Origin of the sequence: Photorhabdus sp. RM323S (assembly GCF_042879375.1) — a bacterium.
GTDB classification, from domain to species: domain Bacteria; phylum Pseudomonadota; class Gammaproteobacteria; order Enterobacterales; family Enterobacteriaceae; genus Photorhabdus; species Photorhabdus tasmaniensis.
Genome location: NZ_JBHFKZ010000003.1, coordinates 57,457 through 115,127, shown reverse-complemented (window position 1 = coordinate 115,127; position 57,671 = coordinate 57,457). Strand labels below are relative to the sequence as shown.

Here is a 57,671-nt window from a genome sequence, read left to right as displayed (position 1 = left end):
GCCTGTTTATTTCAGTGGCGGCAATATCAGACATAAAGAGAAAATATCTGTTCCCAAGGTAGGTAGTAAATATTGGCAGTCACCATCAATACCATGGAGAGATAGGTTGCTACCATGCCGGAACGCCGCCAGCGGAACTCTCGGTGGTGCAGACCATAATAATGTAACAATCTGCCGGTGAGCAGGATCAAACCACAGACATGTATCATCCAGACATTTGAGCCATTCATTTCCATCATCACCAGTAATAACATGGCGATAGGAATATATTCCACGGCATTGCCATGAACCCGAATAGCAGTTTGTAATTCGTAGAAACCGCCATCTCCATATGAAACACGATATTGTGTTCTTAATTTAACCACATCAAAAGACAGCTTAATCAATAATAGTGCGCCCAACACAACATAAAGCGAGCTAACCATTTTTAACTCCATTGCCTAACCGAAATTGGCCAATTAAGTAATGATAAACCTCAAAAATAAAACTGTCGCTATAAATAAACAGCAATTGAAAATAAATTGTCTGATTAAAGGCAATAGTATAATCAAGAGGATTGCCTGCTCTTATCTCTGAACAGAATTTCTATTATAATGATGGCCTTTTTTGACAGTTCTGAACTTTTTCATGTTAAAAAAAATTCAAAAACGATGCCAAAATTTCCGCAGCAAAAGCACAACAGCCGAGTAAAAGGATATTGTATGCGTACTGATTATTGTGGGCAGTTGAATCTGACCCATGCAGGCCAGAAAGTGACTCTTTGTGGTTGGGTAAACCGCCGCCGTGATCTGGGTGGCCTGATTTTTATTGATATGCGTGATCGTGAAGGTATTGTTCAGGTGTTTTTCGACCCGGATCAGCAAGCCGCGTTTTCTCTGGCTTCTGAGCTGCGTAATGAATTCTGTATTCAAATCACCGGTACTGTACGCGCGCGTCCTGACAGTCAAATCAATAAAGATATGGCTACCGGTGAAATCGAGGTTTTTGCGGAAAGCCTGAATATTATCAATCGTTCCGAACCTCTGCCTTTGGATAGCAACCAGACGAACAGTGAAGAGCAGCGGCTGAAATATCGCTATCTTGATCTACGCCGTCCTGAAATGGCAAATCGCCTGAAAACACGCGCCAAGATTACCAGCTTTGTCCGCCGTTTTATGGATAGTCAGGATTTCCTGGATATTGAAACGCCGATGCTGACTAAAGCGACACCAGAAGGCGCTCGTGATTATTTAGTACCGAGCCGTGTTCATAAAGGCAAATTTTATGCGTTGCCTCAGTCCCCGCAGTTATTTAAGCAATTGCTGATGATGTCTGGCTTTGATCGTTATTATCAGATTGTCAAATGCTTCCGTGATGAAGATTTGCGTGCAGACCGCCAGCCGGAATTTACTCAGATCGACGTGGAAACTTCCTTTATGACTGCTGAGCAGGTAAGGGGGATGATGGAACAAATGATCCGCGAATTGTGGCTTGAAATTAAAGGTGTTGATCTCGGGCATTTCCCGGTCATGACTTTTGCTGAGGCCATGCGCCGTTTCGGTTCTGATAAACCCGATTTGCGTAACCCACTGGAATTGGTCGATGTTGCTGACCTGGTCAAAAATGTGGAGTTCAGCGTTTTTGCTGAACCAGCGAATGACAGTAAAGGCCGCGTAGCTGTTATCCGCGTTCCGGCTGGAGCTGAACTGAGCCGTAAACAAATTGATGAATATGGCAAATTTGTTGGCATTTACGGCGCTAAAGGGTTGGCGTGGATGAAAGTCAATGATCGTGGCGCAGGTCTGGAAGGGGTACAAAGCCCGGTGGCGAAGTTCCTGAATGCCGAAGTGATTGAAGGTCTGCTTTCCCGTACCGATGCGCAGGATGGTGATATTCTGTTCTTCGGTGCCGGCAGTACAAAGGTGGTCACTGATGCCTTGGGAGCACTGCGCCTAAAATTGGGCCGCGATTTGAATTTAACGCAACTGGATAGCTGGCAACCGCTGTGGGTTATCGATTTCCCAATGTTCGAAGATGATGACCAAGGCGGCCTGAGTGCAATGCACCATCCGTTTACTTCACCGCGTGATATGTCAGCGGAAGCGTTGGTGCAAAACCCGCTTTCAGCCATTGCCAATGCTTACGATATGGTGATTAATGGTTATGAAGTGGGTGGTGGTTCAGTGCGTATTCACCGTAACGACATGCAACAAGCGGTGTTCCGTATTCTGGGGATTAATGAGCAGGAACAGCAGGAAAAATTTGGTTTCTTACTGGATGCGCTAAAGTTTGGGACTCCACCCCATGCAGGCCTGGCATTCGGTCTTGACCGTCTGGTGATGTTGCTGACCGGGACTGACAATATCCGTGATGTTATCGCGTTCCCTAAAACCACCGCTGCCGCTTGTCTGATGACTGAGGCACCAAGTTATACAAATCTGGCCGCGCTTGAAGATCTGTCAATCTCGGTTGTGGCCCGGAAAGAGAGTGAATAATGGCTTATAAGCGCCCTGAATCTGTTCTGGTTGTTATTTATGCATTTTCCAGCGGACGGGTGCTGATGCTACAGCGGCGGGACGATCCTGATTTCTGGCAATCTGTGACAGGTAGCCTTGACGGGGATGAAACGCCGCGTGAGACAGCATTGCGTGAAGTGCAAGAAGAAGTCGGTATTGATATCATCGGTGAAAATCTTGAATTGATAGATTGCCGGCGCGCGCTTTATTATGAAATTTTTACCCACTTGCGCCATCGATATGCACCGGGAGTCACCCGTAATAAAGAGAACTGGTTCTGTCTGGCATTGCCTGAGGAGCGAGAATTCTTGTTGACTGAACACCAGGCTTACCGGTGGCTGGAGGCGGATAAAGCGGCAAAGCTCACCAAGTCATGGAGCAATCGGCAGGCAATTGAAGAGTTTGTGATTAATTAAGCTTATTAGATGTTTTATCGGAGAATCTTATGGCAGGTCATAGTAAATGGGCCAATACCAAGCACCGCAAAGCTGCACAGGATGCGAAACGCGGTAAAGTTTTCACCAAAATTATTCGGGAACTGGTAACGGCAGCCCGTCTGGGTGGTGGTGATCCGGCAGCTAACCCACGTCTGCGGGCGGCGGTTGATAAAGCTCTGTCCAACAACATGACCCGTGATACCTTGAACCGGGCTATCGCCCGTGGTGTCGGCAACGATGACGCTGACAACATGGAAACCATCATTTATGAAGGTTATGGTCCGGGTGGGACCGCAGTGATGGTTGAGTGTCTGAGTGATAACCGTAACCGTACGGTTTCTGATGTTCGCCATGCTTTTACTAAAACCGGCGGTAATCTGGGAACGGATGGTTCTGTTGCTTATCTGTTCACCAAAAAAGGCGTGATCTCTTATGCGCCGGGATTGGATGAAGACGCGGTGATGGAAGCGGCGCTGGAAGCAGGGGCCGATGATGTGGAAACCTATGATGATGGCGTTATTGATGTTTACACCACACCAGAAACGTTTGGTGAGGTGAAAGACGCGTTGGATGCAGCCGGTTTTGTGGCCGAATCAGCAGAAGTTTCGATGATCCCTTCCACTAAAGCTGAATTGGATGCGGAAACGGCACCTAAGTTACTGCGCCTGATCGACATGTTGGAAGATTCAGACGACGTACAAGAGGTTTACCATAACGGTGAAATCTCTGATGAAGTTGCTGCTCTACTGTAATTTCAATCGGGTTGTACAGCGTAGAGAAAGTGCACTGGGGGCTCAGGGCACTTTCTCTAACGTTTTTATCCCTCCCTTATTTGAAGATGATCGTAAAGGCGAATAAACAGATATGGCGATTATCTTAGGTATCGACCCCGGTTCCCGTGTCACCGGTTATGGTGTGATCCGCCAGCAGGGGCGCCATTTGATCTACCTTGGCAGCGGTTGTATCCGGACAAAAGTTGATGATTTGCCTAACCGGTTACAGCGCATTTATGCTGGTATCCTTGAAATTATTACGCAATTCCAACCGGATGCCTTTGCTATTGAGCAGGTATTTATGGCGAAAAACCCAGATTCAGCGCTGAAATTAGGGCAAGCGCGTGGCGTGGCTATTTTGGCTGCGGTAAATCAATCTGTACCGGTTTTTGAATATGCCGCCCGGCAGGTTAAACAGACTGTTGTCGGCACCGGGGCGGCTGAAAAAAGTCAGGTTCAGCATATGGTGCGTTCTATGCTGAAATTGTCTGCCAATCCGCAATCTGATGCGGCCGATGCGTTGGCAATTGCGATAACCCATTGCCACTTTAATCAGAATCTTTTGCGTGTCGGTGATCCCAGATTAATACTGGCGCGTGGACGTTTAAAATAACGGCTGGATATGCATCCAGCTTTTTTTATGTTATAAGCATTAGCAGAATAATCAGTTTTATTGGTAGGGGGTAAACAAGTGATAGGGCGTCTCAGAGGAATTGTGCTGGAAAAACAACCACCCTTGGTTTTGCTGGAAACGAATGGCGTGGGTTATGAAGTTCATATGCCAATGACCTGTTTTTATGAATTGCCTGATACCGGGCAGGAAACTGTTCTGTTTACTCACTTCGTGGTGCGTGAAGATGCGCAATTACTTTATGGTTTTAATGATAAGCAGGAGCGGGCGCTGTTTCGTGAACTGATTAAAGTGAATGGCGTCGGCCCTAAACTGGCGCTGGCTATTCTTTCGGGTATGTCTGCGCAACAATTTGTTTCTGCGATTGAGAAAGAGGCGATTGCTTCTCTGGTTAAATTGCCCGGTGTGGGTAAAAAAACCGCTGAACGGCTGGTGGTTGAAATGAAAGATCGCTTTAAAGGGCTTAATGGCGATCTGTTCAATCAGAGCAGTGATATTAATCTGCCGGCAACCACCAAACAGACAACTTCTGATGCGGATATCGAAGCGGAAGCCGCTGCTGCGTTAGTCTCTCTGGGCTATAAGCCGCAGGAGGCCAGCCGAATGATCAGTAAAGTCGCTAAACCGGGAGCTGACTGTGAAACACTTATCCGCGAAGCACTTCGCGCCGCTCTTTAATCACAGGGGTATACCATGATTGAAGCTGACCGGCTGGTTTCTGCGGAAGTTTTGCAAGACGATGAAGTTATTGACCGTGCAATCAGGCCCAAACTGCTGTCTGAATATGTCGGGCAGCCGCAAGTCTGTGAGCAGATGGAGATTTTTATTCAGGCTGCCAGACAGCGTGGTGATGCCCTTGACCATCTGCTGATTTTTGGCCCGCCCGGGTTGGGGAAAACTACGTTGGCGAATATTGTCGCTAATGAAATGGGAGTCAATCTTCGCACAACGTCTGGCCCGGTTCTGGAAAAGGCGGGGGATTTAGCAGCAATGCTGACAAACCTTGAACCGCACGATGTCTTGTTTATCGACGAAATTCACCGTTTATCGCCGGTGGTGGAGGAGATTCTCTATCCGGCAATGGAAGACTATCAGCTGGATATTATGATTGGCGAGGGGCCGGCAGCTCGTTCGATCAAAATTGATTTGCCGCCTTTTACCCTGATTGGTGCTACCACGCGTGCAGGCTCCCTGACTTCCCCACTGCGTGATCGTTTCGGTATTGTGCAGCGCCTTGAATTTTATAACGTAGATGATTTGCAAAGTATCGTTTCTCGCAGTGCCCGTTATATGGGGGTGGATATTACTGATGATGGTGCGCGGCAGATTGCCATGCGTTCCCGTGGAACGCCGCGTATTACCAACCGTTTATTGCGTCGGGTGCGTGATTTTGCTCAGGTGAAAGGGAATGGTGGGATTGATAGTGAAATTGCGACCAAGGCGCTGGATATGCTGAGTGTAGATTCTGCCGGTTTTGATTATCTGGATCGTAAACTATTGATTGCCATCATTGATAAATTTATGGGCGGGCCTGTGGGGGTGGATAACCTTGCCGCTGCTATTGGTGAGGAGAGGGAAACGATTGAGGATGTGTTGGAACCGTTCCTGATCCAGCAAGGTTTTATTCAACGGACTTCTCGTGGACGAATCGCCACCGATCATGCTTATCGCCATTTTGGCATGGTCAGAGATTAGGCGTAATCAGTTGGCAATCTGAGCTAATCGGGATGGGACTCCTTCAAGGGAACCCTATCCCGCGCTCTCTTCTGGGTAAATGAGTGTAGCAACTCAGTGAATCAACTTCTGGCCTTACTGAGCAGGCTGATAATAAATAGCACCGCAGCGCACAGAACAACAGAAGGCCCGGCTGGCGTGTCGTAAAAGGCGGAAAAAGCTAATCCGCCGGTGACCGCGAGCATACCAACCACAATAGCCATAGCGGCCATTTGTTCTGGTGTGCGGGCAAAATGGCGAGCGATGGCAGCGGGAATAATCAGCAGAGAAGTGATAATCAGAGCGCCGACAAACTTCATTGCCAGGCCAATGGTCAAGGCTGTGACCAGCATTAACAGCACTCTCAACCGCTGTGTTTTAATGCCATCCACAAAAGCCATTTCCTGGCTAACGGTCATAGAAAGCAGGGCGTTCCATTGCCAGAACAGCAGTGTGGTGACAATAGCGACACCGATTGCAATCAGCCAGATATCTTCATAAGTGACTGACAGTAAGTCACCAAACAGATAAGCCATTAAATCAACCCGCACATTGGACATTAAACTGACAACCACCAAGCCTAATGATAATGCGCTGTGAGCCATAATCCCCAATAAAGTATCAATGGCCAGTTGCGGGCGTTTCTCCAGCCAGACCAGCATGATTGCCAATATCAAAGTGACCGCGATAACCGCGTAAAACGGGCTAATATTTAGCAATAATCCGAAAGCAACGCCCAATAATGACGCATGAGCCAGAGTATCGCCAAAATAGGACATTTTGCGCCAGACAACAAATGATCCTAATGGCCCGGCCGCAATCGCCAACAATATGCCGGCTAACCAACCGGGGAGTAATAATTCAATCATCAATGGCATTCTCTGTTATTTTTCAAGATAATTTTCCCTTTCAGATCATGGTGGTGATTATGTTGATGCCGATATACTGCCAATTGCTCGGCACCATGATGACCAAACATGGCGATAAATTCAGGGTGAGTTGAAACAACTTCCGGTGTACCGGAACAGCAAATATGTTGGTTAAGGCATAAAACTTCGTCTGTTTTCGCCATCACCAGATGCAAATCATGGGATACCATCAGTACCGCACAATGTAATTCGGTTCTGATTTGATTGATTAAATCATAGAGTGCTAACTGACCATTAACATCAACGCCTTGTGTCGGTTCATCAAGCACCAGTAATTGGGGTTGATTTAATAGCGCTCTGGCTAATAAAACCCGTTGGTTTTCTCCGCCGGATAATTTTTGCATCGGTTGCTGTAATAGATGAGCCGCGTTAACTCGCTCAAGCGCCGGCAATATATCGGCGGATTTCACGCTGGGTTTCAGCATCATAAAGCGTTTAACTGTCAGTGGCAGGGTAGGATCAAGATGCAACTTCTGTGGAACATAGCCGATTCTCAGTCCATCGGTATGCTCAATCGTGCCGGATGACGGTTCAATAAGCCCCAAAACAACCCGGACTAATGTTGATTTACCGGCACCATTGGGACCCAGCAGCGTCAGGATATTTCCTTGTTGCAAGCCAAGAGAAATATTGTTTAATACCTGACGGCTGCCAAAGGTGATTGCAACATTTTTTAAAGTGATGAGTGTTGACATGCTAAATATATCTTGCGTGAACATTGAGATGTTATAATATAACAATTCTTGCTTCTGTCCACGAGATATTTACATTATGTTGCACAAATCATATAAACTAGCGCACAAATTTTTCTGCAAAGCCGCAATTGCCACTGCTTTAATGTTAGGAACGATACAATCGGCTAATGCTGATGTTGTGACATCAATTCGTCCGCTGGGTTTTATTGCTGCGGCAATAACTGATGGCGTTACTGATACACAGGTATTGTTGCCTGATGGCGCTTCACCGCATGATTATGCATTGAAACCGTCTGATCTTAAGAAGATTAATCAGGCAGATTTAGTCGTGTGGGTTGGCCCTGATATGGAAATTTTTTTGTCTAAACCGTTAACCAAAGTGCCACAAGATAAACAGCTAGTATTAGCCCAATTGCCGGAGATTAAACCGTTATTGTTAAAGAATGATGAAGATTTACAGGAATCGAATCCTCATAGCCATCAAGAGGACCATGAACATCATTCTCATGGTGAATATAATATGCACATTTGGTTGTCGCCAGAAATAGCGAAACAGGCGGCTCAGGGCATCCATGACCAATTATTAGCGCGTTATCCGCAGAAAAAAGCAGCGCTGGACGTAAACCTACGTAAATTCAACGTTCATCTTGCGCAAACTGACAAAAATATTGCTAATATTCTTAAGCTGGTGCGCGGTAAGGGGTATTTTGTTTTTCACGATGCTTATGGCTATTTCGAACAGCATTATGGTTTGACGCCGTTAGGGCATTTTACGATTAACCCTGAAATACAGCCCGGTGCACAAAAATTACATCATATACGAACACAATTGGTTGAGCAGAAGGCAACCTGCATTTTTGCTGAACCGCAATTCAGGCCGACCGTTATTAATGCGGTAGCGAAGAATACGGGAGTGCGTATGGGCACTTTAGACCCGTTAGGAGGCCGCATCGTATTGGATAAGGACAGCTATATGAAATTTATAACTCAGTTGTCGGAACAATACGCGAGTTGCCTGAATTAAAGTAATAAGGAATTCGATTAGTGCAGCAGATAGTTAAAACTATCGTTCTGGTGTATAGGGAGTTACCGCGACCGCATAAGATTATGCTGGGTTCGCTGACTTTGGCGACATTGGTTGTCACGATGTGGCAGCCGATTGCTTATCATCATGAACAGGAAGAAATAAGCACCGGCAGTATTGCTATCAATGTTCCGGCAAATACTGATGAGATTATTGCGGATAGCAGTGAGCAATTGCCGGATGAGGGCATTCCCGATGAAGAGACGAATTCGGAAACGACGGCTCAAACTCCGCATGAATATATTGTCTCTGACGGTGATACCCTCAGTAGCATTTTGACGCAATTTGGTATTGATGCTTCTGACGTGGCGTTACTGGCGAGTCAGCACAAAGTGTTACGGGGGCTGAACATTGGTCAGCCATTATCATGGACGGTAAATGAAGCGGGTGACTTGCAAAGTCTGACTTGGGGTGTTTCTCGTCGTGAAAGCCGTATTTATACCCGTGAAGGTGATGTCTTTAAAGAAACGAAATCATTTCAGAAAGGTGAGTGGAAAAACAGCGCAATCATCGGTGTGGTTGATAGTAACTTTACCAGCAGTGCTTTAAATGCGGGTTTAACCAGCAGTGAAGCACGTGAAGTCACCAAGGCACTGCAATGGCAAATTGATTTGCGTAGATTACATAAAGGTGATCGCTTCTCTGTATTACTTTCCCGTGAAATGTTGGATGGTCGCAGTGAACAGAGCCAATTACTGGGGGTTCGCCTGAACAGTGGCGGTAAAGATTATTATGCTATCCGTGCGGAAGATGGACGTTTTTATGATCGTGAAGGCTCCGGTCTTGAGCGCGGTTTTTTGCGTTTTCCAACAACCAAACAATTCCGGGTATCTTCTCACTTTAATCCCCGGCGTGTGAACCCGGTAACCGGGCGTGTCGCACCGCACAAAGGGGTGGATTTTGCCATGCCGGTGGGAACTCCTGTTTTGGCAGTAGGTGATGGTGAGGTTATTGTCTCCAAATATAATGGGGCGGCGGGGAACTTTATCGCTGTTCGTCATGGCCGCCAATATACCACCCGTTATATGCACCTGAGAAAATTGTTGGTGAAACCGGGGCAGAAGGTAAAACGTGGTGATCGTATCGCGTTGTCCGGCAGTACCGGTCGTTCTACGGGGCCTCATTTGCACTATGAATTCTGGATTAATCAGCAGGCGGTAAACCCATTAACGGCGAAATTACCGCGTTCTGGTGGTTTGAGTGGTAAAGATCGCACAGAATTCTTGGCAACGGTAAAAGAGGTAACCCCTCAACTTTTGCTGGATTAGCTTAATTGAACATTAATGACAGACTTTAAAGTGGATGATTGATATCATCCGCTGTCATTTTGTCTATGCCAGAAAAAGATGGGTTGATATCCACTGATATAAATCTCTGTACTAAAATGGCAGATCATCGTTTTGTTCTAAAGAGTTAGCTCATGCATAAAGAGACAGATACAGACAGTAAAGTGGGTTATGTGCCGACATTTCATAAATCCTACCTGCATCCTCGCTACTGGGGATTATGGCTGGGAGTAGGTGTATTGGCTGGGCTGACTTACTTCCCGGTTAAAATGCGTGATCCTTTATTGGCTAAAATAGGGTGGTTGGCTGGCAGGCTTGCGAAAGGGGCGCGCCGCAGAGCGAGGATCAATCTGTGCTACTGTATGCCGGAACTGACAGAGCAGCAGCGTGAGGCATTGATTGATGAGATGTTTTCTACTGCGCCTCAACCTTTTGTTATGCTGGCTGAGATTTGTTTACGTGGTACAAAATCAGCGTTAAGCCGGACACATTGGCATGGTGAAGAGATTACCCGCCAACTGAAAGCCCAGGGGAAAAACATTATTTTCATGGTTCCTCATGGCTGGGCTGTGGATATTCCGGCGATATTACTGACAGCTACTGGACAGAAAGCAGCGGCGATGTTTCATCATCAGAAGAACCCTGTAGCAGATTATCTGTGGAATAAAGTCCGGGGTCGCTTTGGTGGTCGTTTACATTCCCGTGATGCCGGGATTAAACCTTTTATTGCTACGGTTCGCCAGGGTTACTGGGGATATTACCTTCCTGATCAAGATCATGGTGAGGAACACAGTGAATTTGTTGATTTCTTCGCAACATATAAGGCGACATTACCGGCCATTGGGAGGCTGATGAAGATTTGCCGTGCGGCGATTGTGCCGCTGTTTCCGGTTTATAATTACCGTACTCATCGGCTTGATATTTATATTCGCCCGCCAATGGATGATATTGAGGGCAAAGATGATACTTTTATTGCCCGCCGGATGAATGAAGAGTTGGAACAATTGGTACGGCCAAATCCTGAGCAATACACCTGGATCCTTAAATTACTTAAAACCCGGAAAAAAGGGGATATTGAGCCGTATAATAGGGAAGATCTGTGATTTTCATATATATGAAGTAATGATCACAGTTTGAACTTAACCCCTAATATTGGACATCATATCCAATGATTAGGGGTTGTTATGATGAAACATTTTACTTGCGCTTGCTGTTGGTTACTTGATTAAGCATTAATAAAGCCAATGCTTTTTCTCATTTTCACTGATGGATTTATAATGGACAGGTTTTAAACTGTTATTAAAATCCATTTTTTAATCTCTGGTTTTAACTTGTATAATAAAGTTTTAACCGTTGTTTTCACTGCTTTTAATCCTTGTTTTTTATTAAGTTTAATCATCATATTATATTGTGTTTTACATTTAATCAACGTTAATCATATTCGCTTTTATCTTTTTATCTTTTTATCTTTTTATCTTTTTATCTTTACTGGTTCTTTTTTCGCTGATTTATTTTAAGTTTTTTGTTAATGGTTAATGTCATTTAAAAAACTGCACTTATAGTTAAATCCGTCTTTTATATAAAAGCTTTAATCCATCTGTTTTCGTGCTTTTAAATGGTTATAACAGGGAAGGTAAATGTTAAATAAACGAAGGATAACATCGTTGATAAATACATTAAACATAATATGGAATAAGCCGTTTTAGTTACTCTGTACCTTTTCAAAATCTGGTATTAATGGATACTTGTTTTTTATCCTCAGTTAACGGATCACCGAAAAAAAACCGCTTACCGATCGACATCTATTTAAATGGCGTTTAAATAAATGGTTTTTAATATTGTTAAATACGATTATTATTTTCTTATTATACGGTTAACTCTGTTAAATATTTTAATATAATCTCATATTTTTTTATTTGGCTGATCTTGTTAATCAAGTTAAAACCTGTTTTTTATGATTAAAACAGAATGACGGATAAAAAACAGCATTTTGTCAACAATCTGAGACGGTAAAAACTTTTTTACCGTCGGTTGTGTTGGATAAGTAAAGCGCGCCAGTCTTCCCGATTTAACCTGTGTCCCCCCGAAAGCCCGACGCTAAAATGTAATGAGTTTTTATTCTACTTCAAGAATACGGCAGGTGTTAGTACTGCCAATGGTTCCCATCTGGTCGCCCTGAGTCACCAGAACAAGGTCGCCGGAAATCAGATAACCTTTATCTCGTAGGCGGTTAACGGCTTCACTGGCTGCGGTGATGCCGTCAGTATGACTGCTGCAATAAACCGGTGTAACGCCACGGTAAAGGGCTGTTTGGTTCAGGGTTTTCTCATGGCGGGACATAGAGAAAATGGGCAGACCCGAACTGATGCGGGACATTATTCGTGTCGTGCGGCCTGATTCGGTCATGGCGATAATCGCTTTAACACCGTTTAGATGGTTTGCCGCGTACATGGTGGACATGGCAATCGCCTCTTCGGTACTGTCGAAAGTCGTGTCTAGCCGATGTTTGGATACACTGAGCCCGGGCATTTTTTCCGCTCCCAGACAGACCCGTGCCATCGCGGCAACGGTTTCGGCAGGGTATTGGCCCGCTGCGGTTTCAGCGGAGAGCATCACCGCGTCAGTGCCGTCAAGAACCGCATTTGCCACATCCATAACTTCTGCCCGGGTCGGCATTGGGTTGGTGATCATGGATTCCATCATTTGTGTCGCGGTAATCACTACACGATTGAGCTGGCGGGCGCGGCGGATCAGTTTTTTCTGCACACCAACCAGTTCCGGATCACCGATTTCTACGCCGAGGTCACCACGGGCAACCATCACGACATCGGCAGCCAGAATGATTTCATCAATGATTTCATCACTACTAACGGCTTCTGCACGTTCAACTTTTGCCACGATCTGGGTTTCGCAACCGGCATCCCGCGCCAGACGGCGGGCGTAATTGAGATCTTCACCGGTGCGGGGAAAAGAGACAGCCAGGTAATCAACACCGATTCTGGCGGCGGTGATAATGTCTTCTTTATCTTTTTCAGTCAGGGCATCAGCGGATAAACCCCCGCCCAGTTTGTTGATACCCTTATTGTTGGATAGCGGGCCACCCACTGTCACTTTTGTGAATACTTTCATTCCCTGAACTTCTAATACTTTCAGTTGAACACGGCCATCATCCAGCAGCAGAATATTACCCGGGACAACATCAGCAGGTAAGCCTTTGTAATCAATACCGACTTTCTCCTTATCGCCTTCGCCTTTACCAAGGTTGGCATCAAGCAGAAATTTATCTCCGATATTCAGGAAAATTTTGCCCTCTTTAAATGTTGATACGCGGATTTTAGGTCCCTGAAGATCGCCAAGGATAGCGACATGGCACCCCAGGCGGGCGGCGATCTCGCGGACTTTATTGGCACGCTGGATGTGATCTGCTGCGGTGCCGTGGGAAAAGTTGAGGCGGACTACGTTTGCACCCGCAGTAATAATCTTTTCAAGGTTATTATCGCGGTCGGTAGCCGGACCAAGTGTAGTAACAATCTTAGTTCTTCTGAGCCGTCTAGACATGCATTACTCCGTTGACCTGTTAGTATGCCCACCGCAAAGTCGCAAGCGACTATCGTAGGGCTTGTTGTAACCTGTATCAGCTTATACTGATACTGTTCGCTATATAGTGCTTGTGCAAACAGTTGTCTCTGTAGGGGAACTACAGGGGGAACGTTTTACACAATCACTATGCCCTGGCGAATCAGCTAACCCTTTTATGACGGATATTTATTGCCGCGTTTCTATCCTATCATGATTTGTTCCCGGTTTATCAATAATCTAATAGTCTTAGCGGGTTTTGGTGTTGAACGATAAAGTTGGATGAGTCAGCAGGGCAACGACTTATTTACCGCGCTCAATGAGCAATAAATCGGCTACTGGCTACGCAATCGAATGAGAGTCAACCCAACAGCGATAGGGCTTTCAGATTGGCGGAAAGTCAATTTTATCAAAACGTGAATTTCGCAGCGCCTCTTTAACTCTTTTCAAGTTATCTCTGAACTTTGCGCCACGTCGCAGGGTAAATCCGGTAGCCAGAACATCTATGACGGTTAATTGAGCAATTCTTGATACCATTGGCATGTAAATATCCGTATCTTCCGGTACATCCATAAGTATCGCCAGGGTTGCTTCGCGGGCGAGAGGGGAATCGTGAGAGGTTATGGCGATGACTGCCGCATCATTTTCACGCGCAAGCTGCGCCGCCTCAACCAGACTTTTGGTTCTGCCGGTATGGGATATCAGTACGACTACATCACCTTCGGCACTGTTAATACAGCTCATTCGTTGCATTACGATATCGTCAAAATAGATAACCGGAATGTTGAACCGGAAGAATTTATTCATCGCGTCATGAGCAACGGCGGCAGAAGCCCCTAAACCAAAAAATGAAATTTTCCGCGCCTGAGTCAGTAAATCGACAGCCCGGTTAACGGCTGCGATATCCAAATTGTTTTTTACCGTGTCCAGCGTCGCCATGACCGATTCAAAGATCTTATTGGTATAAGCACTGACTGTATCGCTCTCTTCAACATTACGGTTTACATAAGGCGTGCCATTGGCAAGGCTTTGGGCCAGATGGAGTTTGAAGTCAGGAAAACCTTTGGTATCCAGACGACGGCAAAAACGGTTAACCGTGGGTTCACTGACTTCCGCCATTTTTGCCAGCGTTGCGATACTGGAATGAATGGCCGTTTGTGGTGCCGCCAGGATTATCTGCGCCACTTTTTTTTCTGACTTACTCAAGTATTCAATACTGTTTTGAACTCGTTCCAGTGTATTCATAAAACGCAGTGACCTGTGGTTTTAGCGATTTCATTCAGAGGCGAAATCTATGTAAGTTTTATGAAAATATACTACTAGTAATAAATTGAAGCTGGCAGCGGGAAGTCACAATAATCCAATATTTTTCATAAAAGTATGACAAGTGTCTAACTTTCATATTGGTAATTATATTTCATGGAAGTTGGAGAGTTACATAAAACTATCACTATTTTAGCCGCAGTGGTATATGCCGCTGATATGAAGGCGGGGGTTATTTGTTATAGCTGTTTACGCGATATAGCCAAAAGGGTACATTACCGGTTAAGGCTGTAACAAAATTACAATATTCCGCAATGAGGAGATACATATGGCGGTTACTTCTACGGCTCAGGCTTGTGATTTAGTTATTTTTGGCGCTAAAGGGGATTTGGCTCGCCGGAAATTATTACCTTCCCTTTATCAGCTTGAAAAAGCGGGGTATATCCACCCGGAAACCCGGATTATCGGTGTTGGCCGGGCGGATTGGGATAAAAAAGCGTATACCCAGGTTGTTGAAGAAGCTCTGAATACATTTTTGCCGGAAAAACCAGATCCAGAATTATGGAAGGCATTGAGCGCGCGTCTGAATTTCTGCAATCTGGATGTTAACCAACAGGAAGATTTCACCCGACTGAAAAAAATTCTTAAGCAAGATAACCGGCCTGCAATCCACTATTTTGCCATGCCACCGAGTACTTTTGGTGCTGTTTGCCACGGATTGGGGCTGGCGGGGCTGAATAAAGCGCCAAACCGGGTTGTCATGGAAAAGCCTTTAGGTACCGATCTTGAATCATCCAGGGCCATCAATGATGAAGTTGCCAAGTATTTTAATGAGTGTCAGGTCTATCGTATTGACCATTATCTGGGTAAAGAAACCGTATTGAATTTGCTGGCGCTGCGTTTTGCCAATTCATTGTTTGTGAATAATTGGGATAACCGGACGATTGATCATGTGCAAATTACGGTAGCAGAAGAAGTCGGTATTGAAGGCCGTTGGGGGTATTTTGACCAAGCCGGGCAGATGCGCGATATGATTCAGAATCATCTGTTGCAAATCCTGACGATGATTGCCATGTCTCCTCCGGCAGATCTGACAACGGACCATATCCGTGATGAAAAAGTGAAAGTATTGCGTTCTTTGCGCCGTATTGATCACACCAACGTGCGGGAGAAAACGGTACGTGGTCAATATACTGCTGGTTTTGTTCAGGGGAATAAGGTGCCGGGTTATCTGGAGGAAGAGGGAGCGAACCAATCCAGCAGGACGGAAACTTTTGTCTCTATCCGGGTCGATATTGATGATTGGCGCTGGGCTGGGGTGCCTTTCTATCTGAGAACCGGCAAACGTTTGCCAACCAAATGTTCTGAAGTGGTGGTTTATTTCAAAAAACCAGCGTTGAACCTGTTTTCTGAATCCTATCAGCAACTGCCGCAGAACAAACTGACGATTCGCCTGCAACCGGATGAAGGTATTGATATTGAAGTGCTGAACAAAGCGCCGGGGCTTGAGCATAAACATCGTTTGCAAACAACCAAGCTGGATCTGAGTTTTTCTGAAACGTTCAACCATATTCCGCTGGCGGATGCTTATGAGAGATTATTGCTGGAAGCAATGCGCGGTATTCAGGCGCTGTTTGTGCGTCGTGATGAGGTAGAAGAAGCCTGGAAGTGGGTTGATTCCATTATGAATGCATGGGCTGCGGATAATGATGCGCCTAAGCCTTATCAGGCGGGAACATGGGGGCCAGTTGCTTCTGTTGCCATGATCACCCGTGATGGCCGCTCGTGGAATGAGTTTGAATAACGGGTAATGAGTGTGGGATTGTAAGAGTCCTTAATATTGAGGCCCAAGCTGCGTTGTGAACGGCTTGGGTTGGTGTCATTAAGATATCGGATATCTCAATTTTTTCGCTTATTTGTGTCTTTAGTCAAGAAAAGAATAAAATTGAGCAATTGCTTTCTATTTTTCTATATGGTAGAAGTAATAGGCTAACTTACACTATAACTATGAGGATTCTTAGTATATCGCGCGGAATATCAGTTGCGATGAAAGAATGAAATATCATGAACAGCGCCAAAAGCGTCCGGTTTCAAAGATCCACTCACATGCTTTTCCTTTCTGCCATTTTATCCAGTGAGCACTACTGGTGCGGTGCATTATAGCGTCTTACTCCTGTTAACCGGTTTTCAGCCGGTATTTCTATTTCGTCAAAACGTCAGGTTATTTATTTCTCATCTTATTTGCAGATGAGTTCAGCGTTTTTATGGCTTGCGTCTTGACGTGCGTATTTGCGTGTTCAGGAGAAAGAAAATGATTTACTGGTTATTCCTTGCAATGGCAATCGTCACCGAAGTTATCGGTACTTTGTCGATGAAACATGCCAGCGTTTCAGGTGGGATGGGGGGCATGGCAGTGATGTATGTCATGATCGCTATATCTTATATTTTGCTGGCAATGGCCGTGAAGAAAGTTGCGCTGGGTGTTGCGTATGCGTTGTGGGAAGGGATTGGTATCCTGTTTATTACTGTTTTTAGTGTGATGTGGTTTGATGAATCACTGTCGTTGATGAAAGTAGGCGGTCTGGCTCTGCTGGTGACAGGGATTATGCTGATTAAATCCGGGACTAAAAAAGCGGCAGTTAAGAAATCGGCTGAGGTTGTGAAACAGATGGCAGATAAAGCTGTCATCAATGCCGCTGTAACTAAAAACAGTAAAATTAAGGAGGCATAACATGTTGCAACAATTTGAATGGTGGCATGCTGTGTTCCTGTTTCTTGCTGTGGTGTTGGAAATTTTAGCGAATATTTTATTGAAACTGTCTGAGGGTTTCAGACGTCATTGGATGGGTATTTTTTCACTGGTTGCGGTTCTTGGGGCGTTCAGTGCGCTTGCCCAGGCAGTGAAGGGAATCGAGCTTTCTATCGCTTATGCTCTGTGGGGTGCTTTCGGCATTATTGCAACGATTGCTGCTGGTTGGGTTATGTTTAATCAACGTCTGAATTGTAAGGGGTGGGGCGGTATTGTTTTGTTGTTGCTCGGGATGGTGATGATTAAGATGGCATAGCCGTAAGCGTGGATTAGATTTTAAGTGGTTAATGATAATAAAATGATAGCTTCAGGTAACATTTGATTCTTGCGGGTTAACTGAAGCTTTTTAGTATCTTGGTAACTCTTTCAAAGTGCAAGATATAGGAGGAAAATTCAATGGATATTCTTAAGAGCTTTTATGTGATCAACCTATAAAAGCAGCGATAGAAAATATCCCGGCTTGAATGTTAAATGCTTGCGATAATTTTTATCTCGACTTTGTATTTTGGATTCATTAGCTTAGCTGCAACTGTGCAGCGTACAGGCGCACTTCCTGCCACAACCCATGCATCCCAGGCGGCGTTCATGCCGGCAAATTCGTCTCCATCAGCCAGAAAAATAGTGGCATCGATAATTTTGCTTTTATCAGAACCGAGGCGTTGTAGCATGATATCAATCGCGGCCAGTGTATCTGCCGTCTGCTCAGTGATGTCACCATCCAGATTCTCCGGTACGCTGGTGTAATAAATTGCCTTATTGTAAACCACAGCTTCGGACCAGCGATCCTGTGGATCAATACGCTCAATTGTCATGGATACTCCTTAAGTTAACTGCCATGTGCCTGATTTTGGGTGGTGATCAGAACACAGTATTGGCATAATCTCCATCCATTCTATTGAAAGAGACAGTTTGTGTCAGACGATTTTGCGAAAAACGGTTCCCTTGCCAAAGCAATAAAAGGTTTCAAACCCCGCGATGCTCAAAGAGAAATGGCAACTGCTATTGAGTGTGCGATTAAAAACCATCAACAATTGGTTGTAGAAGCAGGCACAGGAACAGGTAAGACATTTGCTTATCTGGCGCCTGCATTGCGTTCTGGGCAAAAAGTGATTATTTCTACAGGTTCTAAAGCATTGCAGGATCAGCTTTATAATCGTGATTTGCCGACTGTTGCTGAGGCAATTAATTTCACTGGCAAACTGGCACTGTTAAAAGGGCGTTCAAATTATCTTTGCCTGGAACGGCTGGAACAGCAGTCGTTTGGTGGAGGACAGCTGGAGGCAGACATTCTGTCAGATATCGTCCGGTTGAGAAGCTGGTCTTCACAAACTGAGGAGGGTGATATCAGCACCTGTCATCAGATAGCGGAAGACAGCCAGGTCTGGCCGTTGGTCACCAGTACTAATGACAATTGTCTTGGCAGTGATTGTCCGCGCTATCAGGAGTGCTTTGTTTTGAAAGCGCGTCGCCGGGCAATGGAGGCGGATGTTATTGTCGTCAACCATCATCTGTTTATGGCGGATATGGTGGTGAAAGAGACCGGATTCGGTGAACTTATTCCACAAACGGAAGTGAAGATATTTGATGAGGCGCATCAGATCCCCGATATCGCCAGTCAGTATTTTGGTCAGCAGTTAAGTAGCCGCCAACTGATGGATCTCTCCAGAGACATTATTATGGCGTACCGCACGGAAGTACGGGATCAAGCTCAATTACAGAAGAGTGCGGATCGTCTGAGTCAAAGTACACAGGATTTCCGGTTGGCATTGGGGGAGAATGGTTATCGGGGGAATTTGCGGGAGCTGTTGCAACATTCGCAGGTGCAACGGGCGCTGGTATTGCTTGATGACGCACTTGAGCTCTGTTATGACGTGATGAAACTGTCGCTGGGGCGTTCAGTTATGCTGGATGCGGCCTTTGAACGGGCGACAATTTACCGTAACCGTCTTAAGCGCCTGAAAGATGTGACTATCCCCGGTTACAGTTATTGGTTTGAAAGTTATGGTCGCCATTTTCTGCTGGCGTTAACACCTCTGTCTGTCTCTGACAAATTCAGCGAAATTATTAATGAGCAATCAGGTTGCTGGGTTTTCACGTCAGCGACATTATCCGTCAACGAACAGCTTTCACATTTCACCGAACGGCTTGGGCTAAAAGAAGCGAAAACTTTACTGTTGCCAAGTCCATTTGATTATCAAAGTCAGACGCTGCTTTGTGTTCCTCGTCATCTGCCGTCACCGAATCAGCTTGGTGGTGCAAAATGGCTGGCGAGAATGCTTAAGCCGCTGATTGAAACTAATAAGGGTCGCTGTTTCTTTTTATGTACGTCACACCAGATGATGCGCAGTTTGGCAGAAGAGTTTAGGGCCAGCATGACGTTACCGGTTTTGGTTCAGGGTGAAACCAGTAAAGGTCAGTTACTTTCTCAATTTGTTTCTGCCGGGAACGCGTTATTAGTGGCAACCAGCAGTTTTTGGGAAGGTGTGGATGTGCGGGGGGATGCGCTTTCCTGTGTCATTATCGATAAGCTGCCTTTTACCGCGCCGGATGATCCGCTGTTAAAAGCCCGTATTGAAGATTGTCAGCTTAAAGGCGGTGATGCATTTAATGAAGTTCAGTTGCCGGATGCGGTTATTAGCCTGAAACAGGGGGTCGGGCGGCTTATTCGTGATGTTGATGATTATGGTGTGGTCGTGATTTGTGATAACCGCTTGGTGATGCGTCCTTATGGAGAAGTGTTTCTTAACAGTTTGCCGCCTTCACCACGAACCCGCGATTTAACAAAAGCTGTCGCTTTTCTGCAAGCTCGGCAATCTTTGAAGAGTTCTGGTAGGAAAGATTAATAATATCTGCTGATTGAGAGAACAATGATGAAACTATATAGCAGAAGAAACAAATTGAACCAAAGGGAAGGGGATCGGAGAGTGCAGGTAAGAGAATCGACATCAGTGGTGTAACTGTGTCTAACACTATGTAAAACAAATATTTTTAGAGGATGTTATCCATAACTCGGTTAATTCCCATTATTGTTTTGAACGCCATTTTATGTCATGCTTTGTGTTATACTTCAACTGATTTAATGGTGGAGCTACTTTTTGAGAGTATTTAAAAACGCATGGTTCGAGCGTTTTGCTCGAAAACAGCACATTCCAGACGAGGTTTTACTTGATGCTATTGAAAGAGCTAACAAAGGTCAGATTGATGCTGACTTAGGCGGAGGTGTAATTTGCTAAAAGTGATAGATCTAACATTGAATACGATGCAGAGATGCAGTTTAAGAAGATGGCATCCCACTTTCTAGGGTTATCTGATGAACAATTAACTAGGCTAATTGAAAAAAGTCATTTTTCGGAGGTGATTGAGTATGGTCAAAAAATATCGTAGTGATGCGTTTGCTGCAATTCACGAAACGATGGAGGCACTGAGCGAAATAGGGGTTGTCAATAAGCAAACCATGCGTGAGTTTGATTCCGCTTGTTTGACCCCCATAGAGTCACTATCTCCAGAGGAAATACGCTCTCTTCGTGAGCGGGAGCATTTGTCACAGCCTGTTTTTGCTCGATATTTAAATGTGAGTAAAAATCTTATATCAGACTGGGAGCGTGGAGCAAAAAAACCCGGAGGTCCAGCGCTAAGGTTGCTTACGATAGTTAAGAAGAATGGTATTCAGGCCATTGCGTGACATAATTAAGTATGTTCCATATTGAGACAGTAGAATCCCGTTAGGAAGCGATGGAGCACAGGCAAATTTACTTCTCTTCTATCTGATAACTCATAAAGACAAAGCTACCCTGTGTGTACATGTGGCAAGGAGTAATAGCCTTCTTATGGTTGCCAACTGGGTAAAACAAGCCAGGCTATGATAATATTGCGCCTTATTTCGAATCCTATTTCTTGCCGAGGTTAAGGCATGTCCACACGAATTCTAGCTATTGATACTGCAACGGAAGCCTGCTCAGTTGCTCTTTGGAATGATGGTGCTGTTTTGGCACAGTTTGAAATTTCTCCACGGGAACACACGCAACGTATTTTACCTATGGTTCAGTCTGTGCTGGCAGAAGCGGAGGTCAGTTTACAACAACTCAATGCCTTGGCTTTTGGCCGTGGACCAGGCAGTTTTACTGGTGTACGTATTGGTGTTGGTATTGCTCAGGGGTTGGCTCTGGGTGCTGAACTGCCGGTGATTGGGGTTTCAACGCTTAATATGATGGCTCAAGGTGTTTTTCGCCTGACAGGAGCAACTCAAGTATTAACCGCTATTGATGCCCGGATGGGAGAAATTTACTGGGGGCAATATGTCCGCGATCAGGAAGGTAAATGGCAGGGAAGTGAAACAGAAGCTGTATTGAGACCGGAACAGGCAAAGGCGATCATGGATTCATTTCATGGGGAGTGGGTCATTGCCGGAACCGGCTGGCAAACTTATCCTCAGTTGATGGAAAGCCACTTAACGTTGACTGACAGTGATATTACATTACCTCATGCTGAAGATATGTTACCTCTGGCTGTACAGATGTGGCAGAACGGTGAGGTGACAGCCGTAGAACATGCTGAACCAGTCTATTTGCGGAATGAAGTTACTTGGAAAAAATTACCGGGTCGTTAAGCATTAGTTGATGCAACTTGTAGTAAAAGAAAGCATCAAATAAACATAATTATTGGGCCAATTTTTAGGAGAAGGTGGTTATGTTAAGAGTAATAAACTGCCGGGCTGGTTTTAAAGCGGTAATCTTGTTAAGTGCTGTCATGCTTACAGGTTGTATCACTATTCCTGATTCGGTAAAGGGAACGTCACCAATGCCAGTTCAAGATCTGCTTTCTGTTAAGAATACGCCTGAGCTGTTCATCGGCCAGGAAGGGCGATTTGGCGGCAAAGTGCTTGATGTGGTGAATGAGAATCACTGTACTCGCCTGGAAATATCGTCATTACCATTAGCATCCGATGCCAGTCCTGGATTGCATGAGCCTTCCATCGGCCGTATTTATGCTTATGTTAATAATTTCCTTGATCCCAATGACTTTAAAGGAAATTACGTTACTGTCGTTGGCCCGATCATGGGGGTGGCGAAGGGTAAAATTGGCAAAGCGGATTACGACTATGTTGTGATTAATGTCACAGGTTATCAGCGTTGGCGGATTGCTCAGAGGGTATTAATGCCTTCTGGTCCAGGGCCGTGGAACTATTATGGTTATCCCTATTATTCTGGTTGGGGATGGGATGGGTATTATTCCGGTCTAGCGCCTGTTGAGACTATTTTGATTGAGTAAGGTTATTTCAATACTAAGAGCGGTTGTTAATGTGTAATTTGTGACGCTGTAACTTCATTTCTTATCGGAGCCGCCATATTTATGTGGCGGTGATTCAAGTCGCTATTTCTTTTTCTTTGGTTCTATCGTTAATTTCATTGCAATCCTTGCGCCTAAACCCGCAGTAACTTCCTCGGCCAGAATTTTCAGTCATTCATCAGGAATATCATCCAATTCTAGTAAGACAAAACCAAATTTGTCATATAATCTGCGGCTTGGTATAAAATCACGGAAAGTGGTGAGGCGTTGTTCCTCAATTGCTGATTCAATTTCATACAGGGGCAGAGTTTTATCACAAAGTGCTTTTGGCAGTAATTCATCTGGAAAAAGAGAAGCAGCTTGTAGTTCTATGTTGCTAATGACCGTACTATCTTCATGGTTTGCCATTCTGACCATCATGTTTTTTATAGTTATATTTTATTATCCTTAGTGTTTTAATAATGTATTGGAATAGATGAAACCAATAAATGCTATTTCAAAAATGTTATCTTAAGCAAAAAGTAGATAGGTCAATGTATAATCAATAGCGACTGATCTAAATATTAACTACAGAAATAATATACTGATTATTAAAAATAATTTACAGACGATACAATTCTCTTTGCTTTTTGCATAAAGGATTAACATGAAATTAGTGATGTGTATCTCAACCTGAACAATGTTTCTTTTTTACACTGGTACGCCGAGTTAATAATTTGTTAAAACAAAGCGTGCGTTATTTATTAGGCGAGTGATAACATAGCAATTGAAATTTCAGGAGTACTACCTTGGAGAAAGTCTGGCTAAAACATTATCCGGCGGATGTCCCTGCGGAAATTGACCCGGATCGTTATGCATCATTGGTTGAGATGTTTGAAAATGCCGTAGCGCACTATGCAGATCAACCTGCATTCATCAATATGGGTGAGATTATGACCTTCCGTAAGTTGGAGGAGCGTAGTCGGGCATTTGCAGCGTATTTGCAAAATGGTTTGGGATTAGGCAAAGGAGATCGTGTCGCACTGATGATGCCGAACCTATTGCAATATCCCGTTGCACTGTTTGGTGTTCTACGTGCAGGTATGATTGCCGTAAACGTAAACCCGCTGTATACACCACGAGAGCTTGAACATCAGCTTAATGACAGCGGCACTTCAGCTATTGTGATTGTGTCCAATTTTGCCCATACCCTGGAAAAGATCGTTTTTAATACTAAAGTCAAGCATGTTATTTTGACGCGCATGGGCGACCAGCTATCCCGTCCTAAAGGTACGTTGGTTGATTTTGCCGTGAAATATGTCAAACGGCTGGTACCGAAATATAACCTGCCTGATGCCATCTCATTTCGTAGTGTGATACACAAAGGCTATCGCATGCAATATGTCAAACCGGATATTAACGGTGGTGATTTGGCCTTTCTGCAATACACCGGCGGTACTACCGGCGTAGCTAAGGGTGCTATGTTGACGCACCGTAATATTCTGGCAAATCTTGAACAGTCAAAAGCCGTTTATTCACCATTACTGCATTCTGGTCAGGAACTGATAGTCACTGCGTTGCCTCTCTATCACATATTTGCATTATTGGTAAACTGTTTGCTGCTTATTTACCTGGGGGGATGCAATCTTCTGATCACTAACCCGCGTGATATTGCCGGTACAGCCAAAGAGTTGAGCCGTTACCCGTTCACTTCTGTAACTGGGGTGAATACGTTGTTTAACGCTTGGTTGAATAATGAAGAATTTAGGAAGCTTGATTTTTCCTCATTACGTCTCGTTGTTGGTGGTGGTATGCCAGTACAGAAGGCGGTTGCGGAGAAATGGGCAGAAGTCACAGGAAGGCCGCTGCTTGAAGGCTATGGCTTGACAGAGTGTTCACCATTGGTTTCCTGTAATCCTTATAACTCGAAACATTACACTGGTAGTATTGGTTTCCCGGTATCTTCAACTGAAATCAAACTCGTAGATGATGATGGTAATGAGGTGACGATAGGTCAGCAGGGAGAACTGTGGGTCCGTGGGCCGCAGGTTATGGTTGGTTACTGGAATCGCCCTGATGCGACAGAAGAAGTGCTGAAAGATGGTTGGGTTGCCACGGGTGATATTGCTAATGTTAATGAACAAGGTTTTATTCATATCGTAGACCGTAAAAAGGATATGATTTTGGTTTCTGGGTTCAATGTGTATCCTAATGAAGTTGAAGATGTTGTATCAACTCACCCGAAAGTGCTAGAGTCAGCAGCAATCGGCGTATCAAGCGAAAGTTCCGGTGAAACTGTCAAAGTGTTTGTGGTTCGAAGAGATCCCAGTTTGACCGAGGATGAGCTTAAAACGCATTGCCGTCGTTATCTGACAGGGTATAAAGTACCTAAGATCATTGAGTTCCGGGATGAATTACCTAAATCTAATGTAGGTAAAATTCTTCGCAGAGAACTGCGCGATGAAGAGGAAAAGGTTAGGAATGCAGCTATAGCCTAACCCTCTTCATAATACTTATAAGCACGACAACGCCGGTTTCAGCCGGCGTTGTCGTGCTTATTACCATGAATGGCTAAGAGAACTATGTTTTGAATTATCAGTTGATCACCACAGATGCTCAGTTGCAACAAGTCTGCGAAAGAGCAAAAGAATACTCAAAAGTAGCATTGGATACTGAATTTGTACGCACACGGACGTATTACCCACAATTAGGTTTGATACAACTGTATGATGGCGAACAACTGTCTCTGATAGATCCACTTAATATCACTAACTGGCAACCTTTTCGTGAATTGATTACTCATCCTCAGATATTGAAGCTGTTACATGCGGGCAGTGAGGATTTGGAAGTCTTTCTGAATGCTTTTCAATGCTTGCCGGAACCCATGATTGATACTCAGGTCTTGGCTGCGTTTATCGGACACCCTCTATCATGTGGTTTTGCCGCGCTGGTGGCTGAATATATCCATGTTGAGTTGGATAAAAGCGAATCTCGCACTGACTGGCTTGCCCGCCCGTTAAGTGAAAAGCAGTGTGAATATGCAGCGGCGGATGTGTATTATCTGCTGCCTTTGGCTGATATTCTGATGACCGCGACGGAGCAGGCTGGGTATATGAAGGCCGCGATGGGTGAGTGTGAGCTTATCAGCCGACGCCGAAAAGAGATATTGACACCGGAATGTGCTTATAAACAGATAGGCAATATTTGTCAATTACGTCCTCAGCAGCTTGCGTGTTTGAAAAAACTGGCAGCATGGCGTTTGAATCAGGCCAGAGAGCGTGATTTAGCTGTGAACTTTGTTATTCGTGAAGAAAACTTGTGGCAGGTGGCGCGTTACATGCCAACCTCTTTGGCAGAATTAGATGCGCTGGGGTTAAGTGGACAGGAGATTCGTTGTCATGGACGTCGCTTGTTGGCAATGGTTGCTGAAAGTGGAAATATCCCAGAAAGTGAATGCCCTCCGCTGGTGACAAACCTGATTGATCAACCTGGTTATCGCAAAGCGTTTAAGGATATTAAGGCGCTGATTAATCAGGTAAGTGAACAGCATCGGTTTAATTCTGAATTGCTGGCATCTCGTCGTCAGATTAATCAGTTACTCAGTGTTCATTGGAAATTGAAGCAATTAAATGGCAAACCTGAATTGTTGAGTGGATGGCGGGGAGAATTGCTGGCTGGACCAGTTGCAGAGATTCTGGCGAACTATCCTGATTAACTAATATCAGATAGCACGACTGCTTTAGTCTGATGTCAGACTAAAGCGCGAGAGAATGGGGGCTCCCATTGAGGGTTACCCCATCTCAGACAGTCACATAATGAACTTGGTCACTTTGATGGTGATTAATGATAAAACAGCACGGTTTACCCACGTTATTTTTGAGCTTCTTCTGTCTCAGGTAGTGTTATATTAAGCTCCAGCACAGAAATATCATCGCCTTTCTGCTCAAATTGTACAGAGAGCATCTCAGGATCTACCTGTATATACTTGCAGATTACTGCCAGGATATCCCGTTTCATGTCAGGCAGGTAAGCTGGTTCAGAATCACCACGGCGACGCTCTGCCACGATGATTTGCAGGCGTTCTTTAGCGATATTTGCTGTCGTTTTTTTTCTCGACAGAAAGAAATCTAGCAAGGCCATGTTTTATCCCCCAAATAGGCGCTTTAAGAAGCCTTTCTTCTCTTCTTCAATAAAACGGAAAGGACGTTCTTCCCCCAATAAACGCTCAACAGTATCTGTATACGCTTTTCCTGCATCAGATTCCGTATCCAGAATAACGGGTTCCCCTTGGTTGGATGAACGCAGTACAGATTGATCTTCAGGAATAACACCAAGTAAAGGAATGCATAATATCTCCAGAACATCTTCCATACTGAGCATATCACCACGGCTTACCCGGCCTGGGTTATAGCGAGTTAGTAGCAGATGTTCTTTAATGGGATCTTCACCGCGTTCAGCACGTCGCGATTTAGAAGCCAGAATACCCAGAATACGATCTGAATCACGTACAGAAGAGACTTCAGGATTGGTTGTGATAATCGCTTCATCAGCAAAGTAGAGCGCTATCAACGCACCACTTTCAATCCCTGCTGGGGAATCACAGATAATAAAATCAAAACCTTGTTTATCCAGATCGACCAAAACTTTCTCAACACCTTCAGGCGTGAGTGCATCTTTGTCGCGAGTTTGCGATGCCGGCAAGATGTAAAGATTCCCGGTACGTTTATCTTTGATTAATGCCTGATTAAGCGAGACGTCACCTTGGATAACGTTCACGAAGTCATAAACTACGCGGCGTTCACATCCCATAATCAGATCAAGGTTGCGCAGACCGATATCAAAATCGATAACAACGGTTTTTTTACCTCTTTGGGCAATGCCGGTAGCAATGGCCGCGCTTGAAGTGGTTTTGCCAACGCCACCTTTACCTGATGTAACAACAATAATGCGTGCCATGAAGCGATTCCTTATTAAAAGGGCTAGATTAAAGGTTCAATAGTTAATTCATTATTTACCAGGCTAAGTTTTGCGGCTTTTCCTGCTAATTCAGTCGGGATTTTATCGCCGAGCCAATATTGCCCGGCTATAGAGATGAGTTCAGCGTTTAAATGGGTGCAAAAAACCAAACATTCCTGATCACCAGATGCGCCAGCTAATGCCCGGCCACGCATCATGCCATAGATATGAATATTGCCGTCTGCAATCAATTCGGCACCGGCACTGACATTACTGGTGACAATAAGATCACTGCCTTGCGCATAAATTCTTTGCCCTGAACGAACAGGTAAATTAATTATGCGGGTTTTTTTTACAATAGGTTCTGTTGGTTTATTTTCCTGTGCCGAAGCTTTTTGTTTTTTGCCTTCATTCAGCAATGGTAAGCCGGCTTTTATTACCGCCCTGCGTTGCTGCTCATCACGGCAACCGCTAATTCCGACAACCCGGAATCCCGCTGAATCAATAGCGTGATGCAGCGCTTTCAGATCAGCACCTGCCGGCAGAGCGGAGATATTAATGACAACAGGCGCATTTTTCAGGAAATCCGGTGCTTGTTCCACTTTTTCCTGTAGGGCCTGTAGAATAATTTCCGGTTGGTCATTGTGTAAATGAACAACTGAAAGCGTAAAATTACTGCCTTTTAGCTCAATTGGCGACTGTGACATCTATCCTGACTCAGATTCAGCAAATTTGAGATCCCCCAGAACAACATCTGGGATACGATATTTCGAAATACAATAAGCATGTTATAATTACTAAATTATTCAAGCAAGTCGTGGTCTTAATTTAAAAGAGTTTATTATAATGATTTGTGTGATCTACAGAAGCCCGAAACGGGAGCAAACATATCTTTATGTTGAAAAAAGAGATAATTTTTCTCGTGTTCCTGAAGAGTTACTAAGAAGTTTTGGTCAGCCTCAATACGCAATGATGATCTCCCTGGCAGACAGAAAGAAACTGGCGGGTGCTGATATAGAAAAAGTAAAAATATCGTTAATTGAACAGGGTTTTTACCTGCAAATCCCACCCCCGGCCGAAAATTTAATGAATGCACATCTGGAACAGATGAAAAAATAAGAAAAATTCGAAGATTTGGTGAGTGAAATTAACCGTTATTGCAGTTTTATTAACCACTGCAATATTAACGAGTGGGGTGTTTTTTCCCATTTATGTTGAGTTATGGCTGATAGGATGGTGCATAAATGCTATAATCAGGGGTATGCCTGATAAACCAGAGTGAGGAATGAGTATGTATCAGCACAGAGACTGGCAGGGCGCATTACTGGATCTTCCAGTTAATAAAGTTGTTTGCGTTGGCAGTAATTACGCTAACCATGTTAAAGAAATGGGTTTTCAGCCAGCGGAAGAGCCGCTCGTTTTTATTAAACCGGAAACTGCACTGTGTGATATACATCAACCGATTGCAATTCCAAAAGATTTTGGTGTTGTTCATCATGAAGTTGAACTGGCTGTATTGATTGGTACACAGCTGAAACAAGCAAATCAAGAGCGTGTTGGTATCGCGATCGCCGGTTTTGCTGTCGCATTGGATCTTACCTTGCGTGATTTGCAGTCCAAATTCAAGAAAGCAGGTCAGCCGTGGGAAAAAAGTAAGGCGTTTGATGGTTCTTGTCCGATATCCGGGTTCATTCGGATGAGCAGTTTTGGCGATCCACAAAATGCTCGGCTCTCATTGACCGTCAATGATGAATTACGGCAGAACGGTAATACCAATGACATGTTGACACCCATCATTCCTCTGATCAGTCATATGTCTCACTTTTTCACTTTGCGGCCAGGAGATGTGATTCTTACCGGGACACCGGAAGGCGTCGGAGCACTGGAATCCGGTGATGTATTAAAGATTACTTTGAATGATAATGTACTCACTACCAGGGTGATTTGAATATAAGGAATAGCAGAAGTTATGTCTCAACCTTTCTGGCAGGTAAAAACCCTGGATCAGATGACGGACAAAGAATGGGAGTCATTATGTGATGGCTGTGGACAATGCTGTCTGCATAAATTAATGGATGATGATACCGATGAAATTTATTTTACTAACGTTGCCTGTAATCAACTCAATATAAAAACCTGTCAATGCAAAAATTACGAAGACCGTTTCAGATATGAGCCGGACTGTATCAAACTGACCCGCTACAATTTGCCAACATTTGAATGGTTGCCAATGACTTGTGCATATCGTTTGCTTGCAGAGGGGAAGACATTGTTACCCTGGCATCCATTGATTAGAGGGTCTAAATCAGCAATGCATAGCGAAAGGATCTCTGTCAGGCATATCGCTGTACAGGAAATTGATGTTGTGGAATGGGAAGACCATATTATTAATAAGCCTGAATAATGATTTAACTGACTGTAACTCAATAAATTATTTTTCTATTACGCTTAGATTGTGGGGAATGTCTTACCCAAAATGGGATTTGGCCCTAAAACTAAGTTATCCAGTACATGTCGCCACTAAAAATGAACTAAAGGTTGATTGTATATAATTGCATCTATACTATTACCTAAAGGTAATTAAACCTGTGGTTTATTAGAGGAGGCATAAAATATGCCAAGACATTCGGAAAACATAGAAAAAATTACCAATGATTTCAGCCACTTGAATGAACCGGAGCTCAATCGTATCCTGCATGATGTTTTTGATTCCTCTGGTACTGATATTGTGAATGACGTGGATGAACTCATTCTTCCACCAGGCTACCGATTGGTCAGAGTTGATAGCCGGTTAGATTTGGATATAGATGAGCCCCATTTTGAATTGGCGTTACTCAGTGACGACGCTAAGGAAGTTGTTTATTACAACAAAGTTATTGTGATGCATGATTTAGTGCTTAACTGCCGTCCTGCGTCGCAGACGCTTGTGTGGAGAACAAAGAAACCAAAACATAAAGCGGCGTTAAGTGATTTGGCAGCTAAAATCTTTTTCCACTATCTGATTAGAACGCATGATGTTGCTGCCTCAAACGTCAATCAAATAATAGACGATATCTCTTTTTGGCAAGCTCGAATGTATGAAGCATTACAGTTTGGACTTTATGTTTACGGTTATGATGTTATGACTTGTGAACTGAGAAGTATCTTAACTGAGGATGATGTTGGTAAAGAGCAGAGTTGGTTGTGGGGCGATGCAGAATATTATATGGATAGGTTAGCCATTATTTCCAAGATTAAGCTTCCTAATAAATAGTGAATTAATAGAGAACAATTCTAACTTCTTATGAGCTTTTCCACACACGCCGCTTAATTGCGGCTTTTTTGGTTAAATTGATGACATACCGCTGTAGAACAGTTCAGATGGCGAGGTTGGAGAGCATAAAAAACCGTGGGGTACTCTATTAAATCGGCGATCAATGAAGTTATCGCTAAATTGGACAGAGGCAGTTGCTGCATTAGTGCCCCACAGATTTTTATGCTTTCCTATTAGCTCAAACTTGACCTGACAGTTTTCTCTGGCAGCGCACAATCAAATCTGACAGTCGGCTTTGAGCGAACAGCGGAAGTTCGCAATTGTTCTCACAGTTGATGGAGGCATTACTAACATTGCCGAGTGTTGGTCAACGGTTGGCAGGTCACATATGGTTGGTGCTGTACACTTACTAACTAACTTTCCAGGCATTTACTGCTTTTTCAGACATCCATTTTTGAAAGTCATTAACTGTATCTAAGTGTAGTTCCTTACGGTCTAGTGTGAAATGCTGGACTATATAAATTGCTTCCTCTTTATCATAAACAAGCTTCACGTAACCAATGTGAGTAAATCTTACGCCTTTACCGTCGAAATACGATTCATACGCTTCTTTAAGATAAACAGGGTACTCTACAATAATATCAGGAGAATTCGCACCCATCATTTCGTCACAGTGGGTTAGCAATGTTTCCTGAATATCATTAAATGATTCATTGCCACGCAGTTCCAGAATTAGGCCACGCGAATTTTCATATTCAATTTTTGCCATAAATGCCATTATTACAGGTGATTATGTGGATCTTGTGTCTGGTGTAATACTGCCAACACCTCTATACCAGATGGTACGTCTCGATAGTAGATAATATGGCTCTCAACAGGAAAGCTCCGCACACCAGAATAAAGGTCCTCACTACGATCCAGACCGGGAGATGGCTGACGATCAAGAATGTCAGTTATAGTCACACGCAACGAATTGACGTAAGCTTCCGCGACACTAACCCCCCATCGGCGTACAGAATAACGTTTTATTGCACGAATATGCTCTCTGGCCTTCTTGGTAAACTGAACGCTCATTCCTAAGCCTTACCCTCAAGTTCGTCAATCGTCAGCGGTGCAAACACATCATCAATACTATACAATTCGCCACGATCAGCCTGTGCAATAGATTCAGCCAAAATGGCTTTTAAACTCTGTAACTTAAGCTGTGAAAACTGATCATACTCTTCAGAAGAGATAACCACGGCCACACGCTTACCATGCTTACTAATCACCACGGGTTCACGCTGAACTTTCATAAGCAGATCACCAAACTGGTTCTTAGCGAGTTGTGCGGGAATAACTTCCATAAAATCACCTTTCGTCTAAAATGGCTCGAATAACCATTATAGGCAAAAGAATAGAAAAAGAAAAGTACTAGATATCGTCGTCATGAAATATTTAGCCAAAGAACAAGGCAACGGATTTGCACGGCAGCAAGAAAAGACGCGCTATTTTTTGCATAGCGAGTAGCTATACCACGGCAGCGTTTAAGATGAAGGAACGCATTTTCAACCAAATGGCGGAGCCGGTAGAGTTCACAATCATATTCTCTGGCGACTTTCCGATTTTTCCGGCTGGGGATCTGGACTTGAAGACCTTGTTGTTCCGCTTTTTCTACTATTGCGTTGCTATCATAGCCCCTATCTGCCAAGAGATGTTCTGCGTCGAGTCCTTCAATTAAAGTCTCAGCTTGTGAACAATCCGCTGTGGTACCACTTGTAATAACAATTCTGACTGGCATACCATGCGCATCCACGGCCAAATGTATCTTGGTATTGAGCCCCCTTTTGTGAGCCCCATATCTTGATTACCTCCTTTAGCGCCTGCCGCATCGGGATGAACCTTAATATAGCTGGCATCAATCATTAACCACTCGAAATCGGGATCATTAACCAATTGCTCGAGCAGTTTTTCCCATATACCTTTATCTCTCCAGCGGCAAAAACGGCGGTGGGTATTTTTCCAGTCACCATAATCAGTGTGTAGGTCTCGCCAAGGCACCCCTGTCCGTAAAACCCAAAACACCCCATTGATAAAACGCCGATTATCTTCAGCTACACGCCCCCAAGCGCCTTTACGTCCTGGCAAATGAGGTTCAAGCAGGCACCAAGCGCGATCTGAAATATCGTGGCGGCGGTGTGCAGGTGTACTCATGGTTAATCGACTCTTATGATAGAATGATGGGGCATTATTACACGAAATATCTCATGACGACAGCATCTAGGACGAAAGCATAAAAATCTGTGGGGCACTAATGCAGCAACTGCCTCTGTCCAATTTAGCGATAACTTCATTGATCGCCGATTTAATAGAGTGCCCCACGGTTTTTTATGCTCTCCAGGTTAATCCAACCGTAGGTTTATTGTTGAGATATTTATATCTGGAGGTACCGGAAAGCGCTTTCCGGCACCTGAAACTAACTAACTTTCTGATTACTGAACATAATCTTTCAGTTTATAAACCAGTTTATTGCTATGGTTGGACAGGACCAGTTTTTGATCTTTTAGCGTGACTTTGACGCCATCGGCTAATACTTTACCAATCAGATAATCCCATTTGTTCAACTTATCATCAGCGCAAAGCATTTGAGTGCTGGCCAGGTTTTTTACGGTCAGTACGCCATTTTTCAGTTTGCCTTGACCCATAAAGAGATTACACATGGAACCAGAGATGTGCATTTTTTCACCGAACTCAATGGATGGTACGCGACCATCTTGATTTTTCGCACTTTCGCCATTAACACTCACCAGAACAAATTTGTGATGTTGTAAATCATTGATCGACACGTTTTCTACCGCTGATGCTTGGAATGTGGCTAACAATAAAGTCGCAGTTGCCAAAGGTAGTATTTTTTTCATATTTATCTCCTAATATATTATTTTAAGGGTGCTGATTAACAATATTCGGGCAATTTTTCCCGTTGATTAATTGCTGGATATTTCTCAGCGTAGTTTCACTGATACTGGTCAAGGCTTCTTCTGTCAGAAATGCCTGATGACCGGTAAACAGCACGTTATGACATGAAGATAAGCGACGAAAAATATCATCCTGAATCACGTCATTAGATTTGTCTTCAAAGAAGAGGTCGCGTTCATTTTCATAAACGTCCATACCTAGAGCGCCAATTTTTTGCTGTTTTAATGCGTTAATAGCGGCTGCGGAATCAATCAGAGCACCACGGCTGGTATTGACGATCATGACGCCGTTTTTCATTTTGCTGAAAGCAAGTTCATTCAGCAGATGATAGTTTTCTGATGTCAGCGGGCAATGAAGGGATATCACATCAGATTGCGCATACAGTGTATCCAGATCGACATATTCAGCCCCGAGATCCAAAACAGCTTGATTAGGGTATGGATCACAGGCTAACAGGCGCATGCCAAACCCTTTAAGAATACGTAGTGTTGCAATACCAATCTTACCTGTTCCAATAATTCCCGCTGTACGGTTGTGCATATTGAAACCAATTAAGCCATCAAGAGAGAAATTGGCGTCACGGGTGCGTTGATAAGCCCGGTGAATACGGCGGTTTAAGCACAGGATTAACCCAATAGTATGTTCAGCAACAGCTTCTGGAGAGTAAGCTGGAACCCGTACAACCTGAATGCCCAATTTTTTAGCGGCGTCCAAATCGACATTATTAAAACCTGCACAACGTAGTGCGAGGATTTTTATATTCATTTCAGCCAATTCTTCAAGTACTTCACGATCAGCATTATCGTTAACGAAGATACAAACAGCATTTGCACCGATGGCATTTTTGGCGGTTTTTGAGCTAAGAGGAAAATCGAAAAACTCAAAATCATAATTAAACCCAAGCTTTTGATTAACCAGCTCCAGATGTTTATGGTCATACTGTTTGGTACTGTAAACGACTAATTTCATGGAATTATCTCCGTCATAATTTAAGTAGCTAATAAATTGTTTAGGGCTTAAATTATTGCTGACGTAAAGGTTTAAATAAACCAATAAATTAAATAACGCTATAAGGGTATTGCTTGTTGCTTCCCTATATATTCGGTAAAATTACCTTAATAATCAATGTCTTAGTTTAAGGTGTATCTGCTAAATTATGGAATAACAATAGAAGTAACCGATCTAAGGTTTAATAAGGAGAGGCAATGATTTGATAATCAAAGTGTTAAAAATATTCATTATGGTTGAAGAAACAAAAGCGCACCGGGAGGTGCGCAAAATGTAGCAATATAATATATAGGTAATGTATGAATAGAGTGTAAATATCAGGCAATCATTTTTTCCAGAACTTCACGGGCAGTTTGTTGCGCTTGATTTGCGGCATCAGAGCTTAATCCTACACCTTCAACAAACACAAATTCTACATCAGTAAGACCAATGAATCCGAGGAACAGGCGCAAATAAGGCACTAACAGATCACTGGGCCCATCTTTATGAATTCCCCCACGGCTAGTCAGGATAATTGCGCGTTTGCTTTTTATCAGACCTTCAGGACCATTCTCGGTATAACGGAAAGTGACGCCGGCACGAGCTATTAAGTCAAAATAGTTTTTCAGTTGGGTTGGAATGTGAAAATTGTACATAGGTGCAGTCATAACAATGACGTCATGATCCTGCAATTCCGCAATAAGTTCATCAGATAACGCTAATACCTCTTTCTGACGGGCTGTCATTTCATTATCTTTTGGACGTAATGCATGAACCAGTTCGTTATCCAGAACAGGAATAGGTTGTGCAGCCAGATCACGTATTGTGATGCTATCGTCAGCATGGTTGGCTTGCCATTTTTCAATAAAGAAATCGGCCATTTGGTTAGTGTGTGAATGCTGCGCCATAATGCTGGATTTCAGAACCAGAACTTTACTCATTTTTATTCCTTAAATTAACTTTTGTTCGTTCACTTGTTAATCGCGATACAGTTATTCTATGAGTTATTATCTTCTGGTAATAGATCAATATTTAGAGATCAGAATTCAAATTTATTGAATAACATTTATCCGTGCTGATGATAACAGCAGGAATAGTAGCCGAAATTATTGCCAATAAATAGGATATGCTACTATGTCATCAGCAAAAACTGGCTAACCAGCAAAGTAATAAGTCACTAAGGACTAAGATAAGGTGAAAGAGATTCAAAAAATCATTAATCGTCAGGCCGTTTGTCCAACAATCAAATATCCAGAAAACCTGCCTGTCAGCCAGAAGAAAGATGATATCTACAACGCTATTCGTGATCATCAGGTTGTGATTATTGCTGGCGAAACCGGCTCGGGTAAAACAACGCAGATCCCCAAAATTTGCCTCGAATTAGGCAGGGGAATAAAAGGATTGATTGGTCATACCCAACCCCGTCGGCTGGCTGCTCGCGCAGTCGCCAATCGCCTGGCGGAAGAATTGGAAACCTCAGTGGGTTCAGCTGTAGGCTATAAAGTCCGTTTCAGTGATCATGTAAGCGATAACACGCTGGTTAAGCTGATGACAGATGGTATTTTGCTGGCGGAACTGCAAAATGACAGACTGCTTAAACAGTATGACACGCTCATTATTGATGAGGCACATGAACGTAGCCTGAATATTGATTTTATTCTGGGCTACTTGCGTCAGCTATTGCCAAAACGTCCTGATCTGAAAGTGATCATCACTTCGGCGACTATCGATCCTGAACGTTTTTCCCGTCATTTTCATCATGCACCTATTATTGAAGTTTCAGGCCGAACTTATCCGGTAGAGGTGCGTTATCGGCCTGTAATAGCCGAAGACAGTGATGGAGAGCGGGATCAGCTTGAGGCCATTATTGATGCTGTTGATGAACTGGGCCGTGAAGGGCCTGGTGATATTCTGGTCTTTATGAGTGGTGAGCGGGAAATTCGTGATACAGCCGATGCTTTGAATAAATTGAATTTGCGTCATACCGAAGTATTGCCGCTGTTTGCGCGTCTTTCTAACAGTGATCAGAACCGGATTTTCCAGTCGCATGCTGGCCGCAGAATTGTGCTGGCAACTAACGTGGCAGAAACTTCTTTGACTGTACCGGGAATTAAATATGTGATTGATACCGGATATGCACGTATCAGTCGTTACAGTTATCGGACCAAAGTCCAGAGATTGCCGATTGAGCCAATATCCCAGGCATCGGCTAATCAGCGGAAAGGACGCTGCGGACGTGTATCTGACGGGATTTGTATTCGTCTGTATTCGGAAGATGATTTCCTTTCACGGCCAGAGTTTACTGATCCCGAAATTTTGCGGACTAACCTGGCATCGGTCATTTTGCAAATGACATCAATTGGTCTTGGGGATATTAGCGCATTTCCATTTGTGCAACCACCTGATAAACGTAATATTCAGGATGGTGTCCGGCTTTTGGAAGAGCTTGAGGCGATTGACCAGAACGCAACGGCGAAGGGTAATTACCGTCTGACATTAATAGGGCGGCAACTTGCTCAACTTCCGGTTGATCCTCGGTTGGCGCGTATGGTACTGGAAGCCCGTCATCACGGTTGTGTGCGTGAAGTGATGGTAATTACTTCTGCGCTGTCTATTCAGGATCCAAGAGAGAGGCCACTGGAGAAACAACAGGCTTCTGATGAGAAACATCGTCGGTTTGCCGACAAAGATTCTGATTTTATTGCATTCCTGAAATTATGGGATTTTCTGAAAGAACAGCAAAAAGAACTTTCTTCTTCGCAATTCCGCAAGCTTTGCCGTCAGGATTATCTTAACTATCTGAGAGTCAGAGAATGGCAGGACATATATACCCAGCTACGACAAGTTGTAAAAGAAGTCGGTCTGCCGGTAAATAGTCAGGATGCAGATTATCGCAGTATTCATGTTTCGTTACTCTCTGGGCTGTTATCGCATATCGGCCAAAAAGATACAGATAAACAGGAATATACCGGTGCGCGCAATGCGCGTTTTTCTATTTTTCCTGGCTCTGGTTTATTCAAAAAGCCACCTAAATGGGCAATGGTTGCGGAACTGGTTGAAACCAATCGCTTGTGGGGGCGTATTGCTGCGCGGATAGAACCTGAATGGATTGAACCGTTAGCCACACATCTGGTGAAGCACCATTATAGCGAACCGCATTGGCAAAAATCGCAGGGTGCGACAATGGCTAAGGAGAAAGTCACTTTATATGGATTGCCAATTGTGGCGAGTCGTTTGATTAATTACAGTAAAATTGATCCAATGCTTTGCCGTGAACTGTTTATCCGCCATGCGCTGGTGGAAGGCGACTGGCAAACCCGGCATGCATTTTTCCGGGCGAATCTAAAATTACGTGAGGAAATTGAGGAGCTGGAACATAAATCCCGCCGTCGTGACATTTTGGTGGATGATGAAATCCTGTTCAGTTTCTATGATCAACGTATACCTCAGAGTGTGGTTTCTACGCGGCATTTCGATCGCTGGTGGTTGAAGACGAATAGAGCGCAACCGGACTTGCTCAACTTTGAAAAAAATATGTTGATTAAAGGTGATGCGGATAAAATCAGCGCGTTGGATTACCCTAATTATTGGTATCAAGATGCACTGAAATTACGGCTTAGTTATCAGTTTGAGCCAGGCACAGAAGCCGATGGTGTGACGGTTCATATTCCACTGCCGGTGCTGAATCAGGTCAAAGATGAAGGATTTGATTGGCAGATCCCGGGTATTCGCTATGATCTTGTTGTCGCTCTGATTAAATCATTGCCGAAACCGGTGCGCCGTAATTTTGTGCCGGCACCAAACTATGCTCAGGCATTTATGGAGCGGGTACCTCAACCCCAATCTACCTTGTTGGATAGTTTTGAGAGAGAATTACGGCGTATGACTGGTGTGACAGTATCACGCGATGATTGGCAGTTAGAACAAGTGCCCGATCATCTCAAAATGACATTCCGGGTGGCAGGAGAGAAGAACCGGACTATCGCTGAAGGCAAAGATTTAGCAGCGCTGAAAGTACGATTGAAAGAGAAAGTTCAGGAGACGCTTTCAGCTGTTGCCGATGACGGTATTGAACAGAGTGGGCTGCATATTTGGAGCTTCGGTGAATTACCGGAACGATATGAGCAAAAACGTGGAGGTTACTCTGTTAAAGCATTTCCAGCGTTGGTGGATGAAAAAGAGAGCATCGGTATCAGATTGTTTGAAACTGAACTGGAACAGCGGACTGCCATGTGGGAAGGCACACGTCGTCTGTTACTGCTAAATATCCCTTCACCCATTAAATATTTACATGAGAAATTGCCGAACAAATCCAAATTGGGGCTTTATTTTAATCCTTATGGCAAGGTATTGGATTTAATTGACGATTGTATCTCTTGTGGCGTTGATAAATTGATCGCGGCGAATGGTGGACCGGCTTGGAATGAACAGACTTTTATTCAACTACAGAATAAGGTTCGGGCTGAGTTGAATGATACCGTTGTGGAGATTGCCAGGCAGGTAGAACAGATACTCACCACGGTTTTTGCTATTAATAAACGTCTTAAGGGTAGAGTTGATATTTCGCTGGCTCTGGCGTTATCTGATATCAAAGCGCAGCTTTCTGGTTTGGTTTTCAGAGGATTTGTCACCGCAAATAGTTGGAAACGTTTGCCGGATGTTTTGCGTTATTTGCACGGTATTGACCGCCGCCTTGAAAAATTGGCGATTGATCCACACAGGGATCGGACGCAAATGGGGCGTGTTGAGAATGTGCAGCAGCAGTGGCAGCAATGGTTGGTGAAATTATCACAGCAACAGAAACAGTCACCTGAGGTACAAGAAATTCGTTGGATGATTGAAGAACTGCGGATCAGTTTGTTTGCTCAACAGCTGGGTACGTTATATCCGGTCTCTGATAAACGCATTTTGCAAAATATGGAACAGATTGTTTCTTAATAGTGCAAGGCCACCTCTTTTAGCGGTGGCTTTTTACTAAAACGTATGACAGTGCTTTGTGAATATTTCCACATCATACTTATTTCCATTAGTAAATATTGAGGGATTTAACTTTAAACTTAATAAATACTTTTAAAAGCATAATATTGTAAAAAAAGAAATTTTTTGTAAATTAATTTATGAAATCAATAAATTAATAATAGTTGGTGTTTGATAATGCAATTTAAGGAAGATGCACAAGATATACAGGCAATTAATACGTGTATGGAACGTGCAGGAATGATTATTGATGATGAATTCTTTGGGAGAATTTAATGTCGCAATTTGACGTTTATCGCAATCCTTCGGCCGAATTTAATAAATTTTGGCCTTATTATCTGGTTATTCAGCATGATTATGTTGAAAATTTATCAACAAGATTAATTGTTCCACTGGCTTCAACAGGAGAAATGGAACTAACCCGTAAACGTATTACGTCAGTAGTTGATATCGATGATGATAAATATTATGTGTTTACTTCCAGATTAACGATGTTGCACTTATCATGTGAATCCGCCAACAAAATAATTAAAATCAGCTAAGAAATAAAATTTCTATAGCTGAATGAAGATTAATTTTTCACTGATAAGTTAGAGTTATTGTTGCGGTTACATTGGCCTGTCCGGGGGTAATATTGCGATTTGTCTGGAAATAGCGGGCGCGTAGCGGAATAGAATATTTCCCACCTGAATAGCTGTTGCCGATATTTATTTGTGAGTGGATCATTACGGGTTGATTGTTGTAAAGAATTTGCATTCCTACACCGGAAGCGGTTGTACGGTTATTATCTTGATCAAGTGCCCAAACATAATTTGAACTGTTTTTTGCTTTCTTTCCATCAAGCATTAACTGAATCTGCACATCATCATCACAATCTAAAATAACCTCGAAATCTTTTTCTCCCGCAGTGCTGTTAACACCAGAAAAATCGCTTTTTTTGATATCGCCCATAGGAACAGTAATATTGGTATCTTTCAGTGAACAGCTTTTGGTAATAATCCGGGTATTACCTAAACGGTAGGTATGAACGATGCGATCATTTACTCGTGCTTGAATTAATTGATCACTTTTGACAAAACCGGAACCTGTTGTCGGTGCTATTTTTATCAACTGAATAGTCAAATAACCCCATGTATTACCGCAATACCAATGGCCTGAATGGTCACAACTAACAGGATCATTGGTCATACGGGGTAACCAGTCCAGACCATAGCCAGGACCCCAGGTATTTATTCTGATACCCACACCGGGAACACCGGATTCGTAAATAGCATCTTTGTTGTAATCTGCATTTTTATAGGCTGTATATCCCCATGATGTATTTATTATTGTATCGCAATAGAAAATATTGCCTTTATTGTCTAATTCATCTGCACGATATTCATAAATGGTTGTGCCAATAGGCTTATCCCTTGGAACATATAAGGTTCCAAAAGACAGGTTAGTGATTTCTGGTTTAAATCCTTTATCAAATTGACAATTAGCGGCAAAACTATAAGGGATAATTGCCAGACCAGAAAATAAGATGACGGCAACTAATAAACATTTAAACCTATTGTAAGTACTGAGCATAGTATTTTCCTGAAAATCGTTATTTGCAGTGTGCTTCTATGGTATAAATGCCAGATAAAGGTTTTTTTTCTGGTAGTGTGTAATGAGCTACACACTCCTGAATATCCTTATAACCCCATTTAACCAGTAACTGTCCGCTATTGGGTAAACCAGTGAGATAAACTTTTCCTTCATGACTGACCATAGCACTGTTTGCTTCATCAATCTCATGCTGTTTTTTTAACGTAACAATAGCACCAAAAGGAATAGGATTTTCTTGATAATAAAGATTTATCAGCATCCTGTGGCCTATTCGGGTTTTGAAATTAGCCAGGACCAATGCCCCTTGAGTGGGAATAACGGTTTGGGCATTCGCGTCAATATCGATATTATCGGCTAATGAGTGTGTATCCAGCGCAATTCGGTTTTTCCGATAACTGCTGACATAAGGAATAACGGCATAACCATTCCGGTCAGTGGTAACACCTATATTATTCTGGATCTTTATTCCGTGAGCGCCATCAGCCCGGATTAATGCCAGTGTGTCTCCTAAATGTTGTGAAAGAGTAATGCCATATGGGTGAGCAACAATTCCTCCTTGAAGGCCATAATTCAGCTGGCGGGAGTGATTATCATAGCTATAGCCGGCACTAAGCTGACCGTAAGATCCTTTATATTCTGTGTGTATATGGCCGCCAGCGCCAGTACCGTGATTAGCATAATTCTGTTGTAAACTATAAATTAAATTATTATCTTCCAGTGCCGTACCACTTAAACCCACTTGGTGGGAAATATCCTTGTTTTTATTAGTATTAAAATTGTAACTGGTCCAGCTGTTTTTTAGCCAGCGATCTAATGGAATCTGTATGCTGAATGAGAAAAGCTGTTCATTTTTATTCGTATCGGGGAGTTGGTTATAGGTATAATTTAAACTGTAATTAATATTGCTATAATTGATGCTATAGCCTGCGTTGATATTCCGTTCATAACCATGTTGCTGCCAGTAGTCTTGCTGAAAAGCGGATAGATATAAACTACCAAAATCCCCAAAAGACTGATTAATATGCAATTGCAATTTGCTTCTTTTATTGGTGTGAGAATGCCAGTTACTTTTATTGGAATTATCTATATCATTGGCTTCTTTAAAGTCATAAAAGCCACGTGTCGAATAGCGATAACCTGCCAGAGTAAAATTAGTTCCTGTTAATGAAAGATCTTTTGCATATTGAAAGCGGTAAGATTGCCCTTTGGTATTGATATTTGATGGCAAATTGGTATTTGCATGTGTTACGTCAAAAGAGAGAGAACCTAATATACCAAAATTATAACCTGATCCCAGGGCAACCGATTGATACTCTTTTGCAAAAATAGCCCCTCCATAGGTGGTGATATTATTGGAAAGGCCGTAGACCAGTGCCCCTTGGGCAAAATTGGGTTCTCGCCCACGATTATTTGATGATTGATATTGGCCCAGAGTGATTGAATATTGAATACCGCCTTCCCGTAACATGATAGGTATTGTGGAAAAAGATTGGATAGAGCGATGTTCTTGACCATCGGCTTCTTTAATAATCAATTCCAAGTTTCCACTTGTTGTGGTTGGGAAAAGGTCATTAATGACAAATGGACCCGGTGAAACATAAGTTTGATAAATAATATAGCCGCTTTGTCTGATTGTGACCTGTGCATTACTTTGTGCAATTCCACGGATAGTAGGGGCAAAACCTTTTAAGCTGTCTGGTAACATATTATCGTCAGAAGCTAATTGTAAGCCACGAAATTGGACGCCATCAAAAATATAGGAAGATGTAAAGCTGTCACCCAGTGTTAATTGTCCTTTTAGTGAGTGAATGTCCCGTTGTAAATAGGTATTAATACTTTTCCAACTCTTATCGCGGCTGGTATAGGTGGAATAATTGCGCAGACGCCATGCTTGCCAATTAGCGCCTGTTCGAAGATTCAGATAGTTGGTTTGTGTAGAACCAGACGGATTATCTTGCCAGGTGTTTGAACTACTATAATTATAGTTAATCAATAATGAAGTTAATCCTTGTTGCCATAATTCAGGTGAAACATAACCTCTTGCTTGATTATTTAACGCTGCTTGTGGAATACTGATATCCAGCCTTTGTTGACCAAAATTAAAGGCAGTACTTGCTGATGGAATATATTGACCTAAATCAGACAGCTCTGTTTCTGGTGGTAAACTGATTAATTCTGAGAATGTATCAATTTTTACCCCCATATCCTGTAATTGCTGAATAGTTAGTTTAGGAAGCAATTTATTATTTGCCATAATAAAGTCTACATTTCTGGTCTCTATTTTATCTTTATTAAGATAAATATCTACCCAGTAGATTCCTGGGAGTTGATCATCTTGTGTGAAGATAGAGAGATCAATATTTTCAGGTGAACCAAAATCAGTCCCTATTTCTAAAGCATGAATGTTGAAATAATCTTCAGAATAAACTTTAGTAGAGTAAAACAGTACTCCAATTGTCATAAATAACGGTAATAAGATCCATGAATGTTCAATATCATATGATTTCTTATTAGTTTTATGCTGTGAGTACTTTTCCATAATTAACTTTCTAGCATAGAATAAATTAATGTGATTATTTTGTTAAATAGTAGTTTTTTCTTCGGCAGTTACGCCACCAAAATCATTAATAACTTTCCAACTTATCTGCTTTATGTTCTTTACCGGCAGAGCCCAGCTCTGTTGACTAAAGGGCTTAATCATTCCCGCAGGTTTTATTTCATGTTGATCTATTTTAATGTGAGAGAATGAGATAAAATAAGGGGTAGGATTTTCTGCAACTAATAAGTTATTTTCCGTTCTGAATTTGAGTTCTTTGTATGCGGTACTTGATTTTTCTGCCAAACTTGCAGGACGGTAAAGCAATTTAAATTTTGACTTAACTGTAATTTGTAATTGATTTTTATCTGACCTCACTGAGGTAGGAATAGATTTCACATTCAACCAAAAAAGTGACTCCCGATCTTCCGGCAGATGACTCTCTGTTTTTACAATCCGCAGAATATTTTCTTGGCCTGCTGTGAGCTTAAATATCGGGGGAGTCACGATAAAAGGGGTCTTCATGTTATCGTTTTCATCTTGGATCCAAGACTGTATCAGATAAGGTGCATCTTTTTCCGGGTTATTTATAGAAATGGATGCTTCCTTTTTATCGCTCATGTAAATAACGCGGGTTCCACCAATAACGACACCTGCGATAGCAAAATTTATGCTGATAATATATAGAAATATTGTAGTTAATAGGCGTTGGAACTGCACGGTAACCTCTTCGTTTTATCGTATTTTTATACGTTATTCTGTTGGATTTATGGGCGTCCATGCACCATATTTCTTTATTAGAAACAAAACATGAAGGACGTTTTGTTCTAAGTTTGTGTTGTCTTAGTTATAAACGACAGTAAAGTTAGCGACTGCATCCCCAGAGCCTGGGCTAACTGTTTGAGCTGTAGCAATATACTTTGCGATAAACTTCAATTCTGCGGTTTTTTGATCAGTAAAAGTTTGGAGTTTGGATGCTTTTGCTAAAGGGATCAGTGTTGAATTATCTTCTTCATAGATACCAATAGCAACACCATCGGCGACTGATTGGCCTTTATCATTGGATAAAGCCAGAAGATTGTTATTTTTGCTATCTAACTGCCCATCAAATTTAACTTGTGCATGAGTATATTCTGGTGGGCAATCACTCATCTTAATACTAAACGGTGTTGCAGCAGCGGTACTATCTACACCACTAAATGCATTTGAGCTAATTGTCCCCATATTCACGTTTTGATTTGCAGAATCGGTATCGATTTTACACGCATTAGAGATGATATTACCTGTAAAATTGATCTTTCCATCTGCTGCATTTGCTACAGAGATAAATACAGAAGATGCAAGTAAGGATGAAATAATCAGTTTAGTGTTCATTGTAAATAGATCCTAACCCTGGCGGGTATTACGGCAGGGAAACAGAAACATTGATTGAACCGAGACTGTATAAATGTCAATACAGCATGTAAGTATCTAAAGCTCTTATCCGATAATTAGAACCATAGGTCAAACGGTGTTTTGTTTGGTGCTTCTTATTTAGGATAAAGTGTGGGTGATAATAGCGATTAATTCGGAAGAATCCAAAGAATGACTCGGTAATATGCTGTATTTAAGATTTTTATCTATAATTAATGACTGGGCAGGATTTTTTTTAAAGTTTATTGTAATTTATCATATGGAATAAAATATTATGCTAGCGGATAAGAATATTTATTAATTAATAATTAGTTATAAAATTAATTGTGATATAAATCACAATTCATATATCGCACTGAAAAATTTATTCTTTATTTTCTATTTTATTATCTTGAGGTTATTATTTCATATTGTTATTTTTTTGTTTTTGGGAATGTATATACATGATAGAGTCAGTTATCCAGATCAAGTTACTTTATAACTCATCATATTTATATTTCTGTTTTATTGTTGATATGGGCTTTGAACTGCAATATATCTCGAACGTATTCTTTTCAACACAAGATCGTTTTTTCGGTCATATTGAATACCTCGTCAACACAGTAACGGAGAAAAAATGAAACAGTTCGTCTTTGTATCGGGCTTATTGGCCGTCGTACTCGCATTCGCGCAGCCCGTTTCGGCCATGGCAGCAGAGCAGAAAACCGTCACTAATGGTGCGGCATCAATCGAATATTCGGTGCGAGGAGAGGGGCCGCTGATTGTGATGATCGCCTCGACTGGTCGGGGAACGGCGGAATTCGCACCGCTCGCGGATCGACTGGCGATGCGCGGCTATCGTGTTGCTCTGCCTGAGCCCCGCGGGATCTCGGGGTCGACCGGTCCGATGGAGAACGTGACTTTCCACGACTTTGCCGATGATTTTGCGGCGGTGATTGCAGCGGAAGGCAGCAAGGCAATCGTGGTGGGTCATGCTTATGGTCACTGGATCGCCAAGACAATCGCCTCGGATTATCCTGAAATGACGCGGGGCATAGTGCTTCTGGCAGGGGCCGCGAAATCTTGGCCTCCGGAGCTTTCTGATGCAATCACTGTGATTAATGATCCGAAATCTACCCGCGAGGAGCGACTGGCGCGGCTTCGGCTTGCCTTCTTCGCGGAAGGTAATGATCCGACGCCTTGGCTTGAGGGTTGGCATTCCGATGTCTTAAAAAGCCAGTCTGCGGCGCGTGAGCTGACTAATCGTGAGGATTGGTGGGCTGGCGGGACGGCGCCGATCCTTGATCTGCAAGCAGGGTCCGACCCGTTCCGGCCTGAAGCGTTGCGGATGGAGGCAAAGGACGAGTTCGGTGACCGCGTTACTGTGGCTGTGATCAAAGGGGCCAGCCATGCGCTGCCTGCGGTGAAACCTATTGAGACAGCAGATGCGATTGCGGATTGGGGCGATAAACTGAATAACTAAGAGAGTAATCTTGTCTCTGTCTGGGCATTCGAACTGTACTTGTTTCGGCGCGAATTTTCCAGACAGGGACGGTTCTGATGACCGGCTTTGTCAAACACAAATTTAGTTACAACATACTTTGTAAAACAACATCTAAAAAATATGCCAGGACAGTGCAAAAATAAAACAAATTGCTATATGAAAACACGAATGGCTACTACAGAGTAGTAATAGCCTAAATTCGACGGGATTACTTGATTAATAGCCAGGTTGCAGGGATTGTGATTATTAGTAACGCGGCAATAGCTAATTTTTCAGCCAGATAAAGATTGTGTTTCTGTGGATTTTGACGGCGAGCATACAGGAAAACAATAACACCCGGTGCATAGAGAACAACAGACAATAACAAATTCATTAAACCGGATGCATAAAGCAGCCATAGGCCATAAATACAAGCCCCAATAGCAATCAGTAATAATCCCTTGTTGCTACGATCAAAAGCGACCTTCAACAGAAATGCGCCAACAAGGAAGTAGGGCAGTAAAATCATCTCTGATGCAATTGCCAGTAATGAATTGTAGTTGCTCCCGCTCAACCAAATCAGAACGAGGGAAAGTTGTACTGCGCCATTAGTCAACCACAATGAGGATGATGGCGCGTTATTGCAGTTTTGCAGACCAAAAATTTTCGGGAAAGAGCCATGTTGGGAAGCGATAAATGGAACTTCCGCCGCCATGATCGTCCAGCTTAGATAAGCACCGCAAACGGAGATAATTAATCCGGTGGCAATAATGATTTCCCCTGCCGAACCAATAAGTCCTACCATCAGGTTTGCCATTGATGGATTGCGTATTTCGGCTAATTCAGGCCGTGGTACTAACCCAAGGGAGAGCAGGGTAACTAATATGTATATTCCTAATGCGGCGACGACAGCCAGCATAGTCGCAATACCAACGTCTTTACGTTTTTTTGCCCTGGCTGAAACTACAACGGCACCTTCAATACCAATGAAAACCCAAAGGGTAATTAGCATCGTGTCTTTCACTTGTTGCCAAACAGGAACACCCAAGTCGATACCTGTAAAGTCAAGATCAAAGATCTCCATTTTAAACGCGATTGCGGCAAGAATAATGAAAGCGCCTAAAGGCAGCAATTTTGCCATTGTTGCTAGTTTGTTGATTCCAGCTGCGGTTTGAACGCCACGGAGTACCAACCAATGTACTAACCAGAGTAAAATAGATTCTCCCAATAGGGATTGCCAGGTATTGCCGTCACCAAAGATGATGATACCTTCTTTATCAGTAAAAAAACTTAGGGCGGCAAAAACGATAACCAGATAAGAAACATTGGCAACGACCGCGCATAACCAATATCCCCAGGCAGAACAGAAGCCTATGAGTTCACCAAAGCCTTCTTTGGCATAAGTGAAAATGCCTCCATCAAGATCCGGACGCAGGCGAGAGAGAAATAGCAGGGCGGTCGCCAGAAACAGGATACCGACACTGGTTATTCCCCAACCGATCATCAATGCTGCCGGGCTGGCGATTTCAGCCATATTTTGCGGTAAGCTGAAAACACCCGCGCCAACCATAGAACTGAGTACCAGAGCAGTAAGAGCTGTAAGGCCGAGTTTTTTTTCCAAAGATATGTTCCTAATATGACACAAACTGCATTGTTAGCCAGTTCATTACCCCGATCACAAAAATGAATTGGGCATTGGGTTTTTGTCGCTTCCAAGCTGTATAGAACGGAAAAACAGACTGGTTAAACCTAGAAATAGAGGGGGATTCTACGGAGGGTATGGACTGGATGCAATGGTTTTCTATGCAGATAACTATAAAATTTATGCACTGTTAGAGTGATGGTTAAGACGCATGTTATACAATTTATTTTTATAAATTTATATGGGGTATTTTTATAATGCTGCTTATTATGCTAAGAGGAATAAATGATGAATATAAAACACCGTGATGCTATTACTAATTAAGTAATTTTCATTTTAATTTATTCAATCAACCTAAAAATCTAGTGAAAATAATTGTAAAAGGTAAATTTTTTTCTTTAATCTTTGTTTTCCTATGTAATATTATTACCATGTGACAATAATCATTTGTTTACATATCAGGTTGTTAAATTAATATTTTTAGTATGCATATTTATAGTTTCATGAATGTTTTATTAAATTAAAATCTCCATTGCTGTTTCATTAATTGATTGATTTTATATGGTTATTTTGTGTTTTTTAATTGTTTTTGTTAATTTTAGATCGGTGTTAATATATTTTTTATCAACTATTTTTACCAGTGACAAATTAATTTTCGTTAATGTGACACAATACTGTTATTATATAAAAATAAAAAAATCATGTTGACAGAGACCATTTTGATTTATATTGTTTGTGAAAATATTAACCTGTTATCTATTAACTCATTTTCTTGTATATGTTTTTAGTTTTCAGGAATGATTATATGTACATATGCCAAAAAAATTTGGATAGTTAGGAGATAATTGTTATTCGAATTATTATCTTTTAGGCGCCTGCTAATGGCTTAGTATTAAATATTCATAAAGGTTAGAACATATGAAGCGTGTTCTGGTGATATCGTATTCCCAAAGCGGCCAATTGATCGAGGTGGTAAAAAGTTTAATCACACCTTTGCATGAGTCTGACGAGATATACATTCGTGAAGTGGTACTGAAACCCATTCCAGAGTATCCATTTCCCTGGTCATTTTCTAAATTTGTTGACGCTTTTCCGGAAACGGTGCAATTACATCCACCTGAATTAGCACCTTTTCATCTGGAGGATGAAGCACCTTTTGACCTGGTCATATTAGGCTATCAAGTTTGGTATTTGTCACCATCTCCTCCAATAACCGCATTTCTCAAGAGTAAAGAAGGAAAACGATTACTCAATGGTCGACCCGTGGTAACGGTTATTGCTTGTCGAAATATGTGGTTGATGGCCCAGGAAACCGTCAAAAAGCTTTTACATGAAAGTGGGGCGCACCTGCGCGATAACGTAGTTTTTATTGATAAAGCAAACTTTTTTGCCACATTGTTTACAACCCCATTGTGGTTAATGACAGGAAAAAAACAGCCAATTGCTAGTTTACCGCCGGCTGGAGTATCGGAAGAAGATATACGGGGAGCTAAACGTTTCGGGGATGCGTTAGTAACAGCGCTTAAAGCAGATAAAGAGAAAGTTGATTCCCCGATGTTGAAAGGGTTAGGAGCCGTATTTGTTGATCAATCTTTTATTTTCGGTGAACGAGCTATACATCGGGGATTTAGATTGTGGTCTGGATTTATTTATCGTGTAGGTAAACGGGGGAAATGGGTAAGGCGTTCTTTATTAACCATGTTTGTGATCTATTTGATACTAATGGCACTGGTTGTCGTACCGATTTCAGTGGTTATTCGCCGTTTGCTGACCGTATTTCTGAAAAAACGCCTCAATGAGTTACAAAAATACTATGAACAACCATCTGGTTCTGCCCGCTATGATGATAAAGGAGATAAATAAGTAAATGAGTAATAACGTTTATATCACTAAAGTTTCCGCCTTTATGCCGGGAAACCCCATAGATAATGAAACAATGGAATCTGTTCTTGGTTTTGTTGGTGATCGTCCATCAAGATCTCGTCATATCGTGCTCCGCAACAATGGTATTAAATATCGCCATTACGCGCTGGATCCGGAAACAGGAGAGACAACTTATTCATGTGCTCAACTGGCGGCTGAAGCAGTAAAAGGTTTGGTTGATGAACACTTTTCTTTAGATGATATGCAAAGCTTGGCAGCAAGCAGTGGTATTCCTGATCAAATTATACCGGGTCATGGTGTAATGGTTCATGGTGAACTCAAAAATAAACCTTGCGAAGTTATCTCAACTGCGGGTGCTTGTGCTGCGGGTATGACAGCGATGAAATATGCTTATTTGTCTGTTCTCTCGGGAACGACAAGTAATGCTGTTTCAACCACCTCGGAGACTCCTTCAACAGTACTACATGCCCGCAACTTCCAGAGTGAAAACGAAGCCCGGGTTGCAGAACTGGAACGGCGTCCTGAAATCGCTTTTGAAAAAGATTTTCTGCGTTGGATGCTTTCTGATGGTGCTGGCGCTGCTTTACTTGAAAATAAACCTCGACCTGATGGTGTTTCATTACGAATTGATTGGATAGATATTTACTCTTTTGCTAATGAGCAAGAGACATGCATGTACTCGGGTGGAGAGAAGTTAGCCGATGGCAGCTTGAAAAGCTGGACACAAATGAGTCAGGCTGATTGGCTGGCATATTCTGTTTTCTGTATTAAGCAGGATGTCAGATATTTAAATGAGAGGGTCGTTAAATTTACACTTAGCGAACCACTGAGACGAATAGTTGCTGCTCGTAACTTATCACCAGACTCTATTGATTGGTTCTTACCACATTATTCATCTGAATATTTCCGCATGAAATTTGCCGAGGGTCTTGAAGACATTAATTTTGGTATTGAGCAAGAGCGTTGGTTTACTAACTTAACTGTGAAAGGAAATACCGGATCGGCTTCTGTCTATATCATGCTGGATGAGCTCATGAAGTCGGATAAATTGAAAAAAGATCAGCGTATTTTATGTTTTATCCCTGAAAGTGCCAGATTCACAGGGGCATTCATGCACCTGACTGTTGTGTAAATATTCAACTCAATTAATAAAAAAAGGGGGAAACGACAAGTTTCCCCGAATATGAGTACATTAGGAAGATAATAGCGTGGAAAATTTAGAGAATCATGTCAAAAATGTTGTTGCAGAACAACTTGGAATACCTGAAACCCAGATTCTTACCACACAGACATTCGAGGAATTGGGTGCCGATTCGTTAGATAGTGTCGAGTTGATTATGGCTCTGGAAGAACGTTTCGAGATAACGATTGACGATACAGAGGCGGAAAAAATGGTGACGGTACAAAATGCCATTGATTGTATCCGTTTGAAGCTAGAATCAGCCGGCTGATTTGAAGAATTTTATTATCCTTGCAGTAAAAAAGGCACATATGGGGATTATATGTGCCTTTTTCTTAAATTTAACAGGTTATTTGAACAGGTCTGCACTGATAGTAGAAGAGCCGCCTCTGGATTGCCATTCGCGAGTGATATGGTAATACTTAGCACCTTTAGCCGCTGCGCGTTTAGCAACTTCATAGGCAACATCAGGCATGCTGTTGTAGTAACCTGAAAAGGTGATGGAATCAAAAGGTACCATCTGGGCAGCACTGATTTTATTTAATTCTTGGATTTTCGTACCATCAGGAAGTGTGACAGTGTAACGCTCGCCTTTAGAATATTGTGTTTCAAAGAAGCGGCCAATAGAACTATTGGTTGACGTTGAAGAGGCTAAACCAGGAATTTCTACTTTCTTAGCTGCTGTGCCACCTGCTGCTAATGCCGCGCGTCCTGCGTCCGAATCAGCAGGGATTACTGCTTCGTTAGCCTGAATTTGGCGTTTTGGCGCATCATCTTTGTAAACATAAGCAGTAACGGTTTGATTACCACCATCGTTGGTTGAAACCTGACGGACAATAAAAAAAGAAGCTGCACCTTTTTTCTTGGCTTCTTTTGCGATGGCTTCATTTAAATCTGGCTCATTGGTGTAAAGACCACTGACGGTTACCGTATCGAATGGTTCCAATGTTATAGCTTCTGTTTTGGGTAATTCTTTGATACCGCGGAACATACGATATTTAATTGAATTGTCAATTTTCTCTGCATCTTTGTGATACAGATCAGCTACGACGCGCAGGTTGCCACTATTATTCAGATCATCAAGGCTTTGGATATAAAATCCATCTGCACCCATTTTATCTGCCCGACGGGAAACGGCGTCGGCAGCTTCATAAATAGCATTAAAAGGACCTGTAACCGTAATACGTTTAAATGGTTTCAGTTCCGCTGCTTTTTCCGGGGATAATTCCTGAGCTGCCTGAGCAGCAGTAATACTAGTTAATGAAAGCACCGCGGCTGCGATGATCGTTGTTTTCAGCTTCATAAAAAATCCTTTCGCCTTGCGCATTAATTACTTATAACTTGCTGAACATCGTTGTGTATCACATAGCCGACAATTATTACATGTAATAATAGCTAATGTCCCACGAATTTATGCTATCAGTATGAATGAATACAAGTTCATAGAAATGGCACCATAAGTTTTCATCAACATCGCGTTTTTATCGACATCATGTTTTTATCGACATCATAGTAACTGGCACTGAAAAGTGCGAACCGGTAATACTACTTAGCTATTTTGCTTACTCATTAGTGATGGATCACCAATAATATTTTCGGCTGGTTATCAAAATATTCGTTGATAGATTTTGCTGATAGCAGTAATAAAGTTAATTTAATCGCTAAACTGGCCTCAGCAAGTAATAATCATCATTAATCTTAAGCTTTAGGAAGGGAACATTATGCGTATTGGTGTACCGAGAGAGCGACTTGCCAATGAAGCACGGGTTGCAGCCACGCCGAGTACTGTGGAACAACTGTTAAAATTGGGATTCAATGTCGTTGTTGAGAGTGGAGCAGGGCATCTGGCCAGCTTTGGGGATAGTGCTTACCAACAGGTCGGAGCTGAAATTACCGATCGTAATGATATCTGGGGTTCAGATATCATTCTGAAGGTTAATGCTCCTGAGGATGACGAGATTGCGTTAATGAAGGGAGGGAGTACGTTGGTTAGTTTTGTCTGGCCGGCACAAAACTCTGAGTTAATGCAGAAATTATCAGACCGTAAAGTCACTGTATTGGCTATGGATTCAGTACCGCGTATTTCCCGTGCACAGTCGCTGGATGCACTGAGCTCTATGGCGAATATCGCGGGTTACCGGGCGATAGTAGAAGCTGCTCATGAATTTGGTCGTTTCTTTACTGGTCAGATTACCGCCGCAGGTAAGGTTCCACCAGCCAAAGTGATGATTATTGGTGCCGGTGTTGCTGGCCTGGCTGCTGTGGGTACAGCGGGTAGTTTAGGCGCTATTGTCCGTGCGTTTGATACCCGGCCTGAAGTTAAAGAGCAGGTTCAGAGCATGGGGGCGGAGTTTCTCGAGCTGGATTTTGCAGAAGAGGCCGGCAGTGGTGACGGATATGCAAAAGTTATGTCTGAAGCCTTTATTAAGGCTGAGATGGCGCTTTTTGCGGCACAGGCGAAAGAAGTTGACATTATTGTGACAACGGCGCTTATTCCGGGGAAACCAGCACCACGTCTTATCACCAAAGAGATGGTTGAATCAATGAAACCGGGCAGCGTGATTGTTGACCTGGCAGCTCAGACGGGGGGTAACTGTGAATTAACGCAAGCAGACAAATTAGTTGTGACAGAAAATAGCGTGAAGATTATCGGTTACACTGATTTACCAAGCCGTTTACCAACGCAATCTTCACAACTGTACGGGACTAATTTGGTTAATCTGCTCAAGCTATTGTGCAAAGAGAAAAATGGCGAAATCAATATTGATTTTGATGATGTTGTTATTCGTGGCGTGACCGTCGTAAAAGAGGGAGAAGTGACCTGGCCAGCGCCGCCAATTCAAGTTTCTGCTCAACAGACAGCAAAACCGGCACCAGTCAAAGCTGAAAAGCCAGAGACTAAACCTGTTTCACCCTGGTTGAAATATGGCTTGCTGGCACTGGCTGTTATTTTGTTCGGCGGGTTAGCCAATGTCGCGCCAAAAGCGTTTTTATCTCACTTTACTGTTTTTGCATTGGCTTGTGTGGTGGGTTACTACGTGGTCTGGAATGTCAGCCATGCGCTACATACACCGCTAATGTCAGTAACTAACGCCATTTCGGGAATTATCGTTGTTGGGGCGTTATTGCAAATTGGTGATGGTGGATGGGTAAGCTTCTTCTCATTTATCGCTATTTTAATTGCCAGCATTAATATCTTCGGTGGCTTTACTGTCACTCAACGTATGCTGAAAATGTTTCGTAAGGACTAAGGGGTAATTGATGTCGAGTGGAGTCGTTATAGCGGCATATATTGTTGCTGCCATCTTATTTATTTTCAGCCTTGCGGGTTTATCTCGTCACGAAAGCGCCAAACGCGGGAATATCTTGGGTGTCACCGGGATGGCAATCGCATTGATTGCGACTATCTTCGGGCCTGATACTGGAAATGTTGTCTGGGTTATTCTGGCGATGGTGATTGGTGCGGTTATTGGTATTCGTCTGGCAAACAAAGTTGAAATGACTGAAATGCCAGAATTGGTTGCCATATTGCACAGTTTTGTCGGTTTGGCCGCGGTGCTGGTCGGTTTTAACAGCTTTATTGCTCACGATAGTTTCGCGGAACCTGTGATGGAAAATATCCATCTGACAGAAGTATTCCTGGGTGTTTTCATCGGCGCAGTCACCTTTACCGGTTCTGTAGTGGCATTTGGTAAATTGTGCGGAAAGATTTCTTCTAAGCCGTTGATGTTGCCGAATCGGCATAAATTAAACCTTGCGGCGCTGGTTATCTCCTTTGTCCTGTTAATGACCTTTGTGAAAACGGAAAGTACCGGCCTACAGGTGTTCACATTGTTGATTATGACAGCAATCGCATTGATGTTTGGCTGGCATTTGGTTGCTTCTATCGGTGGCGCGGATATGCCGGTGGTGGTTTCGATGTTGAACTCCTATTCGGGTTGGGCTGCCGCAGCTGCTGGATTCATGCTGAGTAATGACTTGCTGATTGTAACCGGTGCGTTGGTCGGCTCTTCGGGGGCGATTCTCTCTTACATCATGTGTAAGGCAATGAACCGTTCTTTTATCAGTGTAATTGCCGGCGGGTTTGGGACTGATGGTTCCTCGACCGGTGATGATCAGGATATGGGGGAATACCGCGAAGCCACAGCGGAAGACGTTGCTGAACTATTGAAAAACTCAGCGTCTGTTATCATCACGCCGGGATATGGTATGGCTGTTGCACAGGCGCAATATCCGGTACATGACATTACGGCCAAACTGCGTGAAAAAGGAGTTAAGGTTCGTTTTGGTATCCATCCGGTTGCAGGACGTTTGCCTGGGCATATGAACGTGCTGTTGGCGGAAGCCAAAGTTCCTTATGACGTAGTTCTGGAAATGGATGAAATCAATGATGATTTTTCTGATACCGATACCGTACTGGTTATTGGAGCCAACGACACCGTTAACCCTGCGGCGCAGGAAGATCCAAACAGCCCAATTGCGGGTATGCCAGTCCTGGAAGTCTGGAAAGCACAGAATGTTGTTGTGTTTAAACGCTCTATGAACACAGGTTACGCTGGCGTACAAAACCCGCTGTTCTTTAAAGATAATAGCCAAATGCTGTTTGGTGATGCGAAAGCAAGTGTCGAAGCGATCCTTCGTGCCCTGTAATTCCTTATCGCTATAACTTACAAATCCCGATTGGGTTACTGTCTCTTAGTCATATCCTGATTAAGAGACAGAACAAACGGGTAGTCCGGAGCAGTTTAATGGAATATCGTGTAAAATCGTCTCCATAATAGCTACTCCTATGTTTTCACCACCATAGATTGTTGGAACAAAAATTCCATTATTTTTGAACGGACTAAAGCGAGCATTGCCAACACCAGGATTAAATTCAGCTCCTTTGAACTTAGTTCTATGAATACGTTCAATAGGTGTACCCGCTTTCCATTTTTTGGTTTTAGCTACGGTATTTTCTGGAGGAAGCGGTATATTTTCTTGAAGTCCTTTTTTATCATCAGCCATGACGCGGTCCTTTAATTTCTTCTCTAGCTGCCATATAAACATCATCAAGTTGGGTTAATAAAAGGTCTTTTGGCTTTTTATTACTAAGCCAGCCATTCGGTGTACCGAACCAAATGGCTATTGACCAAGGCGTCTTTTTGTTCCCAAACAGCTCAATGATTTTTTTTATCACTGGCAATGGCTGGCCGCCTTCGTCTAGAGCATACAGCGGGAATAGGTCTTTGCCATTAATTGGCAATGCAAATATTTTTTTTGACTTTTTTAGCCGATTTGCCGCAGCGCTGGAATTCACCGATTTAGACCCGGCTAATTTACTGAGTTCACTTGCAGTCAGCCACTTTGAGTCAGTAAGAATCTGATTTTTTAATTTTTCAAGACGTGCTTCATTACGGGAAGTAAATTCAATTTCTGACGGTTTAGTCACAAAAGACAGCTGTTTGTGCTTATTGAATGTAGTGACAGCAGTTACTGCACTAGCTATTGCCAGCTTAACATCATAATAATCAATTGCTCTTGGCAATTTCACGACAACATATTGATCTGCCTCATCAGAAGGAATCTCAGACAAATTGATATGTTTGTCGATATCATTATTGTTGTTTGATAGCTCAGTGGTATCCATTGAAAGAAAGCTAAAGCTGACATTCTTCGATTTGTCTTGTGATTTAGTAATCATGTAGCCTCCGTATTGTATCTGCTTGAACTCGTATTTTGCGTATATTCATTATATAGATGATATAGCGTATTTATGAAAAGTGCAAAGATGGTTCGTTAGTACTCATAAACCTGAGTAATCAGATTTTCTCTCTATCTAAGTAGGCTGTTTTTACTACTTAATTTCCAATGTGTGGTATCCCTGCCAGCGATAAT

At 42.9% G+C, this 57,671-nt stretch carries 54 protein-coding genes and 3 pseudogenes (1 of these 57 running past the window's edge); 31 read left to right on the top strand and 26 right to left on the bottom strand.

Annotated elements, in window-relative coordinates:
* Positions 1-26: 26 nt before the first annotated feature.
* Positions 27-425 carry an MAPEG family protein gene (locus ACGF7G_RS02580; RefSeq protein WP_387463338.1) on the bottom strand — a complete coding sequence of 133 codons (399 nt, stop codon included), beginning with the start codon at positions 423-425 and terminating at the stop codon, positions 27-29.
* Between the two features lie 276 nt (positions 426-701).
* Here ACGF7G_RS02580 and aspS point away from each other — a divergent pair, with 276 nt between their 5' ends.
* The 6 genes from aspS (at position 702) to ruvB (ending at position 6,031) form a co-directional block, all read left to right on the top strand.
* Positions 702-2,474 (top strand): aspartate--tRNA ligase, encoded by a 1,773-nt coding sequence (gene aspS / locus ACGF7G_RS02575; RefSeq protein ID WP_387463336.1) that lies wholly within the window; start codon positions 702-704, stop codon positions 2,472-2,474.
* Entirely contained in the window at positions 2,474-2,911 is a 438-nt protein-coding gene (gene nudB / locus ACGF7G_RS02570; RefSeq protein WP_133813153.1) for a dihydroneopterin triphosphate diphosphatase, read from the top strand. Before aspS ends, nudB begins: the two co-directional genes overlap by 1 nt.
* Before the next feature lie 29 nt (positions 2,912-2,940).
* Positions 2,941-3,684, top strand: a complete 744-nt coding sequence (locus ACGF7G_RS02565) for a YebC/PmpR family DNA-binding transcriptional regulator (RefSeq protein WP_387463334.1) — start codon at positions 2,941-2,943, stop codon at positions 3,682-3,684.
* Between the two features lie 112 nt (positions 3,685-3,796).
* Positions 3,797-4,318, top strand: a complete 522-nt coding sequence (gene ruvC, locus ACGF7G_RS02560) for a crossover junction endodeoxyribonuclease RuvC (protein ID WP_133813151.1) — start codon at positions 3,797-3,799, stop codon at positions 4,316-4,318.
* Between the two features lie 78 nt (positions 4,319-4,396).
* On the top strand, positions 4,397-5,014 hold the full coding sequence (gene ruvA / locus ACGF7G_RS02555; protein WP_133813150.1) for a Holliday junction branch migration protein RuvA: 618 nt from the start codon (positions 4,397-4,399) through the stop codon (positions 5,012-5,014).
* Positions 5,015-5,029: 15 nt separating this feature from the next.
* Complete coding sequence (gene ruvB / locus ACGF7G_RS02550; RefSeq protein ID WP_387463332.1) at positions 5,030-6,031, top strand: Holliday junction branch migration DNA helicase RuvB; 1,002 nt, start codon at positions 5,030-5,032, stop codon at positions 6,029-6,031.
* A 101-nt stretch (positions 6,032-6,132) separates the two neighbouring features.
* On the opposite strand, the gene znuB is transcribed toward ruvB, so the two are convergent.
* Together znuB and znuC are read right to left on the bottom strand one after the other, a co-directional pair.
* Positions 6,133-6,918, bottom strand: a complete 786-nt coding sequence (znuB, locus tag ACGF7G_RS02545; protein WP_387463331.1) for a zinc ABC transporter permease subunit ZnuB — start codon at positions 6,916-6,918, stop codon at positions 6,133-6,135.
* Complete coding sequence (gene znuC, locus ACGF7G_RS02540) at positions 6,918-7,673, bottom strand: zinc ABC transporter ATP-binding protein ZnuC (protein WP_387463329.1); 756 nt, start codon at positions 7,671-7,673, stop codon at positions 6,918-6,920. The genes znuB and znuC overlap by 1 nt, the downstream gene beginning before the upstream one ends.
* Before the next feature lie 76 nt (positions 7,674-7,749).
* On the opposite strand from znuC, the gene znuA reads away from it, so the two are divergent.
* The 3 genes from znuA (at position 7,750) to lpxM (ending at position 11,146) form a co-directional block, all read left to right on the top strand.
* Positions 7,750-8,697 carry a zinc ABC transporter substrate-binding protein ZnuA gene (znuA, locus tag ACGF7G_RS02535; RefSeq protein WP_387463328.1) on the top strand — a complete coding sequence of 316 codons (948 nt, stop codon included), beginning with the start codon at positions 7,750-7,752 and terminating at the stop codon, positions 8,695-8,697.
* A gap of 20 nt (positions 8,698-8,717) precedes the next feature.
* On the top strand, positions 8,718-10,025 hold the full coding sequence (gene mepM, locus ACGF7G_RS02530) for a murein DD-endopeptidase MepM (RefSeq protein WP_387463326.1): 1,308 nt from the start codon (positions 8,718-8,720) through the stop codon (positions 10,023-10,025).
* A gap of 152 nt (positions 10,026-10,177) precedes the next feature.
* Positions 10,178-11,146: a lauroyl-Kdo(2)-lipid IV(A) myristoyltransferase gene (gene lpxM / locus ACGF7G_RS02525; protein WP_133813144.1), complete on the top strand. Its 969-nt coding sequence runs from the start codon at positions 10,178-10,180 to the stop codon at positions 11,144-11,146.
* Positions 11,147-12,158: 1,012 nt separating this feature from the next.
* Here lpxM and pyk read toward each other — a convergent pair.
* Both pyk and ACGF7G_RS02515 read right to left on the bottom strand, forming a co-directional pair.
* The gene (gene pyk / locus ACGF7G_RS02520; RefSeq protein ID WP_387463325.1) at positions 12,159-13,601 is read right to left on the bottom strand and encodes a pyruvate kinase; all 1,443 of its coding nucleotides are present in this window, start codon (positions 13,599-13,601) and stop codon (positions 12,159-12,161) included.
* Positions 13,602-14,003: 402 nt separating this feature from the next.
* Positions 14,004-14,864 carry a MurR/RpiR family transcriptional regulator gene (locus tag ACGF7G_RS02515; RefSeq protein ID WP_133813142.1) on the bottom strand — a complete coding sequence of 287 codons (861 nt, stop codon included), beginning with the start codon at positions 14,862-14,864 and terminating at the stop codon, positions 14,004-14,006.
* A gap of 346 nt (positions 14,865-15,210) precedes the next feature.
* Between ACGF7G_RS02515 and zwf the strand changes: the two genes are divergently transcribed.
* The 3 genes from zwf (at position 15,211) to mdtI (ending at position 17,947) form a co-directional block, all read left to right on the top strand.
* Positions 15,211-16,686, top strand: coding sequence for a glucose-6-phosphate dehydrogenase (zwf, locus tag ACGF7G_RS02510; protein WP_387463323.1), 1,476 nt, complete (start codon positions 15,211-15,213; stop codon positions 16,684-16,686).
* A 507-nt stretch (positions 16,687-17,193) separates the two neighbouring features.
* A complete protein-coding gene (mdtJ, locus tag ACGF7G_RS02505) occupies positions 17,194-17,613 on the top strand; it encodes a multidrug/spermidine efflux SMR transporter subunit MdtJ (protein ID WP_133813140.1) in 420 nt (139 codons plus the stop codon).
* 1 nt (position 17,614) lies between these two features.
* Positions 17,615-17,947 (top strand): multidrug/spermidine efflux SMR transporter subunit MdtI, encoded by a 333-nt coding sequence (mdtI, locus tag ACGF7G_RS02500; protein WP_387463322.1) that lies wholly within the window; start codon positions 17,615-17,617, stop codon positions 17,945-17,947.
* Positions 17,948-18,158: 211 nt separating this feature from the next.
* Here mdtI and ACGF7G_RS02495 read toward each other — a convergent pair whose 3' ends face one another.
* Entirely contained in the window at positions 18,159-18,503 is a 345-nt protein-coding gene (locus ACGF7G_RS02495; RefSeq protein ID WP_387463321.1) for a RidA family protein, read from the bottom strand.
* A 99-nt stretch (positions 18,504-18,602) separates the two neighbouring features.
* Here ACGF7G_RS02495 and ACGF7G_RS02490 point away from each other — a divergent pair, with 99 nt between their 5' ends.
* From ACGF7G_RS02490 to ACGF7G_RS02470, 5 genes and pseudogenes are all read left to right on the top strand, one after another.
* Positions 18,603-20,534, top strand: a complete 1,932-nt coding sequence (locus ACGF7G_RS02490; protein ID WP_387463320.1) for an ATP-dependent DNA helicase — start codon at positions 18,603-18,605, stop codon at positions 20,532-20,534.
* Positions 20,535-20,786: 252 nt separating this feature from the next.
* A pseudogene (locus ACGF7G_RS02485) lies at positions 20,787-21,075 on the top strand (type II toxin-antitoxin system RelE/ParE family toxin).
* Complete coding sequence (locus tag ACGF7G_RS02480; RefSeq protein WP_021325814.1) at positions 21,056-21,373, top strand: DNA-binding transcriptional regulator; 318 nt, start codon at positions 21,056-21,058, stop codon at positions 21,371-21,373. The pseudogene ACGF7G_RS02485 and the gene ACGF7G_RS02480 overlap by 20 nt, the downstream one beginning before the upstream one ends.
* Before the next feature lie 228 nt (positions 21,374-21,601).
* Positions 21,602-22,297: a tRNA (adenosine(37)-N6)-threonylcarbamoyltransferase complex dimerization subunit type 1 TsaB gene (gene tsaB, locus ACGF7G_RS02475; protein WP_387463318.1), complete on the top strand. Its 696-nt coding sequence runs from the start codon at positions 21,602-21,604 to the stop codon at positions 22,295-22,297.
* Between the two features lie 80 nt (positions 22,298-22,377).
* Positions 22,378-22,959 carry a Slp family lipoprotein gene (locus tag ACGF7G_RS02470; protein WP_133813131.1) on the top strand — a complete coding sequence of 194 codons (582 nt, stop codon included), beginning with the start codon at positions 22,378-22,380 and terminating at the stop codon, positions 22,957-22,959.
* Positions 22,960-23,148: 189 nt separating this feature from the next.
* On the opposite strand, the gene ACGF7G_RS02465 is transcribed toward ACGF7G_RS02470, so the two are convergent.
* Positions 23,149-23,385, bottom strand: a complete 237-nt coding sequence (locus ACGF7G_RS02465) for a hypothetical protein (protein ID WP_387463316.1) — start codon at positions 23,383-23,385, stop codon at positions 23,149-23,151.
* 380 nt (positions 23,386-23,765) lie between these two features.
* Between ACGF7G_RS02465 and fadD the strand changes: the two genes are divergently transcribed.
* Both fadD and rnd read left to right on the top strand, forming a co-directional pair.
* The gene (gene fadD, locus ACGF7G_RS02460) at positions 23,766-25,454 is read left to right on the top strand and encodes a long-chain-fatty-acid--CoA ligase FadD (RefSeq protein ID WP_387463314.1); all 1,689 of its coding nucleotides are present in this window, start codon (positions 23,766-23,768) and stop codon (positions 25,452-25,454) included.
* A gap of 89 nt (positions 25,455-25,543) precedes the next feature.
* Entirely contained in the window at positions 25,544-26,671 is a 1,128-nt protein-coding gene (gene rnd, locus ACGF7G_RS02455) for a ribonuclease D (RefSeq protein WP_387463313.1), read from the top strand.
* A 155-nt stretch (positions 26,672-26,826) separates the two neighbouring features.
* Here the strand turns inward: rnd and minE are convergent, their stop codons facing one another.
* The 3 genes from minE to minC are packed head-to-tail and all read right to left on the bottom strand — an operon-like array spanning position 26,827 to position 28,619.
* The gene (gene minE / locus ACGF7G_RS02450; RefSeq protein WP_023045613.1) at positions 26,827-27,096 is read right to left on the bottom strand and encodes a cell division topological specificity factor MinE; all 270 of its coding nucleotides are present in this window, start codon (positions 27,094-27,096) and stop codon (positions 26,827-26,829) included.
* Positions 27,097-27,099: 3 nt separating this feature from the next.
* On the bottom strand, positions 27,100-27,912 hold the full coding sequence (minD, locus tag ACGF7G_RS02445; protein WP_387463311.1) for a septum site-determining protein MinD: 813 nt from the start codon (positions 27,910-27,912) through the stop codon (positions 27,100-27,102).
* 23 nt (positions 27,913-27,935) lie between these two features.
* A complete protein-coding gene (gene minC, locus ACGF7G_RS02440; protein ID WP_387463309.1) occupies positions 27,936-28,619 on the bottom strand; it encodes a septum site-determining protein MinC in 684 nt (227 codons plus the stop codon).
* Positions 28,620-28,758: 139 nt separating this feature from the next.
* Between minC and ACGF7G_RS02435 the strand changes: the two genes are divergently transcribed.
* From ACGF7G_RS02435 to ACGF7G_RS02420, 4 genes are all read left to right on the top strand, one after another.
* A complete protein-coding gene (locus tag ACGF7G_RS02435) occupies positions 28,759-29,031 on the top strand; it encodes a YcgL domain-containing protein (protein ID WP_021325808.1) in 273 nt (90 codons plus the stop codon).
* A gap of 172 nt (positions 29,032-29,203) precedes the next feature.
* The gene (locus tag ACGF7G_RS02430) at positions 29,204-29,860 is read left to right on the top strand and encodes a fumarylacetoacetate hydrolase family protein (RefSeq protein ID WP_387463308.1); all 657 of its coding nucleotides are present in this window, start codon (positions 29,204-29,206) and stop codon (positions 29,858-29,860) included.
* A 21-nt stretch (positions 29,861-29,881) separates the two neighbouring features.
* Positions 29,882-30,316 (top strand): YcgN family cysteine cluster protein, encoded by a 435-nt coding sequence (locus ACGF7G_RS02425; protein WP_387463307.1) that lies wholly within the window; start codon positions 29,882-29,884, stop codon positions 30,314-30,316.
* Positions 30,317-30,526: 210 nt separating this feature from the next.
* Positions 30,527-31,165: a hypothetical protein gene (locus tag ACGF7G_RS02420; protein WP_387463305.1), complete on the top strand. Its 639-nt coding sequence runs from the start codon at positions 30,527-30,529 to the stop codon at positions 31,163-31,165.
* A gap of 409 nt (positions 31,166-31,574) precedes the next feature.
* Here the strand turns inward: ACGF7G_RS02420 and ACGF7G_RS02415 are convergent, their stop codons facing one another.
* The 7 genes from ACGF7G_RS02415 to ACGF7G_RS02385 all read right to left on the bottom strand — a co-directional run bounded on the left by ACGF7G_RS02415 (position 31,575) and on the right by ACGF7G_RS02385 (position 36,048).
* A complete protein-coding gene (locus ACGF7G_RS02415; protein WP_387463304.1) occupies positions 31,575-31,934 on the bottom strand; it encodes a hypothetical protein in 360 nt (119 codons plus the stop codon).
* An 11-nt stretch (positions 31,935-31,945) separates the two neighbouring features.
* Positions 31,946-32,239: a type II toxin-antitoxin system RelE/ParE family toxin gene (locus tag ACGF7G_RS02410; protein WP_133813121.1), complete on the bottom strand. Its 294-nt coding sequence runs from the start codon at positions 32,237-32,239 to the stop codon at positions 31,946-31,948.
* A gap of 2 nt (positions 32,240-32,241) precedes the next feature.
* On the bottom strand, positions 32,242-32,511 hold the full coding sequence (locus tag ACGF7G_RS02405; RefSeq protein WP_133813122.1) for a type II toxin-antitoxin system Phd/YefM family antitoxin: 270 nt from the start codon (positions 32,509-32,511) through the stop codon (positions 32,242-32,244).
* 80 nt (positions 32,512-32,591) lie between these two features.
* Positions 32,592-33,358 (bottom strand): IS5 family transposase gene (locus tag ACGF7G_RS02400; RefSeq protein ID WP_387463302.1). Its coding sequence is split into 2 segments (ribosomal slippage): positions 32,592-32,983 and positions 32,983-33,358, totalling 768 coding nucleotides; the frame shifts between segments, so codons are not numbered across the junction.
* A 278-nt stretch (positions 33,359-33,636) separates the two neighbouring features.
* On the bottom strand, positions 33,637-34,062 hold the full coding sequence (gene hslJ / locus ACGF7G_RS02395) for a heat shock protein HslJ (RefSeq protein ID WP_387463301.1): 426 nt from the start codon (positions 34,060-34,062) through the stop codon (positions 33,637-33,639).
* 22 nt (positions 34,063-34,084) lie between these two features.
* Positions 34,085-35,089 (bottom strand): 2-hydroxyacid dehydrogenase, encoded by a 1,005-nt coding sequence (locus tag ACGF7G_RS02390; RefSeq protein ID WP_387463299.1) that lies wholly within the window; start codon positions 35,087-35,089, stop codon positions 34,085-34,087.
* 356 nt (positions 35,090-35,445) lie between these two features.
* Positions 35,446-36,048 carry an FMN-dependent NADH-azoreductase gene (locus tag ACGF7G_RS02385; protein ID WP_387463297.1) on the bottom strand — a complete coding sequence of 201 codons (603 nt, stop codon included), beginning with the start codon at positions 36,046-36,048 and terminating at the stop codon, positions 35,446-35,448.
* A 265-nt stretch (positions 36,049-36,313) separates the two neighbouring features.
* On the opposite strand from ACGF7G_RS02385, the pseudogene hrpA reads away from it, so the two are divergent.
* Together hrpA and ACGF7G_RS02375 are read left to right on the top strand one after the other, a co-directional pair.
* Positions 36,314-40,045: pseudogene (gene hrpA, locus ACGF7G_RS02380) on the top strand (ATP-dependent RNA helicase HrpA); the annotation flags it as partial.
* 314 nt (positions 40,046-40,359) lie between these two features.
* Entirely contained in the window at positions 40,360-40,626 is a 267-nt protein-coding gene (locus ACGF7G_RS02375) for a CcdB family protein (RefSeq protein ID WP_387463296.1), read from the top strand.
* 37 nt (positions 40,627-40,663) lie between these two features.
* Here the strand turns inward: ACGF7G_RS02375 and ACGF7G_RS02370 are convergent, their stop codons facing one another.
* The 4 genes from ACGF7G_RS02370 to ACGF7G_RS02355 form a co-directional block, all read right to left on the bottom strand.
* Complete coding sequence (locus ACGF7G_RS02370) at positions 40,664-41,656, bottom strand: fimbrial protein (protein ID WP_387463294.1); 993 nt, start codon at positions 41,654-41,656, stop codon at positions 40,664-40,666.
* 19 nt (positions 41,657-41,675) lie between these two features.
* A complete protein-coding gene (locus ACGF7G_RS02365; protein WP_387463292.1) occupies positions 41,676-44,216 on the bottom strand; it encodes a fimbria/pilus outer membrane usher protein in 2,541 nt (846 codons plus the stop codon).
* Between the two features lie 42 nt (positions 44,217-44,258).
* Positions 44,259-44,933, bottom strand: coding sequence for a molecular chaperone (locus ACGF7G_RS02360; RefSeq protein ID WP_387463291.1), 675 nt, complete (start codon positions 44,931-44,933; stop codon positions 44,259-44,261).
* Between the two features lie 123 nt (positions 44,934-45,056).
* A complete protein-coding gene (locus ACGF7G_RS02355; protein WP_133813111.1) occupies positions 45,057-45,587 on the bottom strand; it encodes a fimbrial protein in 531 nt (176 codons plus the stop codon).
* Between the two features lie 655 nt (positions 45,588-46,242).
* On the opposite strand from ACGF7G_RS02355, the gene ACGF7G_RS02350 reads away from it, so the two are divergent.
* Positions 46,243-47,088, top strand: a complete 846-nt coding sequence (locus tag ACGF7G_RS02350; protein ID WP_387463290.1) for an alpha/beta fold hydrolase — start codon at positions 46,243-46,245, stop codon at positions 47,086-47,088.
* Positions 47,089-47,317: 229 nt separating this feature from the next.
* On the opposite strand, the gene ACGF7G_RS02345 is transcribed toward ACGF7G_RS02350, so the two are convergent.
* Entirely contained in the window at positions 47,318-48,709 is a 1,392-nt protein-coding gene (locus tag ACGF7G_RS02345; RefSeq protein WP_387463289.1) for an amino acid permease, read from the bottom strand.
* A 939-nt stretch (positions 48,710-49,648) separates the two neighbouring features.
* On the opposite strand from ACGF7G_RS02345, the pseudogene stlC reads away from it, so the two are divergent.
* The 3 genes and pseudogenes from stlC to stlE all read left to right on the top strand — a co-directional run bounded on the left by stlC (position 49,649) and on the right by stlE (position 52,065).
* Positions 49,649-50,597: pseudogene (gene stlC / locus ACGF7G_RS02340) on the top strand (stilbene biosynthesis aromatase StlC).
* Positions 50,598-51,746, top strand: a complete 1,149-nt coding sequence (gene stlD / locus ACGF7G_RS02335) for a beta-ketosynthase StlD (RefSeq protein ID WP_387463288.1) — start codon at positions 50,598-50,600, stop codon at positions 51,744-51,746.
* A 76-nt stretch (positions 51,747-51,822) separates the two neighbouring features.
* The gene (gene stlE, locus ACGF7G_RS02330; protein ID WP_036847409.1) at positions 51,823-52,065 is read left to right on the top strand and encodes a stilbene biosynthesis acyl carrier protein StlE; all 243 of its coding nucleotides are present in this window, start codon (positions 51,823-51,825) and stop codon (positions 52,063-52,065) included.
* A gap of 78 nt (positions 52,066-52,143) precedes the next feature.
* Here the strand turns inward: stlE and ydgH are convergent, their stop codons facing one another.
* The gene (gene ydgH, locus ACGF7G_RS02325; protein ID WP_387463287.1) at positions 52,144-53,097 is read right to left on the bottom strand and encodes a DUF1471 family protein YdgH; all 954 of its coding nucleotides are present in this window, start codon (positions 53,095-53,097) and stop codon (positions 52,144-52,146) included.
* A gap of 418 nt (positions 53,098-53,515) precedes the next feature.
* Here ydgH and pntA point away from each other — a divergent pair, with 418 nt between their 5' ends.
* A complete protein-coding gene (gene pntA, locus ACGF7G_RS02320) occupies positions 53,516-55,045 on the top strand; it encodes a Re/Si-specific NAD(P)(+) transhydrogenase subunit alpha (protein WP_387463285.1) in 1,530 nt (509 codons plus the stop codon).
* Between the two features lie 10 nt (positions 55,046-55,055).
* Positions 55,056-56,444, top strand: coding sequence for a Re/Si-specific NAD(P)(+) transhydrogenase subunit beta (pntB, locus tag ACGF7G_RS02315; RefSeq protein ID WP_387463283.1), 1,389 nt, complete (start codon positions 55,056-55,058; stop codon positions 56,442-56,444).
* Positions 56,445-56,504: 60 nt separating this feature from the next.
* On the opposite strand, the gene ACGF7G_RS02310 is transcribed toward pntB, so the two are convergent.
* From ACGF7G_RS02310 to ACGF7G_RS02300, 3 genes are all read right to left on the bottom strand, one after another.
* Positions 56,505-56,801 (bottom strand): RES family NAD+ phosphorylase, encoded by a 297-nt coding sequence (locus tag ACGF7G_RS02310; protein WP_387463280.1) that lies wholly within the window; start codon positions 56,799-56,801, stop codon positions 56,505-56,507.
* Positions 56,794-57,477 (bottom strand): DUF2384 domain-containing protein, encoded by a 684-nt coding sequence (locus tag ACGF7G_RS02305; RefSeq protein ID WP_387463278.1) that lies wholly within the window; start codon positions 57,475-57,477, stop codon positions 56,794-56,796. Before ACGF7G_RS02305 ends, ACGF7G_RS02310 begins: the two co-directional genes overlap by 8 nt.
* A gap of 153 nt (positions 57,478-57,630) precedes the next feature.
* A protein-coding gene (locus ACGF7G_RS02300) for a HoxN/HupN/NixA family nickel/cobalt transporter (RefSeq protein ID WP_387463276.1) crosses the window boundary here: on the bottom strand, positions 57,631-57,671 show its 3' end. 973 nt of this gene lie beyond the right edge of the window; only the last 41 of its 1,014 coding nucleotides appear in the window; its start codon lies beyond the right edge, outside the window; it ends in the stop codon at positions 57,631-57,633.

Excerpts from the sequence above, each read along its gene's own strand:
- ACGF7G_RS02580 (WP_387463338.1), bottom strand. The coding sequence starts at position 425 with ATGGTTAGCTCGCTTTATGTTGTGTTGGGCGCACTATTATTGATTAAG.
- aspS (WP_387463336.1), top strand. The coding sequence starts at position 702 with ATGCGTACTGATTATTGTGGGCAGTTGAATCTGACCCATGCAGGCCAG.
- nudB (WP_133813153.1), top strand. The coding sequence starts at position 2,474 with ATGGCTTATAAGCGCCCTGAATCTGTTCTGGTTGTTATTTATGCATTT.
- ACGF7G_RS02565 (WP_387463334.1), top strand. The coding sequence starts at position 2,941 with ATGGCAGGTCATAGTAAATGGGCCAATACCAAGCACCGCAAAGCTGCA.
- ruvC (WP_133813151.1), top strand. The coding sequence starts at position 3,797 with ATGGCGATTATCTTAGGTATCGACCCCGGTTCCCGTGTCACCGGTTAT.
- ruvB (WP_387463332.1), top strand. The coding sequence starts at position 5,030 with ATGATTGAAGCTGACCGGCTGGTTTCTGCGGAAGTTTTGCAAGACGAT.
- znuB (WP_387463331.1), bottom strand. The coding sequence starts at position 6,918 with ATGATTGAATTATTACTCCCCGGTTGGTTAGCCGGCATATTGTTGGCG.
- znuC (WP_387463329.1), bottom strand. The coding sequence starts at position 7,673 with ATGTCAACACTCATCACTTTAAAAAATGTTGCAATCACCTTTGGCAGC.
- znuA (WP_387463328.1), top strand. The coding sequence starts at position 7,750 with ATGTTGCACAAATCATATAAACTAGCGCACAAATTTTTCTGCAAAGCC.
- lpxM (WP_133813144.1), top strand. The coding sequence starts at position 10,178 with ATGCATAAAGAGACAGATACAGACAGTAAAGTGGGTTATGTGCCGACA.
- pyk (WP_387463325.1), bottom strand. The coding sequence starts at position 13,601 with ATGTCTAGACGGCTCAGAAGAACTAAGATTGTTACTACACTTGGTCCG.
- ACGF7G_RS02515 (WP_133813142.1), bottom strand. The coding sequence starts at position 14,864 with ATGAATACACTGGAACGAGTTCAAAACAGTATTGAATACTTGAGTAAG.
- zwf (WP_387463323.1), top strand. The coding sequence starts at position 15,211 with ATGGCGGTTACTTCTACGGCTCAGGCTTGTGATTTAGTTATTTTTGGC.
- mdtJ (WP_133813140.1), top strand. The coding sequence starts at position 17,194 with ATGATTTACTGGTTATTCCTTGCAATGGCAATCGTCACCGAAGTTATC.
- mdtI (WP_387463322.1), top strand. The coding sequence starts at position 17,615 with ATGTTGCAACAATTTGAATGGTGGCATGCTGTGTTCCTGTTTCTTGCT.
- ACGF7G_RS02495 (WP_387463321.1), bottom strand. The coding sequence starts at position 18,503 with ATGACAATTGAGCGTATTGATCCACAGGATCGCTGGTCCGAAGCTGTG.
- ACGF7G_RS02480 (WP_021325814.1), top strand. The coding sequence starts at position 21,056 with ATGGTCAAAAAATATCGTAGTGATGCGTTTGCTGCAATTCACGAAACG.
- tsaB (WP_387463318.1), top strand. The coding sequence starts at position 21,602 with ATGTCCACACGAATTCTAGCTATTGATACTGCAACGGAAGCCTGCTCA.
- ACGF7G_RS02470 (WP_133813131.1), top strand. The coding sequence starts at position 22,378 with ATGTTAAGAGTAATAAACTGCCGGGCTGGTTTTAAAGCGGTAATCTTG.
- ACGF7G_RS02465 (WP_387463316.1), bottom strand. The coding sequence starts at position 23,385 with ATGGCAAACCATGAAGATAGTACGGTCATTAGCAACATAGAACTACAA.
- minE (WP_023045613.1), bottom strand. The coding sequence starts at position 27,096 with ATGGCCTTGCTAGATTTCTTTCTGTCGAGAAAAAAAACGACAGCAAAT.
- minD (WP_387463311.1), bottom strand. The coding sequence starts at position 27,912 with ATGGCACGCATTATTGTTGTTACATCAGGTAAAGGTGGCGTTGGCAAA.
- minC (WP_387463309.1), bottom strand. The coding sequence starts at position 28,619 with ATGTCACAGTCGCCAATTGAGCTAAAAGGCAGTAATTTTACGCTTTCA.
- ACGF7G_RS02435 (WP_021325808.1), top strand. The coding sequence starts at position 28,759 with ATGATTTGTGTGATCTACAGAAGCCCGAAACGGGAGCAAACATATCTT.
- ACGF7G_RS02430 (WP_387463308.1), top strand. The coding sequence starts at position 29,204 with ATGTATCAGCACAGAGACTGGCAGGGCGCATTACTGGATCTTCCAGTT.
- ACGF7G_RS02425 (WP_387463307.1), top strand. The coding sequence starts at position 29,882 with ATGTCTCAACCTTTCTGGCAGGTAAAAACCCTGGATCAGATGACGGAC.
- ACGF7G_RS02420 (WP_387463305.1), top strand. The coding sequence starts at position 30,527 with ATGCCAAGACATTCGGAAAACATAGAAAAAATTACCAATGATTTCAGC.
- ACGF7G_RS02415 (WP_387463304.1), bottom strand. The coding sequence starts at position 31,934 with ATGGCAAAAATTGAATATGAAAATTCGCGTGGCCTAATTCTGGAACTG.
- ACGF7G_RS02410 (WP_133813121.1), bottom strand. The coding sequence starts at position 32,239 with ATGAGCGTTCAGTTTACCAAGAAGGCCAGAGAGCATATTCGTGCAATA.
- ACGF7G_RS02405 (WP_133813122.1), bottom strand. The coding sequence starts at position 32,511 with ATGGAAGTTATTCCCGCACAACTCGCTAAGAACCAGTTTGGTGATCTG.
- hslJ (WP_387463301.1), bottom strand. The coding sequence starts at position 34,062 with ATGAAAAAAATACTACCTTTGGCAACTGCGACTTTATTGTTAGCCACA.
- ACGF7G_RS02390 (WP_387463299.1), bottom strand. The coding sequence starts at position 35,089 with ATGAAATTAGTCGTTTACAGTACCAAACAGTATGACCATAAACATCTG.
- ACGF7G_RS02385 (WP_387463297.1), bottom strand. The coding sequence starts at position 36,048 with ATGAGTAAAGTTCTGGTTCTGAAATCCAGCATTATGGCGCAGCATTCA.
- ACGF7G_RS02375 (WP_387463296.1), top strand. The coding sequence starts at position 40,360 with ATGTCGCAATTTGACGTTTATCGCAATCCTTCGGCCGAATTTAATAAA.
- ACGF7G_RS02370 (WP_387463294.1), bottom strand. The coding sequence starts at position 41,656 with ATGCTCAGTACTTACAATAGGTTTAAATGTTTATTAGTTGCCGTCATC.
- ACGF7G_RS02365 (WP_387463292.1), bottom strand. The coding sequence starts at position 44,216 with ATGGAAAAGTACTCACAGCATAAAACTAATAAGAAATCATATGATATT.
- ACGF7G_RS02355 (WP_133813111.1), bottom strand. The coding sequence starts at position 45,587 with ATGAACACTAAACTGATTATTTCATCCTTACTTGCATCTTCTGTATTT.
- ACGF7G_RS02350 (WP_387463290.1), top strand. The coding sequence starts at position 46,243 with ATGAAACAGTTCGTCTTTGTATCGGGCTTATTGGCCGTCGTACTCGCA.
- stlD (WP_387463288.1), top strand. The coding sequence starts at position 50,598 with ATGAGTAATAACGTTTATATCACTAAAGTTTCCGCCTTTATGCCGGGA.
- ydgH (WP_387463287.1), bottom strand. The coding sequence starts at position 53,097 with ATGAAGCTGAAAACAACGATCATCGCAGCCGCGGTGCTTTCATTAACT.
- pntA (WP_387463285.1), top strand. The coding sequence starts at position 53,516 with ATGCGTATTGGTGTACCGAGAGAGCGACTTGCCAATGAAGCACGGGTT.
- pntB (WP_387463283.1), top strand. The coding sequence starts at position 55,056 with ATGTCGAGTGGAGTCGTTATAGCGGCATATATTGTTGCTGCCATCTTA.
- ACGF7G_RS02310 (WP_387463280.1), bottom strand. The coding sequence starts at position 56,801 with ATGGCTGATGATAAAAAAGGACTTCAAGAAAATATACCGCTTCCTCCA.
- ACGF7G_RS02305 (WP_387463278.1), bottom strand. The coding sequence starts at position 57,477 with ATGATTACTAAATCACAAGACAAATCGAAGAATGTCAGCTTTAGCTTT.